This is a genomic window from Candidatus Edwardsbacteria bacterium (genome assembly GCA_031082425.1).
In the GTDB taxonomy this organism is placed as follows: Bacteria; Edwardsbacteria; AC1; order AC1; family EtOH8; genus UBA2226.
Genome location: JAVHLB010000007.1, coordinates 113,774 through 171,444, shown reverse-complemented (window position 1 = coordinate 171,444; position 57,671 = coordinate 113,774). Strand labels below are relative to the sequence as shown.

The 57,671-nt window shown below is 56.2% G+C and carries 53 protein-coding genes (2 of these 53 running past the window's edge); 35 read left to right on the top strand and 18 right to left on the bottom strand.

Annotated features, from left to right (window positions below):
- From metG to speD, 6 genes are all read left to right on the top strand, one after another.
- A protein-coding gene (metG, locus tag RDU76_08770) for a methionine--tRNA ligase (GenBank protein MDQ7799017.1) crosses the window boundary here: on the top strand, positions 1-1,726 show its 3' portion. Its footprint begins 233 nt before the window's first position; only the last 1,726 of its 1,959 coding nucleotides appear in the window; its start codon lies beyond the left edge, outside the window; it ends in the stop codon at positions 1,724-1,726.
- A gap of 9 nt (positions 1,727-1,735) precedes the next feature.
- The gene (locus RDU76_08765; GenBank protein ID MDQ7799016.1) at positions 1,736-2,650 is read left to right on the top strand and encodes a HEPN domain-containing protein; all 915 of its coding nucleotides are present in this window, start codon (positions 1,736-1,738) and stop codon (positions 2,648-2,650) included.
- Between the two features lie 169 nt (positions 2,651-2,819).
- Positions 2,820-3,890 carry a SagB/ThcOx family dehydrogenase gene (locus tag RDU76_08760; GenBank protein ID MDQ7799015.1) on the top strand — a complete coding sequence of 357 codons (1,071 nt, stop codon included), beginning with the start codon at positions 2,820-2,822 and terminating at the stop codon, positions 3,888-3,890.
- 25 nt (positions 3,891-3,915) lie between these two features.
- Positions 3,916-4,560, top strand: coding sequence for a hypothetical protein (locus RDU76_08755; GenBank protein ID MDQ7799014.1), 645 nt, complete (start codon positions 3,916-3,918; stop codon positions 4,558-4,560).
- A 146-nt stretch (positions 4,561-4,706) separates the two neighbouring features.
- Positions 4,707-6,026, top strand: a complete 1,320-nt coding sequence (locus RDU76_08750) for a tetratricopeptide repeat protein (protein ID MDQ7799013.1) — start codon at positions 4,707-4,709, stop codon at positions 6,024-6,026.
- A gap of 226 nt (positions 6,027-6,252) precedes the next feature.
- Positions 6,253-7,107, top strand: coding sequence for an adenosylmethionine decarboxylase (gene speD, locus RDU76_08745; protein MDQ7799012.1), 855 nt, complete (start codon positions 6,253-6,255; stop codon positions 7,105-7,107).
- A 166-nt stretch (positions 7,108-7,273) separates the two neighbouring features.
- On the opposite strand, the gene RDU76_08740 is transcribed toward speD, so the two are convergent.
- The 6 genes from RDU76_08740 to RDU76_08715 all read right to left on the bottom strand — a co-directional run bounded on the left by RDU76_08740 (position 7,274) and on the right by RDU76_08715 (position 13,134).
- Positions 7,274-9,211 (bottom strand): FeoB small GTPase domain-containing protein, encoded by a 1,938-nt coding sequence (locus tag RDU76_08740; GenBank protein MDQ7799011.1) that lies wholly within the window; start codon positions 9,209-9,211, stop codon positions 7,274-7,276.
- Positions 9,212-9,215: 4 nt separating this feature from the next.
- Entirely contained in the window at positions 9,216-9,902 is a 687-nt protein-coding gene (locus RDU76_08735) for a hypothetical protein (GenBank protein ID MDQ7799010.1), read from the bottom strand.
- Positions 9,899-10,969 (bottom strand): LIM domain-containing protein, encoded by a 1,071-nt coding sequence (locus RDU76_08730; GenBank protein MDQ7799009.1) that lies wholly within the window; start codon positions 10,967-10,969, stop codon positions 9,899-9,901. Before RDU76_08730 ends, RDU76_08735 begins: the two co-directional genes overlap by 4 nt.
- Positions 10,970-11,049: 80 nt before the next feature.
- Positions 11,050-11,886 carry a metal ABC transporter permease gene (locus tag RDU76_08725; GenBank protein ID MDQ7799008.1) on the bottom strand — a complete coding sequence of 279 codons (837 nt, stop codon included), beginning with the start codon at positions 11,884-11,886 and terminating at the stop codon, positions 11,050-11,052.
- Positions 11,883-12,719, bottom strand: coding sequence for a metal ABC transporter ATP-binding protein (locus RDU76_08720; GenBank protein MDQ7799007.1), 837 nt, complete (start codon positions 12,717-12,719; stop codon positions 11,883-11,885). Before RDU76_08720 ends, RDU76_08725 begins: the two co-directional genes overlap by 4 nt.
- A complete protein-coding gene (locus RDU76_08715; protein MDQ7799006.1) occupies positions 12,709-13,134 on the bottom strand; it encodes a transcriptional repressor in 426 nt (141 codons plus the stop codon). The genes RDU76_08720 and RDU76_08715 overlap by 11 nt, the downstream gene beginning before the upstream one ends.
- A gap of 358 nt (positions 13,135-13,492) precedes the next feature.
- On the opposite strand from RDU76_08715, the gene RDU76_08710 reads away from it, so the two are divergent.
- From RDU76_08710 to RDU76_08665, 10 genes are all read left to right on the top strand, one after another.
- Positions 13,493-14,797: a bifunctional UDP-3-O-[3-hydroxymyristoyl] N-acetylglucosamine deacetylase/3-hydroxyacyl-ACP dehydratase gene (locus RDU76_08710; GenBank protein ID MDQ7799005.1), complete on the top strand. Its 1,305-nt coding sequence runs from the start codon at positions 13,493-13,495 to the stop codon at positions 14,795-14,797.
- Positions 14,798-14,948: 151 nt separating this feature from the next.
- A complete protein-coding gene (locus tag RDU76_08705; protein ID MDQ7799004.1) occupies positions 14,949-15,158 on the top strand; it encodes a PF20097 family protein in 210 nt (69 codons plus the stop codon).
- A gap of 93 nt (positions 15,159-15,251) precedes the next feature.
- Positions 15,252-16,028, top strand: coding sequence for an acyl-ACP--UDP-N-acetylglucosamine O-acyltransferase (gene lpxA, locus RDU76_08700; protein MDQ7799003.1), 777 nt, complete (start codon positions 15,252-15,254; stop codon positions 16,026-16,028).
- A gap of 138 nt (positions 16,029-16,166) precedes the next feature.
- A complete protein-coding gene (locus tag RDU76_08695; protein ID MDQ7799002.1) occupies positions 16,167-16,940 on the top strand; it encodes an AMP nucleosidase in 774 nt (257 codons plus the stop codon).
- A gap of 54 nt (positions 16,941-16,994) precedes the next feature.
- Entirely contained in the window at positions 16,995-18,269 is a 1,275-nt protein-coding gene (locus RDU76_08690; GenBank protein ID MDQ7799001.1) for a nodulation protein NfeD, read from the top strand.
- 43 nt (positions 18,270-18,312) lie between these two features.
- Positions 18,313-18,684 (top strand): four helix bundle protein, encoded by a 372-nt coding sequence (locus RDU76_08685; protein ID MDQ7799000.1) that lies wholly within the window; start codon positions 18,313-18,315, stop codon positions 18,682-18,684.
- 58 nt (positions 18,685-18,742) lie between these two features.
- Entirely contained in the window at positions 18,743-19,504 is a 762-nt protein-coding gene (locus tag RDU76_08680) for a slipin family protein (protein ID MDQ7798999.1), read from the top strand.
- A gap of 132 nt (positions 19,505-19,636) precedes the next feature.
- Positions 19,637-19,939, top strand: coding sequence for an MGMT family protein (locus RDU76_08675; GenBank protein MDQ7798998.1), 303 nt, complete (start codon positions 19,637-19,639; stop codon positions 19,937-19,939).
- Positions 19,936-20,436: a hypothetical protein gene (locus RDU76_08670; GenBank protein MDQ7798997.1), complete on the top strand. Its 501-nt coding sequence runs from the start codon at positions 19,936-19,938 to the stop codon at positions 20,434-20,436. Before RDU76_08675 ends, RDU76_08670 begins: the two co-directional genes overlap by 4 nt.
- A complete protein-coding gene (locus RDU76_08665) occupies positions 20,433-21,140 on the top strand; it encodes a DNA alkylation repair protein (GenBank protein MDQ7798996.1) in 708 nt (235 codons plus the stop codon). Before RDU76_08670 ends, RDU76_08665 begins: the two co-directional genes overlap by 4 nt.
- A gap of 37 nt (positions 21,141-21,177) precedes the next feature.
- Here RDU76_08665 and RDU76_08660 read toward each other — a convergent pair whose 3' ends face one another.
- Positions 21,178-21,816: a response regulator gene (locus RDU76_08660; GenBank protein MDQ7798995.1), complete on the bottom strand. Its 639-nt coding sequence runs from the start codon at positions 21,814-21,816 to the stop codon at positions 21,178-21,180.
- Positions 21,817-21,941: 125 nt separating this feature from the next.
- Between RDU76_08660 and radC the strand changes: the two genes are divergently transcribed.
- The 10 genes from radC to RDU76_08610 all read left to right on the top strand — a co-directional run bounded on the left by radC (position 21,942) and on the right by RDU76_08610 (position 34,267).
- Positions 21,942-22,622, top strand: coding sequence for a DNA repair protein RadC (gene radC, locus RDU76_08655; protein MDQ7798994.1), 681 nt, complete (start codon positions 21,942-21,944; stop codon positions 22,620-22,622).
- A gap of 125 nt (positions 22,623-22,747) precedes the next feature.
- The gene (locus tag RDU76_08650; protein ID MDQ7798993.1) at positions 22,748-23,953 is read left to right on the top strand and encodes an AarF/ABC1/UbiB kinase family protein; all 1,206 of its coding nucleotides are present in this window, start codon (positions 22,748-22,750) and stop codon (positions 23,951-23,953) included.
- Positions 23,954-24,027: 74 nt separating this feature from the next.
- On the top strand, positions 24,028-25,509 hold the full coding sequence (gene crtI, locus RDU76_08645) for a phytoene desaturase family protein (GenBank protein ID MDQ7798992.1): 1,482 nt from the start codon (positions 24,028-24,030) through the stop codon (positions 25,507-25,509).
- 4 nt (positions 25,510-25,513) lie between these two features.
- A complete protein-coding gene (locus tag RDU76_08640; GenBank protein ID MDQ7798991.1) occupies positions 25,514-25,969 on the top strand; it encodes a pyrimidine dimer DNA glycosylase/endonuclease V in 456 nt (151 codons plus the stop codon).
- A gap of 174 nt (positions 25,970-26,143) precedes the next feature.
- Entirely contained in the window at positions 26,144-26,626 is a 483-nt protein-coding gene (rimP, locus tag RDU76_08635; protein MDQ7798990.1) for a ribosome maturation factor RimP, read from the top strand.
- A gap of 73 nt (positions 26,627-26,699) precedes the next feature.
- Entirely contained in the window at positions 26,700-28,172 is a 1,473-nt protein-coding gene (gene nusA, locus RDU76_08630) for a transcription termination factor NusA (GenBank protein MDQ7798989.1), read from the top strand.
- Between the two features lie 8 nt (positions 28,173-28,180).
- Complete coding sequence (gene infB / locus RDU76_08625; protein ID MDQ7798988.1) at positions 28,181-30,721, top strand: translation initiation factor IF-2; 2,541 nt, start codon at positions 28,181-28,183, stop codon at positions 30,719-30,721.
- Between the two features lie 169 nt (positions 30,722-30,890).
- Positions 30,891-32,087: a crosslink repair DNA glycosylase YcaQ family protein gene (locus tag RDU76_08620; protein ID MDQ7798987.1), complete on the top strand. Its 1,197-nt coding sequence runs from the start codon at positions 30,891-30,893 to the stop codon at positions 32,085-32,087.
- Entirely contained in the window at positions 32,084-32,713 is a 630-nt protein-coding gene (locus tag RDU76_08615) for a hypothetical protein (protein ID MDQ7798986.1), read from the top strand. The genes RDU76_08620 and RDU76_08615 overlap by 4 nt, the downstream gene beginning before the upstream one ends.
- Before the next feature lie 27 nt (positions 32,714-32,740).
- Positions 32,741-34,267, top strand: coding sequence for a M3 family metallopeptidase (locus RDU76_08610; protein ID MDQ7798985.1), 1,527 nt, complete (start codon positions 32,741-32,743; stop codon positions 34,265-34,267).
- Between the two features lie 101 nt (positions 34,268-34,368).
- Here the strand turns inward: RDU76_08610 and recO are convergent, their stop codons facing one another.
- The 11 genes from recO to RDU76_08555 all read right to left on the bottom strand — a co-directional run bounded on the left by recO (position 34,369) and on the right by RDU76_08555 (position 48,456).
- Positions 34,369-35,097, bottom strand: coding sequence for a DNA repair protein RecO (recO, locus tag RDU76_08605; protein MDQ7798984.1), 729 nt, complete (start codon positions 35,095-35,097; stop codon positions 34,369-34,371).
- Positions 35,098-35,428: 331 nt separating this feature from the next.
- Positions 35,429-35,794: a VOC family protein gene (locus RDU76_08600; protein ID MDQ7798983.1), complete on the bottom strand. Its 366-nt coding sequence runs from the start codon at positions 35,792-35,794 to the stop codon at positions 35,429-35,431.
- A gap of 70 nt (positions 35,795-35,864) precedes the next feature.
- Entirely contained in the window at positions 35,865-37,304 is a 1,440-nt protein-coding gene (locus RDU76_08595; GenBank protein ID MDQ7798982.1) for a protein kinase, read from the bottom strand.
- 62 nt (positions 37,305-37,366) lie between these two features.
- Positions 37,367-38,812 carry a glycoside hydrolase family 130 protein gene (locus RDU76_08590; protein MDQ7798981.1) on the bottom strand — a complete coding sequence of 482 codons (1,446 nt, stop codon included), beginning with the start codon at positions 38,810-38,812 and terminating at the stop codon, positions 37,367-37,369.
- A 35-nt stretch (positions 38,813-38,847) separates the two neighbouring features.
- Positions 38,848-41,136, bottom strand: coding sequence for a glycosyltransferase family 4 protein (locus RDU76_08585; protein ID MDQ7798980.1), 2,289 nt, complete (start codon positions 41,134-41,136; stop codon positions 38,848-38,850).
- 141 nt (positions 41,137-41,277) lie between these two features.
- Positions 41,278-41,904 (bottom strand): alpha/beta hydrolase, encoded by a 627-nt coding sequence (locus RDU76_08580; GenBank protein ID MDQ7798979.1) that lies wholly within the window; start codon positions 41,902-41,904, stop codon positions 41,278-41,280.
- Between the two features lie 15 nt (positions 41,905-41,919).
- Positions 41,920-42,567, bottom strand: a complete 648-nt coding sequence (locus RDU76_08575) for a DUF4037 domain-containing protein (GenBank protein MDQ7798978.1) — start codon at positions 42,565-42,567, stop codon at positions 41,920-41,922.
- Positions 42,568-43,167: 600 nt separating this feature from the next.
- Complete coding sequence (locus RDU76_08570; GenBank protein ID MDQ7798977.1) at positions 43,168-44,517, bottom strand: hemolysin family protein; 1,350 nt, start codon at positions 44,515-44,517, stop codon at positions 43,168-43,170.
- A 228-nt stretch (positions 44,518-44,745) separates the two neighbouring features.
- Entirely contained in the window at positions 44,746-45,174 is a 429-nt protein-coding gene (gene ybeY / locus RDU76_08565; GenBank protein ID MDQ7798976.1) for an rRNA maturation RNase YbeY, read from the bottom strand.
- Between the two features lie 26 nt (positions 45,175-45,200).
- The gene (locus tag RDU76_08560) at positions 45,201-47,429 is read right to left on the bottom strand and encodes an HDIG domain-containing protein (GenBank protein ID MDQ7798975.1); all 2,229 of its coding nucleotides are present in this window, start codon (positions 47,427-47,429) and stop codon (positions 45,201-45,203) included.
- 25 nt (positions 47,430-47,454) lie between these two features.
- Positions 47,455-48,456 carry a PhoH family protein gene (locus RDU76_08555; GenBank protein ID MDQ7798974.1) on the bottom strand — a complete coding sequence of 334 codons (1,002 nt, stop codon included), beginning with the start codon at positions 48,454-48,456 and terminating at the stop codon, positions 47,455-47,457.
- Positions 48,457-49,067: 611 nt separating this feature from the next.
- Between RDU76_08555 and RDU76_08550 the strand changes: the two genes are divergently transcribed.
- The 9 genes from RDU76_08550 to RDU76_08510 form a co-directional block, all read left to right on the top strand.
- Positions 49,068-49,871 (top strand): hypothetical protein, encoded by an 804-nt coding sequence (locus RDU76_08550; protein ID MDQ7798973.1) that lies wholly within the window; start codon positions 49,068-49,070, stop codon positions 49,869-49,871.
- A gap of 35 nt (positions 49,872-49,906) precedes the next feature.
- Positions 49,907-50,527, top strand: a complete 621-nt coding sequence (locus tag RDU76_08545) for a T9SS type A sorting domain-containing protein (protein ID MDQ7798972.1) — start codon at positions 49,907-49,909, stop codon at positions 50,525-50,527.
- A 165-nt stretch (positions 50,528-50,692) separates the two neighbouring features.
- Positions 50,693-51,685 (top strand): D-glycero-beta-D-manno-heptose-7-phosphate kinase, encoded by a 993-nt coding sequence (rfaE1, locus tag RDU76_08540; protein ID MDQ7798971.1) that lies wholly within the window; start codon positions 50,693-50,695, stop codon positions 51,683-51,685.
- On the top strand, positions 51,685-52,953 hold the full coding sequence (locus RDU76_08535) for a 3-deoxy-D-manno-octulosonic acid transferase (protein MDQ7798970.1): 1,269 nt from the start codon (positions 51,685-51,687) through the stop codon (positions 52,951-52,953). The genes rfaE1 and RDU76_08535 overlap by 1 nt, the downstream gene beginning before the upstream one ends.
- Before the next feature lie 61 nt (positions 52,954-53,014).
- The gene (locus RDU76_08530; GenBank protein MDQ7798969.1) at positions 53,015-53,842 is read left to right on the top strand and encodes a HAMP domain-containing protein; all 828 of its coding nucleotides are present in this window, start codon (positions 53,015-53,017) and stop codon (positions 53,840-53,842) included.
- Between the two features lie 2 nt (positions 53,843-53,844).
- On the top strand, positions 53,845-54,075 hold the full coding sequence (locus RDU76_08525; protein MDQ7798968.1) for a hypothetical protein: 231 nt from the start codon (positions 53,845-53,847) through the stop codon (positions 54,073-54,075).
- Between the two features lie 108 nt (positions 54,076-54,183).
- Entirely contained in the window at positions 54,184-55,254 is a 1,071-nt protein-coding gene (gene lpxK, locus RDU76_08520) for a tetraacyldisaccharide 4'-kinase (GenBank protein MDQ7798967.1), read from the top strand.
- Positions 55,251-56,216: a quinolinate synthase NadA gene (gene nadA / locus RDU76_08515; GenBank protein ID MDQ7798966.1), complete on the top strand. Its 966-nt coding sequence runs from the start codon at positions 55,251-55,253 to the stop codon at positions 56,214-56,216. The genes lpxK and nadA overlap by 4 nt, the downstream gene beginning before the upstream one ends.
- A 140-nt stretch (positions 56,217-56,356) precedes the next feature.
- Positions 56,357-57,671 carry the 5' portion of a tetratricopeptide repeat protein gene (locus RDU76_08510; protein MDQ7798965.1) on the top strand. 38 nt of this gene lie beyond the right edge of the window, so 1,315 of the gene's 1,353 nt are visible here — the first part of the coding sequence; the start codon lies at positions 56,357-56,359; its stop codon lies off the right edge, out of view.

Here is a 57,671-nt window from a genome sequence, read left to right as displayed (position 1 = left end):
CGAACTTAAAAACTATCTCAACCTGTCCAACGACGATTTCATCCGCACCAGCTCCGAGGAGCGGCACAAGAAAGGGGTGGAGAAATTATGGCAGGCCTGTCTGGCCAGCGGGGACATATATAAAAAGCGCTACCAGGGTCTGTACTGCGTGGGCTGCGAACAGTTCTACACCCCGGACGAACTGACCGACGGCAAATGTCCCGAGCACGACACCGTTCCGGAGCGCATCGAAGAGGAAAATTATTTCTTCCGGCTTTCCAGGTACCAGCAGCAGCTGGAGAGGATAATAGAATCAGACCAATATCTGATCATACCCAGGACCCGCAAGAACGAGGTGCTGTCTTTCATCCGAGGCGGGCTGGAGGATTTTTCGGTCTCCCGTTCCAAGGAACGGGCCAAGGGCTGGGGGATTCCGGTTCCCGGCGACCCCGCCCAGGTGGTCTATGTCTGGTTCGACGCCCTGGCCAACTACATCAATGCGTTGGATTATGCCGATGACGGGAAGCTGTTCAAAATGTTCTGGACCGACTGTCCCGAGCGGATCCACGTGATCGGCAAGGGGATCATCCGGTTTCACGCGGTTTACTGGCCGGCCATGTTGCTGTCGGCCCGGGTGCCTCTGCCTCACAAGCTGCTGGTCCACGGCTACATCACGGCCGACGGCCAGAAGATGTCCAAGTCATTGGGCAACGTGGTAGACCCCGAGGTCATCGCCGCCCGCTACGGCACCGACCAGACCCGGTATTTTTTGCTGTCCGAGATCTCCACCACCGGCGACGGGGATTTCAGCTATGCCCGGATGGAGCAGCGGATCAATTCCGATCTGGCCAACGATTACGGAAATTTGGCCAGCCGGGTGTTCAAGATGGTGGAATCCTACTGCCAGGGGGCGATGCCCCAGTCCGGAACGATGGAAGGCCCGGACGAGGAGCTTAAAGCCCAGGCCCTGGCGCAGGGCGAAAGGATAAGATCGCAGGTCGAGCAGTTCGACCTGAACCAGGCCATTGTTTCGGTGCTGGACCTGGTCAAGCTGACCAACCGCTACGTGGAATCCAACGCCCCCTGGAAATTGTTCAAGCAGGGCAACCAGGAGCGCATCAATACTGTGCTGTACAATGCGGCCGAAGCCCTGCGCATCGCCAGCATTCTGTTGTCCCCGGTGATGCCGGACAAGTGCCGGGAGCTGCTGGCCAAGCTGGGCGTAGAGGAAAAGGACATCACCCTGACTAAAGCCTCGGAATGGGGGCTTTTAAAGCCGGGCCAGAAGATCACGGCCGGGGAGCCGCTGTTTCCCAGAATAGAAAAAAATAACGACAAGAAAGATAAAAAAATGGAAGAGGAAAAAAAGCAGGAAACCGTTGAAAGCGGACAGGGGACAGCGCCCAGCACCCAGCCGGGCGAAGAGCTAATAGATATAGATTATTTCAAGAAGGTCAAACTCAGAACCGCCGAGATCATCTCGGCCGAGAAGGTGCCCAACGCCGACAAGCTGTTGCGGCTGCAGGTCAGGCTGGGCGGGGAGACCCGGCAGGTGCTGGCCGGCATCGCCCAGTGGTACACTCCGGAATCATTGGTGGGCCAGCAGGTGGTGATAGTGGCCAACCTCAAGCCGGCCAAGATCCGGGGGCTGGAATCTCACGGCATGCTGCTGGCGGCCCAGGACCAGGACGGAGTGGTGATTTTAACTCCGCAACGGAAGACCGAACCCGGCAGCGAGGTCAGGTAGATAATTTATATGAAAGAATCTGAACAAATTGAACCGGTAACAGTTTTATTGTTACATGGATACGAATGGAAACTTAAAGATAATTGTATTAAATTATCTGACAATATCGTTATTGGTGCAACAAAAGGGAGTATTTTTGAAAATCTTTATTTAGAATCTTTAAAAAATGGCTTGGTTCCGTCCGACGATCCTATAGAACCAACGGAGTATAATGTTTATATCCAAATAAAGGAATACGTGGATTTTCAGTTTATGGGTGGCCCACATGTTACTCCTTCACGTATTTTAAATATTTTGCACATTTGCACATCAAGGGTGTTGTCATGGGCATTAATACTTGATTGTGATGCTACGCTGAAGAAAGTTCATTACATAAAAGATGAATATGACACACTTATGTTGCCACTTCAGCGATTGGGGGGTGAAAATAATGAAATAAATGAAAATTCCATTGAACAATTAAAAAAATGTTGGGAAACCAGCGAGAAGATTATTCAACAATATGGCGAGTTTAACAAGATTACAAACGCTTTAAATTATTTTTGCTATAGTTGGCGTTCTTTCTATTATGAACATTTAACTGTTAATTTATGTATCGTATTAGAGAGTTTATTTCATCCATCAATGTCCAATGAATTATCTCATCGTATTGCTTCTAACGCTTGCCGTTTTATGGGTAACACTGTTGAAGAAAGAAAAACAATATATCATATGATAAAAAAATGTTACGGTTACCGCTCAAAAATTGTTCATGGTGTGCCATTTAATGAAATTGAAAATGTAACTTTTAAAAATATTGTAATAGATACTTTTCATTTTATATCTAAGTCCTTGCTTAAAATATTAGAAAACCCTGATATAGCTGAAACTTTTTTGGATAATGCTAAAAGGCAAGAATTGTTTGACAAATATATATTTGAGTAATATGTATTATTAAAAAGGGCGGATCGGACGGTTCGCCCTTTTATCTGGACCTACAGGGGACTGCCCGCGAAATACGCAAAAAGGGACCAGGAATTATATAAACAATAGTTTAGTGTTGGTTCATGTTTTTAGCGGGGAAGAAAAAATAAATGTCAGAAAAGGAGCAAAGATGTCAGACATCATCAAAAAAATAATCGCCCTCAAAGATGCCGAACGAAAGATACTGGTGGGCGACATCATGGAAAGCGAAAAGGGGCTTAAAGAGGCCTTCTGCAAAATGCTGCAAAAAGCCGGAGAACCCTTGCTGGAAGAGTTCTACCAAAGCCTGCCCCAGGGCTGGGACGGTTTTATCAAGGAGCAGGCCAAGGGCGAAATCACTATCAGCCCCCAGAAAGAGGAAAAGGCCCTGGAAGAGATCTCCAAAATGATGGCGGGCATCGGGGCCACGATGGAGAAGCTGGAGAAGAACACCGTCAAGGCCAGGAAGCAGACCCTGAAGTTCCGCGAGACCATGAAGGCCGGGTTCATCAAGCTGGAGAAGGTGATCTCGGACCAGACCAAGGGGCTGGAGCGCGGGTCGCTGCAGAAGGAATGCCCCAAGGATGCCGAGGTCATAGAACTGCCCAAGCCGGACAAATCCGTTTTAAAGAAATCAGACATCTTCGACTGCATAGGCGACCGCAAGAGCCGCCGCAAGTACACCGACGATCCGCTGACCCTGGAGGAGCTGTCCTATCTTTTATGGGCCACCCAGGGGATAAAAAAGCTGATGGCCAACGGCAAGGTCGGCCTTCGCACAGTTCCCTCCGGCGGATGCATGCACCCGTTTGAGACATACCTGGCCGTCAACAATGTCAAAGGTTTGAAAAAGGGAATGTACCGCTACCAGCCGGTGGATCACAAGCTGGTGAAACTTTTCACCGTACCGTCGATGCCCAGGAAACTGACCAAGGCGTCCCTGGGACAGACATACGTGGGCAACTGCGCGGTGACCTTCATCTGGAGCGCGGTGCCGTACAAGACGGAATGGCGCTATTCGTTGGAGGCCAAGAAGATCATCCTGCAGGACTCGGGGCACCTCTGCCAGAATCTTTATCTGGCCTGCGAGTCCATCAATTGCGGAACCTGCGCCATCGGGGCGTATAACCAGAAACTGTTCGACAAGCTGTGCCAGCTGGATGGCAGGGATGAGTTCGTGGTCTATGTGGCGCCGGTGGGGAAGATAGAAGTTAAAAGTTGAAAGTATAAAGTTTGAAAAGAATATAATGAAAAAGATATTTTTGTTGGTCCTTTTATTGGCCGCATTACCAACGGCGATCATGGCCCAGTGGAGCACTAATGTAAATTTCGGCTGGCTGGGCAATGCCAGCCCGGACTGGATAGAGAGCGATCATATTGGCGGCGACAAACCCTTCTCGCTATGGGAGAGCGGCTGGCAGGCCGGTGGCGGACTGGAATACCGTTCCAAGGACTGGCTGGCATATGGTGTTTCTGGCTCGTATCAAAGTTTTAGCGCCCAGCCGTCAGGCCATAGCGACGGCCCGGCGGTCAACGAGTCGCACACCTGGACCGGCGAAAGCTCCTGGCAGGCCCCGGTCGGCGGGTATGTCCGGCTGATAAAGCCAAGGGCCATCATGGGCACCAACCTAAGATTGGGGCTGGGGGTGATGGCTTCGCATGTCGGGCAGTTGACGGTGATAAGCCTATGGGATTTTCCCGGCATTCCGGACACCTCAATAGTTGCCGGCACCGGGGAGACGGCTTACCGGCCGTTCGGCCAGGCCAGCCTGGGGATAAAGGTTCCGGTGACCCGCCGCTTTGGGATAACCCTGGATTACGGGTTTTTGATGACCTTCGACCGGATGGTGATGGAGACTCCGCTGGAATTAGGTCTGGCGGTAGGATGGTAGGAATCAATTCATGATCAGTGATTTATTTTATTGTTATGGGGGGATGCAACAAATGTCCCGCATCTGGAGGTTTTTATTAGGATCATTTCGTATGATCATTAACCGCTTGTTTTTTACCTTCCTTCCGTGATATCTTTAAAAGCATCATGATTCCAAGAACCATACGGCATAAATATCCCCTCCGCCAATGGTGGACCTGGGGCGGCGATCCGGTCCGCTACTATCCCTTTTCGGTGCTGTCGGCCCAGGCCGGCATCCTCCAGCTTAACGGCCAGTGGGAACGGGCCGAGGCCATCATGGTCCGGAACGTCGAGGTTTCGGAAACCTGGGCCGACCCGGCCTTGGCCGCCCAGGTCCGCCACCAGCTGTCGTCTCTCCTGGTCCACCAGGGACGCTATGATCAGGCCCGGGCCCTGGCCGATGGGGCCTATCAGGCCTTCCGGAAGCTGGGCCTGGCGTCCGGCCTGGTGGATGCTCTGGAGGTGCTGGGGCAGGTCTGCGAATTCACCGGAGACTACGCCCGGGCCCTGGAGCATTACCGCGAACAGCTAGAGCTGGCCGAAAAGGATGGCAGTCAGCTGCTGCTGGCCCAGGCCTGGAGCAACCTGGGCAACCTGCATAAGGCGGCCGGGCGGTTCGAGCAGGCCGGGGATAGCTACCTTAAGCTCAAGGAGATAGCCCAGCGGACCGGGCTGAAGAAATTCCTAAGAACGGCCTACAACAACCTGGGAAACATCCTGCGCAGCCAGGGCAGGATCGACCAGGCCCTGGAATATTTCCGTCGGGCCCTGGGCCTTTCGGCCGAAATGGGCGACCGCTGGTCTGGCATGGCGGCCCTGAACAACATCGGCACCATCTATTCGGCCAGGCTGGAATACGGGCCGGCCCTAGAATGCTACGCCTCGCTGCTGGAGGCCGCCCAAAAGCTGGGCGACCGGCGGAGCATAGGGATCGCCTTGGGCAACCTGGGCAATACCCATCTGGAATTGGGCGACCATCCCAAGGCCCGGGAATTCTACTCCCAGCGCCTGGAGTTAGCCCGTTCCCTGGGCGACCGGAAGGGGCAGATGTACACCCTGGGCAACCTGGGTCAGTCGCATCTGCAGACAGGGGATCATCAATCAGCCCTGAGATGTTTCCGGCAGCAGCTGGGGATCGCCCAAGAGATGGGCGACCTGGGCAACGAGGCCGAGGCCCGCTCCAAGCTGGGCCAGGCCCTGCTGTCCTTGGGCCGGAAAGAGGAATCACTGCAGGAGAACCTGAAGGCAGTGGAGCTGGGGGAACAGAGCGGCGACCAGTGGTACTTCTGCGAATACCTGATCCACCTGGCCGAGGCCTGGCTGGCATCCGGAAAACATCGGCAGGCAGGCCCGGTACTGGCCAAGGCCCAAGAGCTTTGCCGGAAGATGGATCGCAGGAATCTGCTGGATTATTGCCGGGAGCTGGAGGAAAAGCTCAGGGCCTGACGGCCTGAATCCGGTCATCATCCTTCCCAAATGCTTCAGCCTGACCTGGGATGAGATCGGTCTGGCGCTCAGTGACATCTGGCGAGGGGATGGATGTTTTGCCATAAATCCGGCTATCCCTTGTCGTAATATCCCAAGTATTTCAAAATTATCTATTGATATTAAGCTCGATTAGTTCTATAATGTATCCGTTTATGAATTCATTTTTTAATCAGGGGTTAAAGAGATGGTGAAATACAAGGAAAGAAATATCTTCCGGGCCAAGGATACCAAGGTCGAGGTCAAGCCCATCAAAAAACTTAAACTTTACGGGTTCAACAATCTGACCAAGACCCTCAGTTTTAACATGTACGATATCTGCCATGCCAAGGGGCTCAAGTACAGCGAGGACTACATCAAGTACATCGACGAGGAATACAACGCCGCCCGGCTGACCAAGATCCTCAAGGAGGTGGCCTCCATCATCGGGGCCAAGGTGCTGAACATCGCCCAGCAGGATTACGATCCGCAGGGCGCCAGCGTCACCATGCTGATCTCGGAACAACACCTGCAGCTGGACCACCCCGATTTTCCCGATGCCCCGGCCGAGAATATCCAGTCGGAAACGGTGGTGGGCCATCTGGACAAGAGCCACATCACCGTTCATACCTATCCCGAGAGCCACCCCCAAAACGGCATCAGCACCTTCCGGGCCGACATCGACGTCTCCACCTGCGGGGTGATCTCGCCGCTGAAGGCCCTGAACTATCTGCTGGACGCCTTCTATTCCGATATCGCGGTGATCGACTACCGGGTGCGGGGATTCACCAGGGACCTCAGTGGACGGAAATATTTCATAGACCACAAGATAAATTCCATCCAGAATTACCTCTACAAGGATGTCAACAAGGACTACCAGCTGATAGACACCAATGTCTACCACGAGAACATCTTTCACACCAAGATGCTGCTGCGGGATTTCAACATAGATGATTACATCTTCGGCCGGAGCACCAGCAAGCTGAGGGCCCGTGATAAGGTGAACATCAAGAAGAAACTGCTGAAGGAGATGGCGGAGATATTCTTCGCCGAAAACATCTAGTTCATGCACACAAAAAGCCGTGGCTCAAGTGCCACGGCTTTTTTATTTTGGACGGACCCAACCATTTTGATTCGGGGCGGGTTAAAACCAAACTTGATTTTACATGCGATAGGGCCGGAGGCCACCTCACCCCTGCAACAAGATCACCAAACAAAACCGGTTGATTTTACACCCAGACCAGATTCATCAAAAAACCCACCGCCACCGCCCAGCCCAGGGTCAATGCCAGCACCCGGGCGATCCCCCGCCAGCCGATCTCCCTGAAAGCCACGAAGAATGTGGCCATGCACGGCAGATACAGCACCAGGAACACCGAGGCGATCACCGCCTGCTTGGGCGACAGGCTCAGTGGCGCCAACAGGGCGATGGAGATGTCCTTGCGCAAAAATCCGAACAGGATGACGCTGACCGCCTCCCGGGGCAGGCCCAGAACATTCACCACCAGGGGACTGGCCAGGCGGCCCAGCAATCTTATCGCCCCCAGCATCTCCAGGATATTCACCGCCAGCACTCCCAGCACTATCAGCGGGGTGGCCTCCAGCAAAAAGCTCTTGACCCTCAGCCAGGTCTTCCGGACAAGGGTTCCGGCGTGGGGCAGCTGGTAGGAGGGAATCTCCATGATGATCTCGGGGGACTGGCCCTTCAAGATGCGGTTCAAGAACAGGCTGTTGACCACCGCCACCGCGATCAAAACGCCAAAGGCCAGGAGCACGTAGCCGATCCCGAAGCCCGACAGCAGGGAGACCATCATGGCCGACTGCGGCAGGCAGGGGGCGGCCATCAATAACAGGGTCAGGGCCAGGATCTTCTCCCGCCGCGACTCCAGCACTCTTAAAGCCAGCACCCCCGGAACCTTGCAGCCGCAGCTCAGCACCAGCGGCAGGGCGGCGTAGCCATGCAGGCCCAGGCGGTGCATGGTCCGGTCCAGCAGCACCGCCAGGCGCGGCAGGTAACCGATGTCCTCCAGCACTCCCAGCACCAGGTAGAAGGAGACGATGTAGGGCAGGACTATGGCCAGGGGTATGTAGACCCCGGTGGTCAGCGCCCCGAATGACTCCATGAACTCGGGGGTCTGTCCGGCCAGCAGATGGCGGATCACCGGCCAGGGAATAAAGGCCACCAGCTTTTGCACCAGCGGGCCGTAGAGGTTTATAAAGAAGGGATCCAGCAGGTATTTTATCAGCCCCTCGCCCAGCAATCTGATGACCGTAAAGGAAAGCCCCATCAGCCCTAGGGCGATCAGCACCCCGGAAAGCGGCCGGACGCTGGCGTCCTCCAGTTTCTCCAGCAGGCTGGGATGCTTGTGGGTTATCTGCTGCACCTCCTGGCTGATGTGCCCGATGATATGCCAGCGCTCCTGGTGGTCGATGGGTTTGAATTCCGAAGGTTTTATCTCCCCCCGTCCTGCTACGGCCACCGCCGACATCACCTGTTTCAAGCCTTCGCCGGTCACCGCCACCACCGGGATGACCCTGACCCCCAGACGTTGGGCCAGCTCCTGGAAGTTGATGTTGATGCCCTTGTGGCGGGCGATATCCCATTTGTTGAGCACCACGATCAATGGTATCTTCTTCTCCAGCAGCTGGAGGGTCAGATACAGGTTGCGCTCCAGATTGGTGGCGTCCACCACATTGATTATCAGGTCGGCCTGGTCCCGGGTGCAGAAATCGCTGGCCACCTCCTCGGCGCTGCAGGTGGCCTCCAGGGTGTAGGCCCCCGGCACGTCGATCAGCTCCATTCTTTTGCCCTCGGCCCAGACGGCCCCCTTGGAGAATTCCACCGTGGTCCCGGCATAATTGGAGGAGACGGCCCCCAGGCCGGTCAGCCGGGAGAAGACCACGCTCTTTCCCACATTGGGGTTGCCGAACAGCAGGACCTTGAAATCGTCGACCTTCACGTTCACGTGCCGGGCCATGCCCTTTCCCAGGGCCACCTGTCCGTTGGCGGAGGATATGACCACCGGGCCGAAGTCCGAGACCTTGGTCACCCTCAGTCCGGGGCGAATCCCCAGCCTCTCCAACCTGGCTTGGAGGCCGTGTCCGCCCGAGACGGATTCGATCCGGGCGGCCTCGCCGTTCTTCAATTCGGATAAGGTAAGCAGCATAATATCATCTTTGTTTGGGATTGGGGATTTTTTCTATCTCCTCCAGGTAGGCGTAGCCTTTTTCAACCCGGGCGATGGTGATCCGCCCGTCGCCGGTGATGCTAAGATCGGCCATCTGATAAGGACCGAAGACCGCCTCGTTCAATCGGATATAATAAAGGCCGCGGTTCTTATAAACGAAGCCGAACACCGAGCCGTCCGGCGAATATTTTATCACCGGCATATGGTCGCCGTCAAATCCGCCGTAGATATTCTGGTTTATCTGGACGAACCAGCGGGGCAGGGTGTCGGCCGGCGGTATATTTGCCCGGCCGGCAGCACCATTGGCCGCCCGGAAGAGATATCGATTCTCCTTTTGATAGACCAGTCCCACCCTGGAGCCCCCGGGGCTGAAGCTGTATTTGGGCTTGCTGGAAAAGCTGTCCAGCAGGGTTCCCTGAAAATCCTCAAAGACCCTTTCGTTGACCTGGGCGAACCACTGGTCCTTGATCTTATACAGGGCCATGAACCTGCTGCCATCGGGGGAGATGTTAAAGTATTCCAGCGAATCGTACTTGGATAATTTGTATTTCACGTAGTCATGGGGCAAGCGCCGGATCTGGCGCGGCTCGGGCTTGCAGCCCGAAACCAGGGGCAATGAAACCAGACCGAATATCAAGACCGGCAGGGGTATTTTGAATTTGCCTGTCATTTGGTCTTTTTCTTGATCGTTTTGGGTTTGGTCGCTCGGTTCTGTTTCTCCATGTAGGCCAGAACATCAGGCAAACCGTTCTTCTCGGCGATCTGTAAAAATTTCAGATATCCCTGGGCGTATATCTTTTCCTGGTTCTGCAGCTTTTCGGCATTCAAACTATCGTTGCCCCAATAGGCGTTCATCAGGGAGGAGACATACTCGGCAAAGCCCTCCTCCTGTTCTTTGCCCTTGGCGTAGGGGAATCTGGCGTCGTGGATGTCGTGGGCCAGTTCATGGGCGGCGATATTATAGAAGTATTTGGGGGTCAGATAGGAGAGAATATAGACCACGAAAGTGTCGCTGTCCGGCACCTTGGTCTTGGCCGTCTGATAGGTCTTCCATTTGTGGCTGTACAGGCCCTGTTCGGAAAAGACCTTGACCCCGGTGATCCGGCCCAGTTCCTGGGCATCCACCAACTGGAAGGTTATCCGGTGGTCGGTGCTGAGCCCCAGGTGTTTTTCGATGTCGGCCCGTACTTTTTCGAAAAGCTTTTGGCCCTGGTCCCGGGAAATCACCGCCTCTTTTTTGCAGGCTTGACATATATGGCGGCCGTCGGTCAACTCTATGGATGCTCCCGGCAGACGGCAATCGAGGCAACTGGGCAGGTCGGCGCAATCCTTGCAGTATATATGACCGGACATCTCCTTCCAGCTGTTCAGCGGTTTTTGACACAGCTCGCATTTTGGCAAAGAGGTCTGATAGCATTCCGGGGAACAATAAACCTTCGATGTATCATCGGCCGAACGAAGCTGTTTTTTGGCCGGCTTCCCACAGGCGGCGCATTTGGGCAGGGATCTCTCAAAGCATTTATCCGAGCAGAATATTTTCCCGTTGACCTTCAAGAACTCGCCCTGCTTGGTCCCTTCGCCCACCGACTTCCCGCAGACCGAGCATTTGGGCAGGGCCGCCTCAAAGCATTTCTGGGAGCAGTAGGGCTGGCCGTTGTATTCCAGAAAATCCTTGGTGATCGATTTGCCGCAGGCGGCGCAGGTCCTGCTTTGAGCCAGCAAAGCAGCGGAAGACATAAGGATCAAAAGGACCAAGGTTAATGAGAATAAAGCAAATCTCCGCATCGGGCGTCTCCCTTTGATTATCAAATTTATGTTTAGCGGATCAGTTTTTTAAAACCCAGGGTGATCACGAAGATCCCCATGGATACCAGCACGATGGTGGCCCCGGTGGCGGTGGACAGGTAATAGGAGGCGATCAGCCCCGCTACGCCGGAGGCCAGGCTGATGGCGATGGACCACCAGACATACTGCCGGGTGTTGCCCGAGATGTTGCGGGCGGCGGCGGCCGGCAGTATCAGCATGGAGTTTATCACCAGCAGGCCCACCCACTTGATGGATACGGTGACCACCACCGCCACCACCAGGGAGAACATGGCCTCTATCAGCCATACCTTTATTCCCCGGCTTTTAGCCAGCGAGGGGTTCAGGCTGATCAGCATCAGCTGGTTGAAATACAGTATCCAGAGGACCGTCACCGCCAGTATCAATACCAGCAGGTTCCGTATCTCGGCCGGAGTGATGCTGAGGATGTCGCCCACCAGGTAACCGGAGTACCTGGCGAACCCGCCGCCCCGCGACAGGATCATTATTCCCAGGGCCACGGCAAAGGCCATGAACAGGCCGATGACGGTATCGGCCGAGGTCAGGCTGAAGCGCCTCAGCCAGGAGATGGCCAGGGCCAGCAGTCCGGAGAAGATCACCATGGCCCAGGTGGGGTCGGCCAGTCCCATGATGGCGCCCAGGGCGATGCCGGTCAGGGCGGCATGGCCGATGGCGTCGGAGAAAAAGGCCATCTGCTGGTTGATGACCTGCGAGCCCAGCAGGCCGAACAGGTACGATACCAGGATCACCGCCAGCAGGGCCTGCTTCATGAAGGCGAAGCTGAGCCAGTCGAAGGGCAGCAGTCCGGTCAGCCAGTACCACAGGTTCATGGGCTTTTCTCCAGCTTGCAGCTGATGCATCCCCGGCCGTTCTTATGCTCCGGGGGTATCTCGGAAAAGCTCAGGGCCAGCTCCGGCGGCAGGGCAAAGGCCTGCCGGACCGCTTGGTTGGAAAGCACTTCCCGGGGCGTGCCATCGGCGATGACGGTGCGGTTCAAAAAGACTATCCGGTCGGCGAACTGCGCCACCGTGGCCAGGTCGTGGGATACCAGGATGATCGACAGGTGATAGTTCCGCCGCAGCTGGGAGACCATCTGGTAGAACAGCTCGATGCCGGCCAGGTCCACCCCCGACACCGGTTCGTCCAGCAGCAGCAGGTTGGGCACCGGGGTGATGGCCATGGCCAGCAGCACCCGCTGCAGCTCCCCTCCAGAGAGCTGCCCCAGCTTGCGGTCCAGCAGGTGCCCGGCCTGCACCGTGTCCAGAACCTCCCTGGCCCGGGAACGGCCGTTGCCTCCGATGCCCAGCCACACCGGCCGGCGGCCGGCGGCCCCGGCAAAAAGGTCCCCGACGCTGACCGGGGCGGTGGCGTCGAATTCCAGCTTCTGGGGGACGTAGCCCAGAAGGGGCCGGTCGGGGCGCTGTCCGGCGGAATCGATGAAATGCACATGGCCGGTGTGCGGCACCTCGCCCAGGATGGCCTTGAGCAGGGTGGTCTTGCCGGCCCCGTTGGGCCCGATCACGGCGGTGAACTGTCCGCAGTGGACGTGCAGGTTGACATCCTCCAGTATCCGGTTCTGGCCGAAGGCCACGCCCAGCTTCACCAGCTTGGTGCAGCAATGACCGCAGGATCTGTCCGATCTGATAATGCTCTCAATGGCCATGAGCGGCTCCGTTCCGACCCTTGTCGAGGCATTTGGCGCAGCGCCCGGTAAGCTGCATCTGCCAGTCGACCACGGTGAACTTGTCCTTCAACTGTTTTTCCACGGCGTTCAGGATGCTGTCATCCTTTACCGTTCCGATCTCCTGGACCTGCCCGCAGCCGCTGCAGACCAAATGTATCCCCGGGGTGCCGGCCATTTCGTAATGGGCGTGGTTCTCCTGCAGGTAATTGCGCTTGACCAGCCCGGAGGCGGTCAGGGCCTGCAGGGAGCGGTAGACGGTGGAGAGGTGGATGTTGCGGCCCTGCGACCGCAGGGTCTGCCAGATCTCCTCGGCCCGCAGGTGCTTCCCCTTGGCCCGTTCCAGAATATCCAGGATGCTGCGCTGGGCCTTGCTGGTTTTGGTTTGGTTTTTCATTTATTTTTATAATGCGAATAATTCGCATTCATTATAATATTTCCGGCCCGGTTTGTCAAGCCTGACGTTAACACAAAGCGACAGTCACCCCTTTTCCACTCCTCATAATATTAGAGAAGATGAGGGCCGGGCAAGTGCGGTAATGGAATATCTCTGTGGTTTTTGTGCTCTTTGTGGTCAATGAAGCCTGGATCGCTTCGCAGTCATCGGCAAAAGCTTTCTCGCGATGACAAGATCATTTAAATCAGCGTTGATCAGCATCCCATGGGTTCCCTAAAACCATTTGACAATATTTTTCTTTTAAGGTATCATTACCCGATAACACCATAGCATTTTTATCGTTATAAGGAAATATACCATGGCCAAACTGCAGAAGACCATAGTGGGCGAGGTCAGCTTTTCCGGGGTGGGGGTCCATACCGGGAACGTCACCAAGATCACCTTCAAGCCGGCCCCGGCGGACAGCGGGATTAAGTTCATCCGCAGCGACCTGCCCCAGGCTCCGGAGATCCCGGCCCTGATCGACTACGTGGTGGAGACCGCCCGGGGCACCACCCTGGGGAAGGACGTGGACGGCCAGCTGGTCAAGGTCCACACCGTGGAGCATGTCCTGGCGGCGGTGGCCTCGCTGGAGATAGACAACCTCCGGGTGGAGATGGACAACAACGAGCCGCCCATCGGGGACGGCTCTTCCCGTCCCTTCCTGGATATCCTGAAGCAGGCCGGGACGGTGGAACAGGACGCCCCCCGAAAATATTTCGAACTGCCCCGGATGGTATCCATCGCCGACGACGAGGTCCAGCTGGTGGCCAACCCGGCCAAGGACTTCCGGATAAGCTTCACCATAGACTTCGACCACCATCTGCTGCGCAGCCAGTACGCCTCCTTCGCCATCGACGGGGAAGTGTTCGACAAGGAGCTGGCCGACGCCCGGACCTTCTGCCTGGCCCGGGACGTGGAGATGCTCCGGTCCCAGGGGCTGATCAAGGGCGGCAGCCTGGATTCGGCGGTGGTGATAGGCGAGCAGGGCATAGAGAACAAGGAGCCGCTGCGCTACCCCGACGAGTTCGTGCGGCACAAGATACTGGACCTGCTGGGCGACCTGACCCTGCTGGGCATGCCCATCAAGGGGCACGTGATCTCCATCAAATCGGGACACCGCTCCAACGTCAAACTGGTCCGGGAGATCAAGAAGGTCTACGACGAGACGGAGAAACAGAAGAAAGGCCCGGTGTTCGACATCAACGCCATCGCCGGAATGCTGCCCCACCGCTACCCCTTCCTGATGGTGGATCGGATCATAGACCTGGAGGAGGGCAAACGGGTGGTGGGGATCAAGAACGTCACCATCAACGAGCCGTTCTTCCCCGGCCATTTTCCCGACCGGCCGGTTTTCCCGGGGGTGCTGATCATCGAGGCCCTGGCCCAGACCGGGGCGTTCATGATCCTGCATTCGGTGGAGAACTACCACCAGAAACTGCTGTACTTCGCCGCCATAGATAAGGTGCGCTTCCGCAAGCCGGTGGTGCCGGGCGACCAGCTGAGGTTCGAGCTTAAGATGGTCTCGTTCAAGCGGGGGATCTGCAAGATGGAGGGCCAGGCCCTGGTGGACGGCCAGGTGGTGTGCGAGGCCGAAATGACCGCGGCGATCGTGGATAGGTAACGACGGTTTAAAAAGTTTGAGGCGTTTAAAACGTTCAAACAAATAAAATCTTTTAAAACCATATTTGCCAACATGCCAAACAAGACAATTCCCACAGCGAACACTTAATATTGTGCTTCTTTTAAATGATTATTTGGGGGACTAGATCGAAATGAAATGCCCTTATTGCAAGGCAGAAATGGTCAGGGGTTACATATATGGAGACAGATATAAGTTGAAATGGCTGCCGGAAGAAAAAAGTTTGTTGCTTGGGCTTTGGGCCATAGGCAGCATTAAATTGGGCGAATTTGCAGGGTTCGGAAGACCCAAAGTTGGGGCAAATATGTGTCAGCCCTGCCGTAAATTTATTATCGATATGTAAGCTGTGCCATAAACAAACCTGACATATAATTATTTTATCTTTCACCGTCTTTTCACTCTTTACAATAATTACAACTTTTATATCATTTAGAACATGTCCATTAAAATCCATCCCACTGCAATCATAGACCCGTCGGCCAAGATAGGCAGCGAAGTGGAGGTCGGCCCCCACAGCATCATCGGGCCGGAATGCGTCATCGGCGACAACTGTATCATCGGCTCCTCGGTGGCCATCCACCGCTGGACCGAGCTGGGCCAGGGCTGCCGGGTGTGGCACGGGGCCTCTTTGGGCGGCGACCCCCAGGACCTCAAGTTCAAGGGCGGCCGGACCACGGTAAAGATAGGCCAGAATACCGTGATCCGTGAATATGTCACCATCAATCTCTCCACCGACGAGGGGGATGTCACCCTGGTGGGGGACAACTGTTTCCTGATGGCCTACTGCCACATCGCCCACGAATGCACGGTGGGAAACAATGTCATCCTGGCCAACTCCGCCACCCTGGCCGGCCATGTGACGGTGGAGGATTTCGCCATCATCGGCGGACTGACCCCCGTGCACCAGTTCTCCCGGGTGGGCTGCTACTGCATGATCGGGGGTTCCTCCGCCGTCCAGAAGGACGTGCTGCCCTACACCAAGGCCTTCGGCAATCCCCTGGGCATGTACGGGCTTAACTCGGTCGGCCTGGCCCGCCGCGGCTTCAGCCAGGAGCAACGGGACCAGATAGAGAAAGCCTACCGCCTTATCTTCCGCTCCAAGTTGAACACCACCCAGGCCCTGAGCCGCATCAAAGAAAGCCTGCCGATGTCCCCGGAGATCAGGCACATCGTGGAGTTCATCGAAAGCTCGGCCCGGGGAATAACCAAATAGAGCCTTCCGGACCGTCAAAGCCCCGTATCAGTTATGATATGGGGCTTTCTGTTGGCCAGGACTGATTTTATTTGTAACTTTACACTTGATATTGGATATGATTTACAGTAATATATTTACAACGAAAGGCGTGAATTTATGAAAACAAAACTGGACATTGCCAAGAACTGGCTGCCCCGCTACACCGGCATGGAGCTGAACGAATTCGGCGACTATATACTGCTCACCAATTTCGACGACTACATCCAGAGCTTCGCCGAGCGGTTCAACTGCGAGATCAAGGGACTGGGGCGCCCCATGCAGGCCGCCACCAACACGGCCGGCTTGTCGATAGTGAATTTCGGCATGGGCAGCCCCAACATCGCCACAGTGATGGACCTGCTGGTGGCCCGCCATCCCAAGGGGGTGCTGTTCCTGGGAAAATGCGGCGGGCTTAAAAAGACCACCGAGCTGGGGCATTTCATCCTGCCCATCGGGGCCATCCGGGGCGAGGGGACCAGCAACGATTACCTGCCGCATGAGGTGCCGGCCCTGCCGTCTTTCAAACTGCACAAATTCGTCTCCGACAAGCTCAAACAGCGGAAGCTGGACTACCGCACCGGGGTGATCTACACCACCAACCGCCGGGTGTGGGAATGGGACGCCGAATTCAAGAGGTATTTGCGGAAGCTGACCGCCATCGGCATCGACATGGAGACCGCCACCCTGTTCATCGTGGGCCACGCCAACCAGATCGCCCGGGGCGCCCTGCTGATGGTGTCGGACATTCCCATGGTGCCCCACGGGATCAAGACCGAGAAGAGCGATCGGGAGGTGACCAAAAGATTCAGCAAGCTGCACCTGGAGATCGGGATCGAAAGCATGACCGACATCGGGCAGAAGGGCGAAAAGATCAAGCATTTTCAGTACTAGCGTTCCCGGTATACAGTATACTGTATGCGGCATACTGTAGTTAAAGGAGATGATATGAAGAAGTTTGCCTGCGTTCTAATTTTGTTGTCCATTGTTACGGGCATTGCCCAGGCCTCCCAGGTGATGATCATCCGGGTGGAGGACGCCATCAGCCCGGCCTCGGCCCGTTTCATGGTGCAAACCATAGAAAAGGCCCAAACCGAAAAGGCGGAATGCCTGATCATAGAGATGGACACCCCCGGAGGGCTGGACCAGTCCATGCGCCAGGTGATCAAGGCCATCATGGCCTCCGAGGTTCCGGTGGTGGTGTTCGTGGCTCCCCAGGGATCACGGGCGGCCTCGGCCGGGGCCTTCATCACGATGGCCTCACAGGTGGCGGCCATGTCGCCGGGCAGCAGCATTGGGGCGGCCCACCCGGTGTCCGTCGGCACCGGGCAGATGGACAGCACCATGTCCGGCAAGGTGACCAACGACGCCGCGGCCTACATCCGCTCCATCGCCCAGAAGCGGGGCCGCAACATCGCCTGGGCCGACTCGGCGGTCCGTCACAGCGTTTCGCTGTCCGAGACGGAGGCCCTCAAGCGAAAGGTCATAGACCTGATCGCCGACGATACCGAAGCGCTGCTGGATTCATTGGAAGGCAGGCAGGTGGTGATGGGCCAGGATACGGTGGTTCTTCACACCAAAGGAGCGGAAAAGGTCCCGGTGGAGATGAACTGGCGGGACAGGATCCTGTCCATCATCTCCAATCCAAATATCGCCTACATTCTGTTCATGGCCGGCCTGCTGGGGCTGTATTTTGAGTTCTCCAACCCCGGGGCCATCTTTCCCGGGGTGGTGGGGGCCATCTCCCTGATACTGGCCTTCTTCTCGTTCCAGACCCTGCCGGTCAATTACGCCGGGATGCTGCTGATAATTCTGGCCATTGTGCTGTTCATCCTGGATGTCAAGATAGCCTCGCACGGAATACTTAGCATAGGAGGTATAGTTGCCATGTTTTTGGGATCGGTGATGCTTTTCCAGACCCCGGACCCGGCCATGAGGGTCTCCCTGCAGGTGATCGTTCCGGTGGTGCTGGTGACGGCGGCCTTCTTCATCATCGGGGTCTGGCTCTCGATTAGAACACTAAGGACCAGGCCGTTCTCCGGTGACAAGGGCCTGCTGGGCCGGGAGGGCGATGCCCGGACGGTTGTCAACAAGGACGGCGGCAGCGTATTTGTGGAAGGAACACACTGGAATGCCTGGTCGGATGCTGAGATCGCGCAGGGGGCAAAGATAAAAGTGGTGGAAGTGAAGGGGATGAAATTGAAGGTCATAAAGAGCGAGTAGCGGAAAGCGTATAGCGAATAGGGGATAGGGAACGGAGAAATGCATGTATAATACTAAAAGCTTTACCGACCTTATCGTTTGGCAAAAGTCATACAAATTATGTGTTGAGGTTTATAAAATATCCAAAGAGTTTCCCAGTCAGGAAAATTTCGGTCTGACCTCCCAGATCAGGAGGTGTTCGGTTTCGATTCCCTCAAATATTGCCGAGGGGTATGCGCGTAAAAACCGCAAGGAATATATCCAATTTCTTTATACGGCAAACGGATCGCTGGCAGAACTACAGACACAATTGATGCTTTCGAAGGATATAGGCTATTTAAAGGAAAAGGGTTTTACAAGTTTATATTCTCTATCGCAGGAAGTCGGAAGAATGCTTTGGAAAATGATCGTTGGTCTGAGACAAAAAGAACCTTAACGCTAAGCGCTTTACGCTAAACGCTTAAAATAATCAACATTTATAAAGGAGAAAAGCCATGACCGGTACCATAGTTCTGATCATCTTTATCCTGTTCATCCTGCTCAACACCTTCAAGATCCTGCGGGAATACGAGCGGGGCGTGGTCTTCCGGCTGGGCCGCTACGTGGGCACCCGGGGTCCGGGACTGATCATCCTGATCCCGCTGTTCGAAAAGATGGTCAAGGTCACCCTGCGCACCATCGCCCTGGACGTGCCGGCCCAGGAGGTGATCACCAAGGACAACGTCTCGGTTAAGGTCAACGCCGTGATGTACTTCCAGGTGTTCATGCCGGACAAGGCCATCATTGCAGTGGAGGACTACATGTACGCCACCAGCCAGATGGGCCAGACCACCCTGCGCTCCATCCTGGGCGAACACGAGCTGGACGACCTGCTCTCCAACCGGGAGAAGATCAACCAGACCCTGCAGAAGGTGATCGACGAGCGGACCGACCCCTGGGGCATCAAAGTGTCAGCGGTGGAGGTCAAGGATGTGGACCTGCCGGAGGGCATGAGGCGGGCCATGGCCAAGCAGGCCGAAGCCGAGCGCGAGCGCCGGGCCAAGGTGATCCACGCCGACGGCGAGTTCCAGGCCTCCAGCAAGCTGAGGGACGCCGCCACGGTGATGGCCACCGAGCCGGTTACCGTGCAGCTGCGCTACCTGCAGACCCTGACCGAGATCGCGGTGGAGAAGAATTCCACCATCATCTTCCCCCTGCCGATAGAGTTCATGAAGTATTTCACCCAGATAATTGACAGGAACGCGAAAAAAGATTAAGAAAAATAAATAAGCGGCGATTGGAATTGATCCGGTCGCCGCTTTTAGGTTATACCAGATAACAACATTTGTTAAGAGAATAAAATTTTGTAGGGGCAGGTTTTAAACCTGCCCCTACAAAAGGATAATCACATGACATTCTCCTCCCAAATAATCTCCGTCATCAAACGCATCCCGTGCGGCAAGGTGGCCACCTACGGGCAGATCGCAGCCCTGGCCGGCAACCCCCGGGGGGCAAGGGCGGTGATCTGGCTGCTCCATTCCAGCTCGGGCAAGGAAAAGCTTCCCTGGCACCGGGTGATAAACGGCCAGGGGATGATCTCATTAAAGCCCGGCCAGGGCTGCGAGGAACAGCGGGCCAGGCTGGAGAGCGAAGGGGTGGAGTTCGATCTTTACGGCCGGGTGGACCTGGAAAGGCACCGGTGGCAGGCGTGAGGATCATAAAACACAAGATACGGCCGCCTTTCTTTTACCTGCATTTCCTGCTGGGGCTGGTCTTCATATCTTCCCTGATGCTGGCCGGAAGCCGCCTGCCCAACAGCCGGGTCAGGGTCATCGACCGGGACAACATCTACGGCGGAAGGACCATCAGCATCTCCTATCGGGGCGACCCGGCGCACGGGGACAAATGTCTCTACATAAACGATCTCTTCGATTTGAAGAGGAAAATCAAGGAGACCCGGATATTCCTTGCCGAACCCTACAGCCGCAGGACCGGCTGCTACAAGATAATAAACTATTACCACCTGCCGTACTCCGGCGGCAGCACCAGCCGGGTGGAGCACTTTTACCGGCCGGAGTTCGCCGCCCGGAAAGGCTATTCCCGCAGGGTGAATTACCTTGACCCGGCCACCAATCTTATGTCCACCGATCTGTACAATGGCGATGGCAAAATGATCAGCCGGGTGATCGGCGCCGGGGATGGGAAATGAAAAGACTGGTAACGGGGATGCGAAAGGAACTGAAAGCCGGCAGCGATGAAAGATACCGCCGGGCGATCCAGGCCTTTTTCAAGGAGGGGATCAAACTTTACGGGGTCAGGACCCCGGCGGTCCGAAAGATCTCCCAAAAATATTACGCCGCCATCAAGGACCGGCCCAGGGACGATATTTTCAAACTATGCGGCCACCTGCTGGGATCCGGCCTCAGCGAGGAGCGGACCATTGCCTTCGACTGGGCTTACCGATCAAGGAAGAGATACCAGCCCGGCGATTTCTCCCGGTACGAAAAATGGCTAAAAAAATACGCCCCGGATTGGGGCGGGGTGGACGATCTCTGTACCCATGCCTTGGGATATTTTCTATATCATCATCCGGAGTATGCCCCCCGGGTCCTAAAGTGGGCCGGATCGCCCAAGTGGTGGATGCGCCGGGCCTCGGGCGTGGCTCTGATCTACGGTTTGCGCCGGGGAGTTTTCCTTAAAGAGGCCTTCAAGACGGCTGACATCCTTTTGCCGGATAAAGCGGATCTGGTGCAGAAGGGCTACGGCTGGATGCTGAAGGTGGCCGGGGATTATCACCAACGCGAGGTCTTTGGCTACGTGATCGAGAATAAAAAGGAAATGCCGCGGACGGCATTGAGGTACGCCATAGAAAAATTTCCCGAGGGCTTAAGACAGAAAGCCCTGGCAAGGTAACTTTACCCAGAGCGGACAGCGGCGCACCGGGAGGGGATCAATAGCGGGTGGCCTCAAAGGAGCCCTGCTCCCACGACAGCACCACGAATATGTTGAACATATTGATCTGCCCCTCCAGGCTGCAGTGCTCGATGGCCCCCTGGTTCAGGTGCAGGCAGCCGTGCTGTCCTTCGATATTGATTATTTCTATGCGGCCGGTCCAGCCTCCGACGGAGAACAATTCCAGCAGTTTGAATATGTTGACCACCGACAGTTTGCCGGACCACTCCTTGGCTTTGCGGGCCAGCATGGACCGGGCCTTGGAGGCGTATTTCAGCCGCAGGTCGATGCCCTTGTAAAGCTCCTCCCGCTTGAGGGGCTTGGTCAGATAACGGGCGGCGCCCACCGCATAACCATGGATGATGCTGGCCCGGTCTATCTTGGCCGAGAGCATCAGCACCGGGAGGTGCTTCAGGTCGGGGCTTTTCTTGATGGCCCGGCACAGTTCGTAGCCGTCCATCATGGGCATCATGATGTCGGTCAGGATCAGGTCCACCGGTTTCTCCCGGGCCACCTGCAGGCCGTCCTGGCCGTCGCGGGCCTGGATCACCTGATAGCCGGCCTTCCGCAGTTGAAATTCCAGCAGCCGGGCCATGTTGGCCTCATCCTCCACCACCAGAATGGTGTAGTTTTCCATAGACCTCCTCGGAAAAGATGGTTCGGAAACATTGTATAACAAACCCGGCAAATATGCAAGCCGATTTGCATCATCGGAGGGTTTTCCCATCAGCGATCTGGTCATGAAAATTTAGCAGGTGTCAAATGGATAACAGGGAACTAACTGCCGGCCACCGTCAGAGGCTGAAGGAAAAATTCCGCAAAACAGGCGGAGAGGGATTGCACGATTATGAACTGCTGGAGTTGCTGCTGACCTATGCCCTGCCCCGGCGCGATCTGAAACCCCTGGCCAAGGAGTTGATCAAGCATTTCGGCAGCCTGGCCAAGGTGCTGGACGCTTCGCTTGTGGAGCTGGGAAATTTCAAGGGGATCAAGCAAGGCCCGGGCATACTTATCAAGCTAAGCAAGGCGCTGACCGAGTATTATATGACCAACGAGATGTCATCAAGGGACGTGCTCTCATCTCCCCAGGCGGTGCTTAATTTTGCCAGGGCCAAGCTGGCCGGTCTGCCCCACGAGGCCTTTTTATGCCTCTATCTCAACGCCAAGAACGAGTTCATCAAGGACAGCATTATCAGCCAGGGAACGGTGGACAAGGCCGCGGTCTATCCCCGGCGGGTCATCAAGGAAGCTTTGGACTGCCATGCCGCCGGACTGATCCTGATGCACAACCACCCCAGCGGGCATTGCCAGCCGTCGCCGGAGGACAAGGCCCTGACCGATTCCATCGTCAGCGTGGCCAAGGCCATGGATATCCGGCTGCTGGATCATATCATAGTGGGAAGGCTGGGGCATTACAGCTTTGCCGAGAATAATTTGATATAGGGGCCGATCCCTCTCCAACCTCTCACCCTTTGGGGGAGAGGCATTCCCCTGGGTCATTGCGGGGAGCCTCCTGGAGAATTTCTAATGAAGCAATCCATACTGCTAGGACAGGAATGTTCTAATTCATGAACTGGTTTGGGTTCATAAAATTGATGCGGGACATCTACGGCCCCGGCCTGCCCGACCTGGAAAAGATCCAGAAAAAGGGGCTGCTGGCGGTGAAAATAGGCCAGACCTTCGCCCTGCGGATAGATTTCCTGGACGAAGCAAAATGCCGCCACCTGGCGGCACTTTACCGCCAGAACATCCGGATTCCAGCCGAGGATTTTCACCGCCTGCTATTGAATCATACCGACATCAAATGGCGCGGTAGTTTCCGTTTGATAGACGAGCACCCCATCGCCTCTGCCTCGGTGGGCCAGGTCCACCGGGCCGAGCTCAGGGATGGACGGGTCGTGGCGGTAAAGCTGATCAAAGGGGATTTCAAGCAGAGTTTCGTCCGCGATGTGGAAAGCGTAAGGTCTTTGATGCGAGCGGCCGTGTTCTTCTATCCCAAACTGGCCAGAGTGGCCGACCCGGTGGGCATCCTGTCCCACATCGAAGAATACACCTTAAGCGAACTGAACCTGGAGAACGAGGTGCGCCACGGGCAGGTGCTGCGGGATATCTATAAGGCTAACAGGGAGCGCTTTGACCTCTCCAGACTGGCCTTTCCCGAAATCATGCACGAGTTGTCCAGCACCAACGTTCTGGTTTCGGAATACATCGAGGGCAAGACTTTCGATGAATTGCTGGACGAAGGGAAGCTGGAGTATTCTCAACTGTTGAATTTATTCCATATCCATGGCTTCTATATGTTCGGGGTTGGCACCTTTCACGGGGACATTCACCCCGGAAATATCATACTGAAGGATGGAAAACTTTATTTTATTGATACCGGGGCCATCAGCCGGGCCGGGGAAAAGATCCGCCGGGGGCTTTTCGGCTTTTTCGAAGCGTTGAGTTATTACGATTATGGCCGGTGCGCTGAATGGCTGAATAAAATGGCCGACAGGGAGATCACTGGCAAGCCATACCATGCCTACCGGGAAAGGTTTTTGACGCTTTATTCCGATTTTACCGACAGCACGGTGGGCCAGGTCAGCCTGACCCGCAAAATGATGGAGACCATCAAGCTGGGGGTCAATTCCGGGATGGTGTTCGAGCCGGGGATGTATCCCATAATCAAGAGCCTGATGTATCTGGATGGAATGGTGCTTAAATGCAAGCCCGATGCGATTCTGATGAGAGATATGAGGGAATTCATCGAGGAATTCAGAAAGATGGTCTGAACGACAGGATTGCCTGACTTAAAAAGCATGTATCATAAGAATGCCGGATAATAAATTGCAATGAACGGAGTCAAATGCCGAAGAAAAAGATCATCATCATCGGGGCCGGGCCGGGCGGACTGACCGCCGGGATGCTGCTGGCCCACCGGGGACACCAGGTGGAGATGTACGAAAAGAAGGAGGAGGTGGGCGGGCGCAACGCCCCCATCAAGCTGGGCGAATTCACTTTTGACACCGGGCCGACCTTTCTGATGCTGCTGGAGGTGCTGGAGGAGATCTTCAAGGAGACCGGTCGAAAGATGGAGGATTGTCTGGAACTGAAGAAATTGGAGCCGTTGTACCGCCTGCGCTTCGACGGCAAGGATGATTTTTTCCCATCCGGGGACGAGGATAAGATGGCCGGGGAGATCGAAAAAAGGTTCCCCGGCGACGGCCAAAATTATCTGAGATTCAAAAAGGAGGAGGGCAAAAAATTCGACCGGGTCTATCCCTGCCTAAAGGTGCCTTACGGCAGTTTCCTCTCCTATCTCAAGCCCCGCTTCATCAAGGCCATCCCCCGGCTGGACCCCTTTGCTTCGGTCTATGACCGGCTGGCCAGCTATTTCAAACACGAGCACCTGCGGATAGCCATGACCTTCCAGGCCAAGTACCTGGGCATGTCGCCCTGGCAGTGCCCGGCCACCTTCACCATACTTTCCATCATCGAGCACCGCTTCGGCATCTACCATCCCATCGGAGGGCTGAACAGGATATCCCAGGCCATGGCCAAGGCCGTTATCGAAGACGGGGGAAAGATCCACCTGAGCACTCCGGTCAGGCGGGTCATTATAGAGAACCGGGTGGCCGTGGGAATACTTCTGGAGAACGGACAGGAGGTGCGGGGCGATGCGGTGATCATCAACCCGGATTTCGCCTGGGCCATGAGCCATCTTATAGCACCTCAGGACCGCAGAAAGTACACCGACCAAAAGCTCAGAAAAATGGAATATTCCTGTTCCACCTTCATGCTCTACCTGGGACTGGACAAGCTGTATGACATTCCGCACCATAACGTGATCTTCGCCGAGGATTACCGGGACAACGTGGAGGACATCGTCCACCGCCAGGCTCTGTCCAGCGATCCCTCGGTCTATATCCAGAATGCCAGCATCACCGATCCCACCCTGGCTCCCAAGGGCAAATCCGCCCTTTACGTGCTGGTGCCGGTGACCAACCAGACCTCTGGCATTGACTGGCAGAAGGAACGCAGGGCCTTCAGGGACCGGGTGATCGGTATCATCATGAAAAAGACCGAGCTTAAGGATCTGGATCAGCATATCGAGGTCGAGAAGATCATCACCCCGGCCGATTGGCAGCAGGAGTACGGGATATACAACGGGGCCACCTTCAACCTGAGCCATAAGATCAGCCAGATGCTGTCCTTCCGCCCCCATAATAAATTCGAGGAATTTGATAACTGCTACCTGGTGGGCGGAGGAACCCATCCCGGCTCTGGTCTGCCCACCATCTACCAGTCGGGACGGATCGCGGCCGAGCTGATAAACACGTCGAAATAGCCCCATGCGCCTCTGGTCATTACATCCCAAATACCTGGACCGCCAAGGTCTTTTAGCCGTATGGCGCGAGGGGCTGCTGGCCCAGAAGGTCCTCCAGGGAGGGACCAGGGGCTACAATAACCATCCCCAGCTGCAGAGGTTCCGGGAACAAAAAGACCCGTTGGCGGCCATCGGTGCTTATCTGTTCGAGGTTCATGAAGAATCGGCGGCCAGGGGATACCGCTTCGACGGCAGAAAAATATCCTCGAAAAGGAAAGCGCCAAAAATAAAGGTCGCTTCGGGCCAGGTTGAATACGAACTCCGCCACCTGTTGAAGAAACTAAAGAAGCGGGATGTCCGGCGGTATATTTCATTACGCAGCGATAAAAATATCCAGACCCATATCCTTTTCAAAGTTATCAAAGGCCCGGTGGAGGGCTGGGAGAGGGCAAAAAAATCCTTGCATTATATCTCCTTTTAGGCTATAATATCTCCAGACTTGATTTTTAGGAGAGCGGGTACAAAGCCCGCTCTCTTTTGCTATCCGAAAAACCAACCGGAATATCAACCGCAGAGACACCGGGGTCTAATATTTCTAATCAGTTTTTCTTGGTCTCTCAGTGTCTTTGTGGGAAAGGTTAAAGGCAGGTTATCAGTGAATGATAAAATATCAGCCGAAGAGATCATCGCCAAAATAAAGGAGCTGGCCCGGCCCCTGGCCGACGAGATGGGGCTGGAGCTGGTGGACGTGGAATACAAGGCCGGCGGGGATTTTCTAAGAGTGTTCATAGACCGCCCCGGCCAGGGGGTCTCCATGGAGGATTGCAGCGGACTGTCGCGCCGGATCTCGGCCGAGCTGGATGCCAGCGATCCCATCATGCATCCCTATAATCTGGAGGTATCCTCCCCCGGTCTGGACCGGCCGCTGAAGAGGGCGGAGGATTTCATTCGCCATGCCGGCCGGCCGGCCAAGGTCGTCATCAGCCAGCCCCTGAACGGCCAGAACACCTTCATCGGGCACATCGGCGATGTCCAGAACGGAATGGTCAAGATCGTCCTGAAGGATCAGGAATCGGTCTGGCTGCCGCTGGCCCAGATAAGAAAAGCCCGGCTGGAAGTGGAATTGAAAAAGACCTGACCCAAACCCTTGCCGATGCGGGAAAGGGGTAAGAGAAATAACACCAGGATCACACACATACAAGGAGTAAAGCGTGTCCAACCTAGACGTAATTGAAGCCCTGAGCGAGATCGCCAGGCGCAAGAACCTGAGCAAGGAATTTGTCATCGAAACCCTCAAGATGGGCCTGCTGCAGGCCTGCAAAAAGCGCTTCGGCACAGCGGAGAACATCTTCGTGGAGCTGGAGGACGACACCGGAGAGATCGGCATCTTTGCCAAGAAGGTGGTGGCCGAGGAGGTCCTCAATCCGGCCCTGGAGATCTCCGCCGCCGATGCCGCGGAATATATCGACGACCCCCAGCCGGGCGATGAGGTGGAGGTGATCCTGCCGTTCGAAGATTTCGGGCGGATGGCCATCCAGGCCACCAAGCAGATACTGTTCCAGAAGGTGCGGGAGGCCGAGAGGGAACAGGTGTTCAAGGATTTCTCCGGCAAGGTGGGGGACATCGTCACCGGAACGGTACAGCAGATAAGCCGGGACGATATCCTGGTCAGCCTGGACCGCACCGAGGCCGTCCTGCCGTATTCCGAGCAGATCCGTTCCGAGAGATACCAGCAGGGGCGCACCGTCAGGGCGGTGGTGCTGGATGTGGCCAAGACCATCAAAGGGCCGCAGGTGATATTGTCGCGCAGCCATCCCGATTTTGTCAAGCGCCTGTTCATGCAGGAGGTGCCGGAGACCAAAGAGGGCCTGGTGGAGATAAAGGCCGTTGCCCGCGAGGCGGGCGATCGGGCCAAGGTTGCGGTGCACTCCAATGAAGCCAAGGTGGACGCGGTGGGGGCTTTCGTGGGGCTCAAGGGCGCCAGGGTCCAGACGGTGGTCCGGGAGCTGTCGGGCGAGAAGATAGATATCGTGTCCTGGTCTTCGGACCCGGCGCTGTTCGTGGCCCGGGCTCTTTCTCCGGCCAAGGGGCTGGAGGCCTTCCCCGAGCCCGAGGAGAGGCGGGTGATAGTGATCTGCCCCGACGACCAGTATTCGCTGGCCATCGGCAAGAGGGGGCAGAATGTCCGCCTGGCGGCCAAGCTTACCGGCTGGCGGATAGACGTGATGACCGACAGCCAGTACCAGGAGAGGTTCGAGGCCCTGGCCCAGGTGCAGATACCGATGGAGGAACTGATCATCTCCGACAAGATCAAGGCCAAGCTCAAGAATGCCGGGCTGGATACGGTGGAAAAGGTGATAGGATCGGGCGAGGAGGGCCTGACCAGCATCGATGGCATAGGCGCCAAGACGGCCGAGAAGGTGCTGTCCGCCGCCAAGGAGGCCAAGGATGCCCAGTTGATGCATTTTGACGAGAAGAACTCCCCGGCCAAGCCGGCCGATAGGCCGGCTCCCGACCAGCCTGCCGGCGGGGAAGAATCGACCCCGGCAGAGCCCGGCGCCGAGGGAACCCCGGCCAAAGCCGAGGAGAATCCGACCGAAGGATCCAGCAGCGACGGAGCAAAAGGATCTGACAATGACGATGAGCAGCACCAGGCCGGAGAACCATCGGAACGGCAGGAATAGGAGATATTATGGCAGAGACTAAGAAAACCACCAAGCCCGCCAAGAAGACAGCCAAGGCAGCCGGGGTGACAGAAGCGGTCAAGAAGACAGAAGTGGTCAAAAAGACAGAGGCGGCCAAGAAGGCGGAAGTGGCCCAGAAGAAGCCCGTTGCCAAAAAGAAAGCCGAGGCCGCCAAACCGGCCAAGGAGGTGAAGGTTTTTGAGGCGGCCAAGGATCTGAAGATATCGGCTGATGCCCTGCTGTCCATGCTCAATGAGCTTAATTTCAACATCAAGAGCCGGATGAGCCTGGTCACCAATGATATGCTGGAGTCCGTCAAGCTGAAGTTCGAGGAGGAGAAGCAAGCGGTCAAGCAGGAACAGCAGCAGAAGAAGAAGATCCAGGAAAAGAAAGAAGCCACGGTCAAAGCCGAGGCCAAGGTAGCGGTGGAGGAAGCGCCCCCGGTTATCGTATCAAGGGTGGCGGCGGTTTCGGGCGCCAAGCCGGTGATAAGAAGGCCGGTGCCGCCCAGGCCGGTGGTGCACAAGCCGGTGATCACCAAGATCGTTCCCACCCCCATAGACTATCCCAAGGAGATGACCACCCCCTATCCCAAGCCGCCGGAGGAAGATGACGCCCTGGGGAAGGGAAAGCGCAAAAGAAAACGCAAGCGGAAAAAACAGAAGGATAAAAAGGCGCCGGTTGACCATGTGGCCATTGCCGCAACGGTCAGGCAGACCATGGCCGCCATCGAAAGGGGCAAAGCCCGCAGGTCCTATAAAGACAAGGACCGGGGGGATGCGTCGGCAGAGGCGGTTGACGAAAAGGTGGTTAAAATGCCGGAGTATTCTTCCGTGGCCGACCTGGCCCAGGCCATAGGGGCCAAGCCGGGAGAGGTGATCGCCAAGGCTTTGGGCCTGGGTCTGATGGTCACCATCAACCAGCGTCTGGACCTGGATACCCTGGCCACCATCGCCGATGAATTCGGCTATGCGCTGGAGGAGCAGGATGAATTCAACGAACCGGAGGTGAAGGAGGAGGAAAGGCTTTCCCCGGAAAACCTGAAGCCGCGGCCTCCGGTGGTGACGGTGATGGGCCACGTGGATCACGGCAAGACCACACTGCTGGACACCATCCGCAAGACCGATGTGGCCGGAGGGGAGCACGGCAGCATCACCCAGCATATCGGGGCTTATGAGGTCAAAATAAGCAACGGCTCGATAACTTTTCTGGACACCCCGGGCCACGAGGCCTTTACCGCCATGCGGGCCAGGGGAGCCCAGGTAACCGATATCGTAATTTTGGTGGTGGCCGCCACCGAGGGGCTGATGCCCCAGACCAGGGAGGCCATAGACCATGCCCAGGCCGCCAAGGTGCCGATCATAGTGGCCATCAACAAAATAGACCTGCCCGGGGCAGACTCCAACCGGGTCAAGCAGGATCTCTCCAAGGTCGGTTTATTGGTGGAGGACTGGGGGGGCAAGACCATCGCCGTGGAGGTTTCCGCCAAGACCGGGCTCAACGTGGATAAACTTCTGGAGATGGTGCTGCTGCAGGCCGACCTGCTGGAACTGCAGGCCAACCCCGACTGTCCGGCCAAGGGCACGGTGATAGAGTCCCGGCTGGACAAGGGCAAGGGGATCCTGGCCACGGTCCTGGTTCAGCAGGGCACCCTGGAGAAGGGCCAGTCCTTTGTAGCCGGCTTGTACAGCGGCCGGGTAAGGGCCATGTATGACGAGCACGGCAAACAGATCCTTAAGGCCGGACCGTCCAGTGCGGTGCTGGTGCAGGGTTTCGAGGGGGCTCCCATGGCCGGCGACTCATTCCAGGTCTACCAGGTTGAATCGGAGGCCAGGGAGATGGCCAACCGCCGCCAGCAGCTCAAAAGGGAACATGAGTTCCGTCCCGCCAAGAAGATCACCCTGGAGGGCATCTACGACCAGATCCAGGAGGGCGAGATCCAGGAGCTGAAGCTGGTGATCAAGGGCGACATGGCCGGCTCCATCGAGGCCATCGGCGATTCGGTGTTCAAAATGTCCAACGACAAGGTCAAGCTGGTGGTCATCCACAAGGGGGTGGGCGCCATCAACGAGTCCGACGTCCGGCTGGCCCAGGCCTCCAACGCCATCATTATCGGCTTCCACGTTCGGCCCGAGGAGCGGGCCCGGGAGCTGGCCGAGAACGAGGGGGTGGAGATCCGCATGTACAACATCATCTACGACGCCCTGGAGGACCTGCAGAAGGCCCAGAAGGGGATGCTGGCCCCGGTGTTCAAGGAGGTGGTGCAGGGCCGGGTGGAGGTGCGCGAGACCTACAAGATATCCGGGGTGGGCACCATCGCCGGTTGCCAGGTACTGTCCGGGACCATCGCCCGCTCCCACAAGGTCCGCCTGGTCAGGGACAACGTGGAGGTGTACAACGGGAAGTTCGCCTCGCTCAAGCGCTTCAAGGACGATGTCCGCGAGGTGCAGACCGGCTTCGAGTGCGGCCTGGGGCTGGACCAGTTCAACGACATCAAGGTGGGCGACATCGTGGAGACCTATATCATAGAGGAGATCAAGCAGGAATAGACCACGCCTTCGATCCCTCTCCCGATCGGGAGAGGGATACAGCCAGGCAGGGAGAGGTCAAGTTTAAGTATAAGGTGCGCCGCAGACGATATAAAAGGCCGATCCCCATCGGGGTCGGCCTTTTGTGATAATGTTTCACAAGCGACCACCCCTGAACATTAAAAGTTAGATGAAAAAGATATCATTAAAACAGGCTAAGAACCTTGTCCTGCAAAAGCAGCTGCTGGACGATCCCGCATCCTTGGAGGGCAAGGAAGGCACATATCAAGCCATCGACCGTCTGGGCTATGTTCAGATAGACACCATCAATATCATCGAGCGGGCGCATCATGTGGCTCTCAATGCCAGGGTCAGCGGGTACCGCCAGCAGTACCTGCATCAATTGCAAAAGGACGACCGTAGGATATTCGAATACTGGGCCCATGCCGCCAGCTACCTGCCGATGAAGGATTACCGCTATTATATCTCCCACATGCAGGGCAGGCGCAGCAAATACATCTCGTCCTGGATAAAAGGGAAGAAGAATATCATCGACCGGGTGAAGAAGCGGGTGACCGAAGAAGGCCCGCTTTCCGGAAGCGATTTCGAGGGCCGCAACAAGCGGAAAGGCGTATGGTGGGACTGGAAGCCGGAGAAGATGGCCCTGGAGGTGCTCTTTTTACGGGGGGAACTGATGGTCAGCGAAAGAAAGAATTTCAAACGGATTTACGATCTCACCGAACGGGTGCTGCCACAGGGGATGGACATCTCTATGCCCGGCGAGCGGGAGGAGAAGCAATTCTTCATCAAGCGGGCCTTGGGCTCCATGGGCCCGGCCAGCGAGGGCGACATAGACAAATACATGCATGTCACCGGCCGGCTATGCAAATGGCTTAAGGAGTTGGAGGAAGCCGGGGATATCCAGGGAATAACCATCGAGGGCCTGCCTAAAAAGTATTTCATTTTAACGGAAGACCTGGCCGGGATCGAAGGCATATCAGAAAGCGCCAAGCACCAGGTCCATCTGCTATCGCCCTTCGACAATCTGGTCATCCTGCGGAACCGCATCAGAGAGATGTTCGATTTCGAATATACATTGGAATGCTATGTCCCGGCCGCCAAGCGTAAATACGGATATTTCAGCCTGCCGATATTGTGGAAAGGCGAGCTGGTGGGCCGGCTGGACCCCAAGGCTGACAGGCAGAACAAACAGCTGATCATCAATTCGTTGTTCATAGAAAAAAGAATCATCGGTTCGGACGAATTCTTTTCCGCCCTGGCCAGGAGACTGAAAGAATTTGCCGCCTTCAACAAATGCGATGAGGTTACGCTGATCAAAACCTATCCGGAAAAATACGGAAAGACCGTCCAAAGGCATTTGAAATGAAAAGCCCGGCCGTTATTGCGGCGGCCTTGCTGGTGCTGTCTGCTTCTTTTGCATTTTCCCAGCAGGATCATTTCTATGCTCCCAAGAATGTAAAAAAGCCCGCCCCGGCCCTGATCATCACCTCCTGCACCGGGGCCACCCAAAAGGACCTGGATTCAAACCAAGCCATCGCCGACAGACTGGGCTGGATCATCTGCACCTCGGCCCAGACCAGGAACCATCGCGATGCCAGGCAGAACGATGCGGATATCATGGCCACTTATAAAAAGCTGGTTGCCGATTATCCGGTGGACACATCGAAAATCTTCATCTACGGCTTTTCCGGCCAGGCGGTGCAGGCCATGATGGAGGTCTTCCTGCATCCCGACAAATTCAAAGGGGCGGTCTGCATCTGCGCCCACAACGGGGCCATGGGGCTGGCCAAGTGGGAATCTCTTTCCGGGCATTATTTTTATCTGATATCGCGGGAGAAGGACTGGAATTTGCGGGCCAATAAAAGCATGCATCGGATGTTTTTATCCCGCGGCATTGCGGACACCCTGATAGTGACCAAGGGCCGGCACGGACCCCGGGACCGCCGGGAGCTTTACAATGGTTGCATGCGGCTGGATAAAATGATAAGATAGGAACGATAGATAATACAGGAGACACAGATGTCCAAAATAAAAAAGATAAACACCATCGGCCGCAAGCTGGAAAAGCTGTCGGCCCAGTACTCCAGCCTGGAATGGGTCCAGTATACCACGGGATACGATTTTGGCTCGCAGAAGGCCTACCAGAAGCTGGTCAAGGTATTCAAGGACCGGAAAAACTACCAGGCCATTCTGGATCACCAAGCAATGGACCTGGAGCCGCTGGATAAGCGGCGGGTGGAGATCCTGTACAAGGCCTTCAAGCCCTATCACCTGTCCGACCAGATGAACCAGCTGGAGCTGGAGATCCAGAAACTGTCCACCCAGCTGTCCCAGGTGCTCAATAACCACCGTTCCACCCTGGACGGCCGGGAGGTCCGCTCCACCGAGATCGCCCAGATCCTGCGCAGCGAGCCGGACCGGGAGAAAAGAAAAAAGGCCTACCTGGCCAGGGTTCAGGTCAACCAGCCGCTGTTCCAGGCCGGCTTTGCCGAACTTATCGGTTTGAGAAAAGAATATGCCCGGCTCTACGGGGCCAAGAACTTCGTGGCCTACCAGCTGGAACAGCAGGAACTGGACGTAAAGATGTTCGACAGCTGGCCGGAACAGACAGCCAAATTACTGCCGGCCATGAAAAGGATCAAGGCCGAATTCGGCCAGAAATTCATCGGCGACAGCGCCGTCCAGCCCTGGGACGAAGCCTACATCAGCGCCCAGCTGGCCCCGGAGCTCAACCACCGGGTGGATATGTCGGCCGGTTACGATGTGGTCCGGGATTTCTTTTTGAACTTCGGGTGGGACATCGCCAAATACAACATCACCTACGACATCTTTCCCCGCCGCAACAAGTCGGAGTGGGGCTATAATTTCCCCATCCAGACGGCCAGGGACTCCCGGATACTGGCCAACGTGGAGAACCGCTATCACGAATACGGCGTGCTGCTGCACGAGACCGGCCATGCCCTGCATTCCTTCCTGCTGAAGCCCCGGGAGGTGCTGCTGAACCTGGGGGTCAGCGGCATCATCTCCGAGGGATTCGCCAACCTGTTCCAGGATTTTTTATATGACCGATCGTTCTACGGACAGTTCTTCGGCGAGGACCAGGCCGGGGCGGCGGAGAACTTTGGCAATCTCAAGCGCTGGGAGCGGGCCACCCGGCTGGAGGCCGTTCCGGCCATCCTGTTCGACCAGGCCCTGTACCGGGAGAACATCAAGACCATCGACGACGTTCACCAGCTGTACTGGAAGACCTACCGGCAGATACTGGGCGAGGAGCCTTTCGCCGGGGAGCCGCCCTGGGGATTCCGGATCCATCACACCACCCATCCCATCTATCTGCACAATTATTTCATGGGCGACCTGAGCTGCGACATGCTGAGGGAGGTGTTCAAGAAGCGCCACAAAACGGAGGACATCATGGGCCAGGGTAAGAAGTTCGGGAAGTTTCTGATGGAAGAGGTGATCAAACCATCCGGGGCCCATACCTATCCCGAATTGTACAAGAGGGTGAGCGGGGAGGAATTTTCGCTGAAATACCTGGCGGAATGAATAATCCCTCTCCAAATTTATTTGGAGAGGGTAGGGTGAGGTCGTACCGGGGTCATTTTAACGCAGGGGATGGTTTGAAACCATCCCCTGCGTTATTTGGGTCAGTCCAGATATTTCACGCAGATCAATTTGGTCCGGCCGGATATATGGTGGTTGACGAAGGCGGTCAGGGTCTCGATCAGCCCTTTGCCGTCGCGGGGGGCGATCTGGCAAAGTTCTCCGGTAGAGTGCCAGCCATACAGAGCCGCGGATTGGGCCGGTTTCAGGATAATGCATTCCCCCTCCGGGGCATGGCAGCGGGGACAGAGGAATCCGCCCTCGGTCACCGAAAAGACCGGCCCTCCGCTTTTAAGCTCCCGGCGGCATTTGACGCAGGAATCCAGCCGGGGCGAATGCCCCAGGTTGTTGAGGGCCGCCAGGAAAAAGCCCAGCAGTTGGCTGGGGCTTTCCCCGGAGGATGGCAGTGCCCGCAAGAACCCCGAGAGATTCCTGTAGAAGGCCATATTGGGCGACTCCAAGGCGGTGAGCTTGTAGCCCATCTCCAGGGCCACCGCCGCCGGGTTCATCCGGCCGTCCTCGGCCAGGGCCGAGGGGTCCCAGACCACGTCGGTTTCGGAGACGGTGTGCAGTTCGGAGTGGCGGCTGCGGTAGAAGACGATCTGGGAGACCCCGCCGGGCTGGAAGGAAGCCCCGAACCTGCTCCGGGGCTTGCGGGCGCCCTTGGCCATGAATTTCATCCGGCCGAACTGCCGGGTGAAGGCGCTGACGATGCGGCTGGTCTCGGAAAAGTTCTGGGTCTTTAGTATTATGGCTTCGGTGCGTTCGATCATGGGTTATATAAGAATTAATTCAAGTAATGGCTAGAACCGACCTAACCCCTACCCCTTCCCGATGCGGGAAGGGAAGCCGCCAGGCAGGGAGAGGTTGGGTCGCATCAGTGCTGCTGCCTGGCAAAAGCTGCCGTTAAAAATGTTTTGCTTGCGTAAGCCCTGTTTCGTGGTCAAGACATTTAGGCAGCTGGGTAGTCTGAACTTCCGGGCAGCGGTGTAGCGACAGTTCTCTTTGTAGCTTTCTCTTCAAAGAGAAAGCGGAGGAAAAAGCCAAGGTAAAAAATATGACAGACCGCAGAAAGGTCCGGTAATCCTATTTTAGAACCAGTTATTATTTTATGTTCTCCACCAACTGGATCTTCACGCCATCCGGATCGAGGATGTACAGAAATTTGACGTGCGGGTTGGGTTGGAAAGGCCCGGAGTGGATGGGAATGTTCTTGCTCTTTAATATCTCGCTGAATTTGTCCAAGGTATCCACCTCGAAGCCCAGGGAGATATCTTTGCCGGCGACAATGTCGCCGGCCTTTTTATTGCAGATGAGCTCCACCTGGGTCTCCCCGGAGCCTAAAAAGATCAGCTCCATATCGGGGCTGGGGGACATCTTGCGTTTTATTTCCAGGCCCAGCAGGTCCCAGTAAAAGGACAGGGACCGTTCCATGTCCTTTACGTTTATAGTTACCCAGCAGAAGTTCATCGGTGTTTCCTTAAAGAGTAGTGTTAACAGTTCCGGAAGTATGGGTAATAAATAAATTTAGTAGAAAACATTAATCTTGAAAATGCTTAAGAATAATTTCAATAAATGTTCTAGTATAGTATGGTATTTGTGCAATTTTATTAGAAATAAGAACAATTATTGATTTTGACGTTAAAGATTCATATATTTTTTCGATTTGCATTCCTTGATCTCTTGAATATACTGACCAAAAGTAACTTCTGTCTTCGGAAAGACCAAACTGAAATTTCATTATGATATAAGACATGTTGTTATGTTCGGTTGTTTTTTGATTTGGATCAAATCTCAATGTTACAGATTTTTTCCAGCTTTTATTTTTAGAAATATTTATATCTGGAATCCTTATTGTCCAATCAGTTCGGTCTACTATGGTTCTAAACCTACCTATTTCTTTATATTCATTATTAAGTTCGTCAACTACAGGTTGTAATTCGTCGTTTAAGGTTGTTGTAGCTTGGTTTAGTTCTGTTAGTTTTATATTGATTTCAGATTCAACCCGTTTAGAATCCAAAACAACACGGCTATTTAAAATTGAGCCGGACATAGTTTTAATGTAAGACTTAAGATCGGCACTTGTTTTAAGTTTTTGTTCTGTCCCCGTTTCGATTACAGACAATATTTTCTTAGTTTCTGAAATTAATGCGTCAATATTAGGTCGATCTGAAGGGGATTGGTTGGTGCAGGATGTGACAATGCCTTGTATATAATTTGCAAATTCTTTGCTTATATACTGACTTAAGTGAGTGTCTTCACCACCCAATGTATCAAAATTCCTGGGTGCATGCTTTCCTGCACACATTGCCCAAAGGCATCTTCCAAGGCTCCAAATATCACCTTTAAAGTGATTTAAACTTGGCTCGGTCTCACTCCATTCTGGTGGTGTGTATCCGGCTGATCCAATTATTTCTCCACAAATTGTGAGGCGTTCCTTGTAATCTGTATTTAGCCAAAGAGAAAGACCAAAATCAGTAATAATAGGATCATTATTTTCGTCAACAAGGATATTCTGCGGTTTAATGTCTCTTATGGCCAGCCCAAGCGTATGAATGTCTTTAACAATAAAAAGTATTTTTAAAAAATCACGCAGTACTGTCTTTAACTCGATTTTGCTCTCCCCAATTATGTCCAAATACTTTTCCTTAATTGTACCATTCGCAAAAAACGGCATTACAAAAAAAGGCACACCTTCGTATTCTCCATAATCTATCAATTGAATACAACCAGGTATGTTTTCTAATTTCTTAACGATTTCTATTTCTTGGTAAAACCGTTCCTTCCTTTTTTGCGCCGTATCACTTGCCTTATATAATTTAAGAGCAAATCTTTTATCACTACCATCATTCCATACTTCAAACAATCTACTATTGCCGCCTTGTGCGAATGGAACATCAACTTTTGTTTTCCAAACAGTATTCTTGTGGCTCGGAAAAGATATCGACATTTTTATTCCTTCAGCTTGCCCGTCAATCAAGGTCTCACAGTGTGACAGGGATAATTCCTAAAATCTATTATCTAAACACACTTATCTATCATTCACTCCATCGCAGCCAGCAGGTCGTCTATCGGCACGGTGGCAAAATTGCTGGCATAGTCGCTCATGGCGTAAGGTATCACCAGCTCCCGGCCGTGCAGCAAAGCGCCGCAGGTGTACACCACATTGGGCACGTAGCCCTCGCGCTCGTCCTGGTTGGGAGACAACAGCGGCCGGCGCAGGCGGCCGATCACCCGCGAGGGGTCCTTCAGGTCCAGCAGAAAGGCCCCCAGGCAGTACTTCCGCATGGGACCGACCCCGTGACTCAGCACCAGCCAGCCGGCCTCGGTCTCTATGGGCGACCCGCAGGTGCCGATCTTGACCATCTCCCAGGGCTGGGCCGGCTGCAGCAGCATCCGGGGCGTCTGCCAGAAATGGATATTGTCGGAGTACATCAACAAAATATTCTGGTCGTCCTGGCGCGACAGCATGGCGTAATGCCCGTCGATCTTGCGGGGGAACAGGGCCATGCCCTTGTTCTGGACGGCCGGGCCGTTGAGGGTCAGGAACTTGAAATGGATAAAGTCGGCGGTCTCCAGCAGCTGGGGCAGGGTGATCCTGCCGTCGTAGGCGGTGTAGGTGGCGTAGTAGGTAAGGCTGCCGTCGTCGTCCCGGAACATGACGAACCGGGCGTCCTCGATGCCGTTGCTCTGGCTGGGCACCGAGGGGAACAGGATCCGCTGGGCCAGATGGCTGGAGGGATCGAACCGCACCTGGTAGTTGGATTCGGCCAGCAGCAGGATGCCCTGGGCGGCCCGGTCGGCCAGGGCATCGACCGGGGTCATCTTCCGGCGCTCCGCTTTCAGCATCCGGCGCAGGTCGTCCAGGACGAATTCCCCGGGCAGCTGGTCCACCACCCGCCGGCAGAAGTTGCTGTGCAGGCCGGCCTCCTGGAGCTTGCGGGCGAAGAGATCCTTCTGGTATACCGCGTTGGGCAGGGGCTCCGGCTCCGTCACAAAGGGAACCGGCGGCGTGAGCTTGATGCGGTGTTTGGCGCTGACGGTGCCGGTGCGGAAGGTGATGGATGAGATGTGCCCCTCGCCGGTGGCCCGCAGGCTCAACACAAAACGGAGCGAGCCCGCCGGAAGCTTGGTCTGGTCGGGATGAGGCACGATGGACGGATTGAACAGGGCGGCCGACTCCGGGGAATATTCATGCGAGAAGTAGGCCCCGATCAGCAGCTGTCTTTCCGGGGTGGTCTCCTGCCGGTCTTTTAGGTAGCGCTGGACCTGCCGGAAACGATTGCAGAAGGTCTGCTCAACGTTGGTATGCCGGTCTTTGAACTCGCTCAGCACCGATGCCAGAAGCCGGGCCGCCGCTTCGTCGGTCAGGGCCATCACCTGGGACACTATCCTCCGGGCGATATCCTTCCGGACGGGATAGAAGGGCCGCAGCAACACCCGGGAGCGGTCCGGGGAGATCACCGGTCCGATGCGTTTGGCCTGCAGGACCGGAGGCGCTATGGCGGGGGAGATCAATTTATTCATCGCTGTTCATCCGGCGACCCGTTGAAACTGGTGAGGGTGCTCTGGAGGGTCTGCATCTCAGCCAGGGCCAGCAGGAAGGCCAGGGTGGATTCGGCCCCCTGGTTCTGGCTGACCCGGTCGACGTGCAGGCCGTCGCGGCAGCCCCCGGTGGTGGAATCGTACAGGGCCAGTCCCAGATCGTTCCGTCCCAGAAACCATTCGAAGGCCCGGCGGGCCTCGGCCGCCCAGTACATGTCGCCGGTGGCCGAATAGGCCTCGATGCAGGCCGATACCGTGGCCTGGGCTTCTATCGGCTGCTGGTCGAACAGGGCCCGGGCCTGCCCCTTGGGGAAGAATCCGTTGGAGCCGACCGGCCGGAAGGAGCCGGTATCGGAGGTCTGGACCCTGACCAGCCAGCGCAGCGTTTTAAGGCCGGTCTCCAGCATCTCGGCGTTGTTCATGCTGCGGCCGCTTAGGATCAAAGCGTGAGGCAGCTTGGCGTTGGTGTAGGAGACCACGTCCTCGAACCATTGCCAGTCCTGGCTTGAGGCGTCGGCGTAGCGCTGCATCAGCTTGGCGGTCAGAGATTCCCGGATCTGGCCGGCCCGCCGGTCGCCGCTCAAGCGCCGCAGGTATTGGTCGATGCCGATCAGGGCGAAGGCCCAGGCCCGGGGCGAGGTCAGCCCGGGGGCGACCGGCAGGGCCTGTTCGAACAGCTCCGCCGCCAGCATGTGGAAACTGCCATGGCCGGCATGTCCCATGCAGAGCCCCAGGGCCCACAGGGCGTGGCCGTGGCAGTCCTCCGAGCCGACATCCTCCAGCCAGCGGCGGTCGAAGCTCATGAAATTGCGGAAGCGGCGGGTCTTGCGGACGAAGGCATGGTTCAAAAAGGCGGCATAGGTGGCCGCCAGCTCGTTGCTGCGGGGGGTGCTGTGCCCCGCCTGCTGGAGCATCAACATCAGCAGCAGGGCCCGGGCGTTGTCGTCGGTGCAGTAGCCCTCGGCAAAATTGGGGACCGTGAAGCTGGCGTGCTGGAATATCCCGGTCGAGTCGCTCAGGCGGTACAGGTGGTCCAGCTTGAGAGCCGGCAGCTGGTCGGGCTGCTCGTCAAGGGTCCTGATGGGCGAGGATTTTCGCCCCACGAAGCTGTGCTCCTGGCCGGCCCGGCGGAAGGAGTCCACAAAAAGATGGGCCACCCGGTTCCACACCATGCCCCGCCCCAGCTGGTAGGCGTTCTTGCGCATCGAATGGCGCAGCGGCGCGTCGTGCAACAGGCCGATGACGGCCCCGGCGATGGCCTGCGGGTCCCGGAACGGCACCAGTTTGCCGCGCTCCTCGGTCAGCAGTTCCTGGGCGTGCCAGTAGGGGGTGGACACCACCGCGTTGCCGGCCCCGAAGGCGTAGGCCAGGGTGCCCGAGGTTATCTGCGATTCGGTCAGGTAGGGGGTGAGGTAGATGTCGGTGGCCCCGATGAACCGGGTCAGCTCCTCCAGCTCGACGAAGCGGTTGAAGAACACCACGTGCTTTTGGACCCCCAGCTCTTTGGCCATCCGCTCCAGGCTCAACCGGTAGGACTCGCCCTCTGCGCGCAGCAGGTTGGGGTGGGTCTGGCCTACCACGATGTAGACCGTGTTGGGGAATTCGGCGATGATGGCCGGCAGGGCCTTCAGGGCGTACTCGATGCCCTTGTTGGGCGAAAGCAGCCCGAAGGTGAGCAGCACCTGCTTGCCGGCCACCCCGAACTCATCCTTGAAATAATTGGGGTCGGCGAATGGCATCTCGGGGATGCCGTGGGGGATGAGGTCTATCTTGTCGGCCGGCGCCTGGTAGACATCCCGCAGGAATTCCCGGCCCTTTTCCGACATCACCACCAGCCGGGTGGAAAGCCGGATCAACTCGCGCATCACCCGCCGCTGTTCGGGGTTGGGCTCGCGCAGGATGGTGTGAAGCGTGGTGACGACGGGCATCCGCAGCTTGTGCAGCAGGGCCAGCAGGTGGCTGCCGGCCGCCCCGCCGTAGATGCCGAACTCGTGCTGCACGCAGAGGACGTCCACGTTGGTGATGTTGAGAAAGTCGGCCGCCCTCAGGTAGGACGGCAGGTCCTGCTCCGCGATCTCGAACCGCACCTCCGGCGGATAATCGTAGCCGCCCTCGACGTCATTGACCGGGACCACCAGGCACTGGGTGGCGGGGAACTCCGCCGCCACCGAGGTGCGCAGGTCGGTGGTGAAGGTTGCGATGCCGCACTTCCTGGGAAGGTAGTCGCCCAGGAAGGCGATCTTGTGGATATCGGATGATTTGGACATAAAACCTGTCTTTCCGGGTGGGCCAGGTTCACCCCCGTGGCCTTTGGCTGATCGGCTCAGCAGTCGGGTTTGCTATCTCATGGAACGAGGTTGACTGCGGGGTTTTTACACCCATTCGGCTTGTCGGGCAAGTAGGGCATCTCAGTGTGACATATAATTTACGTCATTCCGTATCGTTTTTATGATCTCCGGGAATTCTGACAGTTTAAAATGCCCGTTCTTGCTGGCGTAAATTATGATATTTGCCTTTTTCAATCTTGCGGCGTATTTGGCGGCATGGGATACCGGAACGACATCATCGTCCCGGGAAAAAAGCAGATAAAGGTTTCTGGTATTCTTCTCGATCAAAGAAAGGTCGCTTTTAAGTTTGAATCCACCTGCCAAATCTTCCCCCGGCAGGGTGTCGTCGAACGGCGGGCAGATCAAATAGACCGATAATATTCTTTTTGGGAATCTGCTCTCCGAAAGATATTTGGCCAGGAATATGCCACCCAGGGAAGTGCCTATCAGGATTAGATCATTCCTCAAATATGGAAAGTATCTTTCAAAATGGATCTTCCAGTCATCGTATCTGGCATTCTCTTTTAGCGGCATGACGGGCCGGATGATCTCAAAGTCCCGGCCCAATCTTATATCCAGATATTCTTCGCTCCAGCGTATCCGCTTCTCGATGGAGACCGGCCGGGTCTTAAGGAACTTTAAATAATCTTTATGCTTTTTAAAAGTGGTCCCGCCGTGAATGAGTAATATTTGGATTTTCTTTTTCATAAAACGGTATAAAATTTATCGGTACAGGATATTCATCCGCTTCAATAGTTCATTATTTTCCAAAAGATCGACGGTATTTGTGAACTGGTTCACCGAGCCGATATCGGCCGGGATCCTTTTAACGGCAGGGTCTTTGATCCTCTTCTTAAGTTCACTGGCAAAAATGCCCGCGCGGATCACCAAATATGGCCGGTTATAAAACTGCGAAACGTCCGCGGCCATAGGCCTGGTCAATTTGAGGCTGTTGTGCATTTGGGCAACGATCTTATATGCCAGCGAAAGATGTTTTTCGCGTTCCTTCCAGTTTTCCGAGGCCAGGACCTTGTGCAGAACCGGAGAAAGTTTTTTGGCACACTTCAAACGGGAAAAGGCCGTGCCATACCATTTGCTGTATGGGGCGTATTCCCTTTCCATCAAAAAACAGAGTTTTATGATGGATTGCACCAGCCGCGCAGCCACAATCCTAGATCCCATCTCGTCATTTACATCGCCGCAGCGCCCGACAAAGGGCTCTTCCTGGCTTATCTTGGTCCATTCCGACGACAGCATGTAGAGCCAGATATCCCTGGGGAAATAATGCAGCTTGTTTTGGATTTGTTTCAAGCCCAGTTGGTCGTGAAATATTTTGCCGCTCCGGATGGTTCGGAGCTTTTGTTCGGACAATGTCAGCCACCCGGAAGCAGTAAGAGCATTTTTAGGCTCGATTAAAAGATAGTTTTTGAAAAATGATCCGATGGTGTGGATTTCCACGCGATGGCTTATGGGCTGTCCCGCTTTTGCTGCGGCCAGGAGCCTAACACCGGCTTGGTCGGGATCGCCGAAATGTGTTGAGTATTCCCGAAAGGACGGGGGCAGATTCCTGCCGAGAAAGTCAAAAATCTGTTTTTTCAGCCCGATGTCTTTTGGGGAAATAAAAAGCAAAACCCTCGGACCCCAATGGTGATCGGTCGAAAGTTCCGTATCGAAGCCCAGCACTTCAGAACCATGATCGATAAGCCCGGCGGAATATTCGAGCCCGGGGAATCCCGATTTTATTAAAGGTTTTACGGCCTTTTTAAAGAACAGCTCTGATAATTTTAGGCCGGGAATGAATTTTGACATAGTGAAGATATAAATTAGATATTTTTTATTCTGCGTCACCCATTCGGTTTGCCGTGCATGATCCCAGCCTCAGGGTGATATTTTCCCCCTCCTTGCGGGAGGGGGATCAAGGCGTCGTGCTGAGAAGGCTGACATGATGCACTTATGAAGCGGTCAGGTTTTTTATTCTTTGGGCGCCGGCGGTGTCTTGGCTGTCGTTTTGCCCAGCCGCTTGGCCCGCACCGAGATGATCCTTCTCCGGCTGACGTTCTCCACCACGAACTCCCAGGCCGGGTCGGCCAGCGGCCAGCGCAGCTTGTCGCCCACTGTGGGCACCTTGCCGGCGATGTCGTAAATGAACCCCCCGAAGGTCTCGTAGCCTTCGGTGGGAAAGCCGGTCCCCAGGGCCTCGTTCAGTTCCTCGATGTCCATCCGGGCGTCTATCCGGCAGCTGCGGTCGTCGATCCTCTTGTAGTGCGGGGCCTCGGTGTCAAACTCGTCCCGGATATCGCCCACGATCTCCTCCAGCACGTCGTCCAGGGTCACCATCCCGGCGGTGCCGCCGTACTCGTCCACCACGATGGCGCCGTGGGTCTTCCAGGCCTTGAAGTCCTCCAGCAGGCTGTCCAGTTTCTTGGAGTCGGGCACGAAATGGGCCGGCCGGATGATGTCGGTGATGGGGGCGGAGCGCTCCTTGTTCTTCAGCGCCCGGTTGACATCCTCATCGTGCACGAAACCCACGATGTTGTCCACCGTATCGTGGAACACCGGGATCCGGGAGTGGCCCGACTGGTCCATCAGGCGCAAAACCTTTCCCAGGGTCAGGTTGTCCTCGGCGCTGACCATGTCTATCCGGGGCACCATGATCTCCTTGGCGGTGGTCTCGCCCAGCTCGAAGATGCCGTGGATCATCTCGGTCTCGGAGCGGTCCAGCAGCCCCTGCTCGTGCCCGGCCCGCAGCAGGGAGCGGATCTCGTCCTCGGTCACCAGCTGATTGTTATGGACCTTCTTGATGCCGAACAGCGACAGCACCAGGTCGCTGGATTTGGCCAGCAGCCAGATCAGCGGCTTGGCGCCCTTGGCCATCAGGTTCAGGGGATCGGCCACCATCAGGGCGATGGCCTCGGCATGCTTGAGGGCGATGTTCTTGGGGGCCAGCTCGCCGAAGATCAAGGTCACCAGGGATACGATAACCGTCACCAGGGCCACCGCGATGGGCTGGCTGTTGGAGCTGATGAACCAGACGGGAAAACGGGAGATCCAGTCGGCCAGTATCTTGTAGCTGCTGACCGCGGCGATGGCGGCGGCCAGAAAGCCCACGAAGGTGACGCCGATCTGAATGGTGGCGAACAGGCGGGAGGGATCCTCCAGAATGTTCAGGATGATGCCGGCCTTGCGGCTGCCGTTCTGGGCCAGTTCTTTAAGGCGGGATTTGCGGACCGAGATCAGGGCGATCTCGGCGGCGGAGAAGAAGCCGTTGAGCAGGATAAGCAGGGCGATGAAAAGGACCTCAAACCATAGGTTGCTATCCAAAAAAGGACTCCTTGTGTTGGGTTATTGTTTAGCCACAAAGGCTCAAAGGCGCCAAGAATTTCTATTTTATTCTAAATGGTCATTGCGAGAAAACATCACAGCCTGACAAATGAAGCAATCCACAATGATTGTCATTCCCGAGAAGTCGGGAACCCACAAAAAAATCCAGGATTCCTGCAACCCGCCTCAGCGATGATAGGTCTCACAGGAATGACAAATAACCAACAACTAATAACTGATGTACAGCTCTTCCTTCTTCCGCATCTTTTTTGCCTGGCCGGGCTTGATATGATCATAACCGATCAAATGCAGCAGCCCGTGGACCACCAGCCGTTTAAGCTCCTCCTCGAAGCTGACCCGGTATTCCCGGGCCTGCCTCCTGGTGCGGGGCAGGGAGATATAGATGTCCCCCAGGTTGGCATCGGCCACCGGCGGGACGTGGCCTTCCAGCATGGCGAAGGAGATGACGTCGGTCACCTTGTCGATGCTGCGATATCTTTTATTGAGCCGCCGCAGACAGGCGCTGTCAGCCAGGATCAATGTCAGGTCGTAATCGGCATAGCCCTCGGCCGCCAGGATGCGGCAGATGCAGCGTTTCAATCCGGCCTCCCTGACCGGGGATGAGCTGTCCAGGCATTCGATGAAAACGGTCATCATGGCAACCGGCAATTAAATTTATCTGGTTAACCCTGGGGGTGATTGTTTTTTGATTCTGGGCCGTTCTTGGCCTCGGGGTATTCTATCCGGGGATGCAACAGGGCCAGCAGCACCGGCAGGAAGGCCTCCCCGGCCAGGTGCAGGTCATGAAGGGTCAGATTGGACTCATCCAGCTCCAGCTCGTTGGCCTTGTCGGCGATGGTGGCCTTGACCATCCGGCGGACCCGCTTGGGATTGCGGTCCTTCAAAGACCTGACCGAGGCCTCCACCACGTCGGCCAGCATCACCAGGCCGATCTCCTTGGACTGGGGCTTGGGTCCCGGATATCGGAAATCCCCCTCCAGCAATTTGCCCTCGGAGGAAAGATTGGCCTTGTGGTAGAAATACTTGGCCAGGGTGGTGCCGTGGTGCTGGGCGATGGCATCCTGGATGATCTGCGGCAGCCGGTGCTTGCGGGCCAGCTCCATCCCCTCCTTGACATGGGAGGCCACCACCAGAAAGCTCATCTTGGGGGCCAGGCTGTCGTGGCGGTTGGCCGCCCCGCCCTGGTTCTCGATGAAATAGTCCGGCTTGGCCAGTTTTCCGATATCGTGGTAATAGCCCATGATCCGGGCCTGAAGGCTGTTGGCCCCGATGGCCTTGGCCCCCACCTCGGCCAGGTTGCCCACCAGCAGGCTGTGCTGGAAGGTCCCGGTGGCCTCGATGGACAGGCGCTTTAAAAGGGGCTGGTCGGGGTCGGCCATCTCCAGCAGGCTGTAATCGGTGGTGGTGTTGAAGACCGCCTCCAGCACCGGCAGCAGCAGCAGGGTCAGCACGATCGACAGAAAGGCGCTGGCCGGGGCCATCAGCAGGGAGCGCTGGATCTGCTGGAAGGGCGACAGCTTCAGGTATTCCATGGCGGCGATGGCCAGGCCGCTGGCCAGGGTGATGGCAAAGAAACTGGTGATGATGAACTGGAAGCGGCTGCGCAGGCCCTTGACCAGGAAGGAGGCCACCGAGCCGGAGGCCAGGGCCACCACCGTGATGGGCAGGCTCAGTTCGGTGACCACCCCGAACAGCAGGCTGGCGGTGACGGCCATCACCGCCCCCAGCGGAATGTCGAACAGCAGGCTGGTAAGCATCGGTCCCAGGGCCGCCGGGAGCAGGTAGGGCGGGAAATCGGGGCGGGACAGCACCAGCCAGCCGGACAATACGCTCAGCAGAATGATGCTGGCCAGGATCATCAGCGAGTGAAAGTTGCGAAAAACTTCCGGGCGGAAGTTTATCAGATAGAAGGTCAGGATGCCCAGGAAGAAGCCCAGGGCCAGCAGCCGGGAAAGCAGGGTCAGCACATAGTTCCAGCCGCTGCGCCGGGAGACGGTGGTGATCTCATCCAGCCTGAGCTGCAGCGAATGGAGTTTCTGGGCCGTTGTCTGGTCCACCCTCTGGTAGGCGGAAACTATCTTTTCCCCCTTGCTCACCTGGCCGGTGTATGGGGAGACCGATTCCCGGGCCCGGGCCCGGGCCGATCCCACCTCGCTGGTGTCCACCGTCAAATTGGGCACCAGCAGTTTTGCCGCCACCTCGGCCAGGGCCTTGGCCATGGGCTCGGAACTGGGGAAGGCCGCCTGGCTCTTGGCCTTGATCAGCAGGGGCAGGGATTCCATGGTGAACAGCCGGGAGGTCGGGACCCTCTGCAGGTCGTGTCCCTGCCGCAGCACCACTTCGGGTCCCAGCATTTTGGCCTGGCCGTCGCTTAAGGGCAGCACCCCCGGCTCCAGCAGGGAATGGGCCATGTCCTTGAGCCCCTGCTGAAAGGAGTACAGGCCGGGCACGGTCAGCAGCAGATCGGCGGTGCCGCGGCTCAGGTTCAGCTTCCAGGACTGAATGGAGGCCAATTTAGTGGATAGATATTCGTCCTCCTGGCGGAGATTGGAAAGGTTGATCAGGAAAAGCTCCACATCGCTGTATAGTTTCCGGTCGAACTCGGGGTTGCGGTAGACGATGGCCAGCACCTGGGAGGCAGCGCTGTCCTGCTGGGCCTGGAGCAGGGCGGGATCCTTTACCAGCTGGAAATCGAACGGGGCCTGGATGTCCCGCGGGGAGGTGGCCCCGACCTTGAGCTTGATCTCGTCGTTGCGGGCCGGGGAGAACAGGTTGGCGATCACCAGCAGCAGGATGCCGGCCAGGGCCACCCGTTTTATCCAGAAGAGCTGGAATTTTCTGGATTGGGGGTTCAGGGGCCACAGGTTCCTGGCCAGAGTTGTTATTTTCATTAATGATGTCTTGAGCATAATCCGGTCAGTCGGCCGGGCCTCCTTGGGCCCCGGGATCGGTCGGCCCGTTGCCGGAATGGTTCTGGTAGGCCTGGATGATATGATGCACCAGCCGGTGCCGCACCACGTCCCGCTCTCCCAGGGTGGCGAAGCTGATGCCCTCCACCCCCTGCAGGATGTTGCGGGCCTCGATCAGCCCGGAGCTGTCGCTGCGGGCCAGGTCTATCTGGGTGATGTCCCCGGTGATGACGGCCCGGGAGTTGAAGCCCAGCCGGGTCAGGAACATCTTCATCTGGGTCTTGGTGGCGTTCTGGGCCTCGTCCAGGATCACGAAGGAGTTGTTCAGGGTCCGGCCCCGCATGTAGGCCAGGGGCACGATCTCGATGATATCGTTGGCCAGAAAGCGGTTGACCTTCTCCGGGGACATCATGTCGTACAGGGCGTCGTACAGCGGCCGCATGTAGGGGTCGATCTTCTCCTTGAGGTCGCCCGGCAGGAAGCCCAGCGATTCGCCGGCCTCCACCGCCGGTCGGCACAGGACCACCCGCTCCACCTGCCGCTCGTTGAGGGCCGCCACCGCGGCGGCCACCGCCAGATAGGTCTTGCCGGTGCCGGCCGGGCCGATGGCGATCACCAGGTCGCTGCCCTGCATGGCCTCCAGATAGCTTTCCTGTCCCGGCGATTTGGCCTTGATCAGTTTTTTCAGGGCCGAGAGCCCGGCCGGCCTCTCCCGGGAGGGACCGGCGGCCGGCTGCTGCCGGAGGTCGTCTATGGCATAGCCGATGTCCCGCTCGGTGAGCACCGCGCCCGATTCCACCTTCTCCCGCAAACGCAGGATCAAGCTGGTCAGCATCTCCAGCTCCCGGGGCTGGCCGGTGATGATGACCTCGTCGCCCCGGGCGGTAAGCCTGGATCTGAAGGAATGCTGGATCAGCTTCAGGTTGGCGTCGCCGGCCCCCAGCAGGTTGGCGGCGTCTATCCCCGCCAGGGAGATGCGCTCGGTTATTTCCGATGTTTCTCTGGTCATGCTCGTATGTTCTGCATTTATGAATGGTTGCCTTCGATAGCACATTGCCCCGCTTTGGACCGGACATCCCGGACAGCAACCGGCAGGTATCTCCGCTGCTCAAAACATCGCTATCCCGCCGGCCTTTCCGGCTAATTAATATAACATACCGCAACCGTTTGCGCAAGGGAAAAGCAAGGTAAAAAATATGTAATATGTCCTTGACAAAAATGTATCGTATAAACTATAGTATACATCAATAAATAGTGAGATAATTGACCATGAAAAAACATATATTATGTTTAATATTGCTGTCACTGTTTTGGTCGGGAACCTACGCCCAGCCTGGTCGCCGTTTGTTCGAATTTGAACAGCGGGAGGGTGATTCCCGGCCCAAGCCCGACCTAACCCCGACCTCTCCCTACCCCTCCCCTCGAGAGCCTGCCCTGAGAATGACCCCACGTTTTGAAACGAAGGGGGAGGGGAAAAGGGTGGGGTCCAAAGCACCGGGCTGGCAGCCCAACGGGATAGCGGTGTGCGATACCGCGCCTTCGGCCCTGCCCAAGATCGTAAGCGATGGAAATAGCGGAGCCATTATCTGCTGGACGGAATGTTATCGGGATCAGGTGAACTTGGACGACGATATCTACGCCCAGCGGGTGGACTCGGGCGGTAATTTTGTGTGGCCAAGCCAGGGCGTTCCGGTGTGTAGCTTATCGAGCAGTTATGCCAGTTATCCCGAAATAGTGGCCGATGGTTATGGCGGGGCGATAGTAGCCTGGGAAGACACCCGCGGAGGTTTGGGTTATACCAGGGTATTTGCTCAACGAATAGACAGTCTGGGTAACAGGGTATGGCCCGAGAACGGGGTGTTGGTATGCAACCAGATGAGCGGGTATGTTGACCTATGCAGTGACGGGCTTGGCGGTGCTATTATAGCGTATGTTGATGGCAGGGACCAGGCCACTACCAGCGATAATATATACGCCCAAAGAATAGACAGCGCAGGCAACCCCGCATGGGCAATAGACGGCGTGCCTGTATGCACAGCGGACAGCATACAGTTTTGGCCCTGGATTTGTAGCAATAACCTGGGTGGTGCGATAATTACGTGGTGGGATGATTATAGAAATGGCAGTAATGAAATGAACGCATACGGTCAATATATAAATGCACAAGGAGGTATTAAATGGCAGATAAATGGCGAATTATTTTGTTCAAAGTCAGGAAATCAAAAATCATACAAACCCATTACAGATAATAATGGGAAAGCATTAATTAATTGGTTCGATTACACTGTTATGAAAACATATATGCAAAGTATTGATAGTAACAGAACAATGCAATGGTCTGATACTGGCGTTGTTATTGGTAACTATGGTAAGATAAATATTGATAATAGGGGGGGGGCATTGGTAGTACTGGTGATTCTGTAAATCGTATTGATTCCTTAGGTAATATATGCTGGGGTTTGGGTGTTCCATTACATGAAACGCTTCCCAGTGGCGGTGAAAATGATGCCGACAAAGATGGATATGGTGGTGTTGTGGCAATCTGGAACTACAGCACCCATCTATATGCCCAGCGGGTAGATTCAAGCGGAGTTGTTTTATGGGAAACTACCGGCGTGCCTGTTTGTACTACAATGAATACTAATGATTACCAGCAAGTGATTGGTGACTTAGCCGGTGGAGCTATTGCAACATGGTACGGTGACCCTAATATGATCGTTTTTAATAACGTTTACGCCCAAAGAGTGAATGCAAATGGTATCCCGGGCGGGGTGACGGGAGAACCTGTGGAAGAGAATAGGCCCGTTAAACTGTTCATGAATATTTTCCCCAATCCTTCCAAGGGAAGAACCGAAGTTGAGTTTTCATTGGCCAAGCCGGCTTTTGTTGAGTTGGCCGTATACAATATGCTGGGGCAGAGGGTAAGAACATTGGTGAATTCATATAAAAATGCCGGGCGGCATAAAATATCCTGGAACGGCAGGGACAATGTGGGCAATGAAGTTAGTTCCGGCGTATATTTTTATCGGCTGAAAGCGGGTGAACATAATGCGGCCAAGAAAATGATGGTGATAAAGTAAGGGTACCAATTTTATTTTAAAGAGGCGGTGGGAAAGCCGCCTCTTTGATTTTAAGTTATTGATCATTTACCAATGGTCTGCAAAAATTATCATTGACATTATCCGCCAAGTGTTTTAAGATAGTGACACTTACGATAAACACTGGATAATTGATATAGACCAACCATGCAGCTCAAACTGGATAAAAAGCGATCCGACGCCCTGATCAACAGCTTCAGGCATAAAACCATCCTGGTGCTGGGCGACCTGATGCTGGACGAATACCTGTTCGGACAGGTCAGCCGGATATCGCCGGAGGCCCCGGTGCCGGTGGTGGAGGTCAGCGAGGAGAAATACCTGCTGGGCGGCGCGGCCAACGTGGCCTGGAACATCGCCAGCCTGGGGGCCAAGGTGGTTCCGGTGGGGGTGATCGGCCGGGACCGTCCCCGCCAGACCATCTTGAAAGAGTTTCAGAAAAGGAAAATATCAAAAAGCGGATTGGTGGAGGATCCCTCCCGCCACACCACCATCAAGACTAGGATAGTGGCCCATCACCAGCAGGTGGTGCGGGTGGACCGGGAGCATCGCCAGGACCTGTCGCCGGCCTCGGAGGCCAGGGTCATCGCCCGGCTGAAAAAACTTGTCCCCGCGGCCGATGCGGTGCTGATCGAGGATTACAACAAGGGGCTGATCACCGACAGGGTGCTCAAAGCCGCTCTGGAGCTGTGCCGCAGGCATAAAAAGATCGTCACGGTGGATCCCAAATTCAATCATTTCCTGGATTTCAAGGGGGTGACCCTGTTCAAGCCCAATGTGCTGGAGACCGAACGGGCCCTGGGGATGAAGATAGCCGGGCCCCAGGACATGCTGAAGGCCGGCAAAAAACTGATGGCCGGGCTCAAGACCAGGGCGGTGCTGATCACCGCCGGCGACCGGGGGATGTATCTGGTGACCGCCGGGAACAAGTCAGAACACATACCCACCATGGCCAAGGAGGTCTACGATGTCTCCGGGGCCGGGGACACGGTGATCGCGGTGCTGACCCTGGCCCTGGCGGCCGGAGCCAGTTTTCTGGAGGCGGCGGTCCTGGCCAACCATGCGGCCGGGGTGGAGGTCTCCAAATTCGGAGTGGCCGCGGTCTCGGTGAATGAACTTAAGGAGGCGTTGAAAAACTGGTAATGGATCTTTTGCTGGGGATCATTTTATATAATATCGTTTTGACCATGGCCTTCCTTTTGGGTTGGCCATATTTGCTGTTGGCCGGCGCCTTTTCGGGCAATAAGAAGTGGCGCCAGAGATGCGGGCTGGTCCCCAAGGCTCAGGGGAATCCCATCTGGCTCCATGCTTCCTCCATGGGCGAGGCGGCCCTGATCCCGCCCCTGATCGAAGCCTTGGGTGGAGAGGCTCCGGAATATAGAACGGTCATCTCCACCATGACCCAGACCGGGCAGGCCCGGGCGGCCAGGATCAATCCGGGATCGGCCACTTTCTTCCTGCCGTTGGATTTTCTGTTTTCGATCGCCCTGTCGCTGGGCAGGATAAAACCCTCGGCCCTGGTGCTGATGGAGACCGAACTGTGGCCCAACCTGATGTGGCTTTGCAATGCCCGGAGGATACCGGTGTTCATCGTCAACGCCCGGCTGTCGGACCGGTCGCTGCCCTGGTACCGTTTCTTCGGATTCCTGTTCCGGCCCCTGCTGAACCGGGTGGAATGCATTGCCTGCCAGAGCCCGGAGGATGCGGAAAGATACCGGTCATTGGGGGTTGCTCCGGCCAAGATAATCAATGCCGGGAACATCAAGTACGACACCATCCGGCGGCCGGTCAGCCGGGAACAAAAAATGAAACTCAGGGCGGACCTGGGATTTTCACCGCAGGATCTGATACTGGTGGCGGGCAGCACCCGGGAGGGCGAGGAGGAGATCATCCTGAATGCCTGGGCCGGGCTGTCCGGCGGGATGAAGCTGATAATGGCCCCCCGGCACCCGGAAAGGTTTTCGGCGGTGGAACAGATACTGTCCCATAAGAACGTACCGTTTTCCCAACGCAGCAAGATCAGCGGATCGGAAAGGTCAAGGGCGGTCCTGCTGCTGGACAGCATGGGCGAATTGATAGACGCCTACGCCGCCGGCGATATCGCCTTCGTCGGGGGCAGCCTGGTGCCGGTGGGCGGGCACAACCCGCTGGAGCCGGCGGCCCTGGGCCTGCCGGTGATATTCGGACCCCACATGTCCAACGCCCGGGAGAGCGCCCAAAGCCTGCTGGCGGCCCAAGGGGCCCTGCAGGTATCCGATGCCGGGGAGCTGAAAGGGATCCTGGAAAAATTATCCTCCGACCGTGGATCGATCGGCCATATTGGCGGCCGGGCCATGAAGATGGTGGAGGAGAAACGGGGGGCCTCGGAAAAGGCGGCAAAAATTATCATCCGAACGATAAAAAAAGCTTGAAATGTATTGAACAAGGTTATATAATGACACCTGAGCAATTTCACATTTAACCGAGGATAAAATGATAAAGTTCTTCCACAGCCTTAAGACCAAGCTTACCTTAAGCTTCATAATTATGATCCTGCTGATATCCGGACTGGCTTTCTTCTATACCTTCAATCATACCAAGAAGGCCCTAAAGGAACAGATGCGGACCGAGCTGATGGCGGTGGCCTCGGCCGTTGCGGTGAACATCGACGGCGATCTCCATGCCGGGATCAAGCCGGGCGACGAGGGAACCCCGGCCTTTGGGGCCATCGGCCAGGCCCTGCTCAGGGTCCAGAAGGCCAACGATCACATCACCTATATCTACACCATGCGGAAGACCGAAGAGGGCGCGGTGTTCGTGGTGGATCCCGATCCCGAGGAGCCCTGCGCCATCGGCGAGGCATACGACGAGGTCAATGACGAAATGCTGGCCGGGTTCCAAAGACCCAGCGCCGACAATGAATTCGTGACCGACCAGTGGGGGACATTCCTCTCGGGCTACGCCCCCATCCGGGATTCGCTGGGCAATTCGGTGGGGTTGGTGGGGGTGGACATGACCAGCAAGGACGTGCTCGCCAAGCAGAGGTTCATCGGGAACACCATCTACCTGATCATCGGCATCGCGGTGCTGTTCGCCGGGTTCATCATCCTGCTGTTCTCGGGGACCATCATCAAGGACGTCAACCGCCTCAACCGGATCGCCAACCGGATCAGCATGGGCGACATGGAGGTGAAGATGGATGTCAGACGGAACGACGAGATCGGCGACCTGGCGGATTCCTTCGGCCGGATGGTGGCCAGCCTGAAGATCGTGATGATGGAAAAAGGGGAATCGGAAAATAAAACGGAGCAGGGGAAATGAACATGACCGATCTCGCCCAGAGAGTTTTGAGCATCTCCACCGCCTATCTGGGGCCGGCCGCCAAGATGTTCCTGGTCAGGCAGACCAAATATCATCTGCAGGGGCTGGACTACGAGCAGCTGCAGAAAGAGCATTTGGCCGAATTGTCGAAGTGGCTTTATATCTCCGGCTCCCTGGTGATTGAGAAGGACAAGGCTCAGGAGCTGTCGCAGCTGGTGGCCAAGCTGACCTAAAGCTCTCGGTTTTGCATAAATAAGGATGTAAAATGCCGCCCTCTGCGGGGCGGCTTTTTACATAAAATTGTTGTAATTTCATCCCGGATGGGTTATCCTAATGGCATTATGAAGCCAGCATCAGCCGACATAGCATCCGTTATTTTTCTCTGGCCCTTTTCGATCCTGTATCTTCTGGTCTATCAATTGCGGAGGGCGGGCTACCGGACAGGGCTTTTAAAGACCCAAAAAAGCCGGCTTCCGGTGGTCTGCGTGGGAAACCTAGGCGCCGGGGGCACCGGCAAGAGCCCCTTCTGCATCATGCTGGCCGGGGAACTATCGACGGCGGGATTTAAACCGGCCATATTATCCAGGGGTTACAAAAGGACGGGTGGCAAAGGCTCGGAAATAACCGTTATCAGCGACTGGCAGAAGATCCTGGCCGTCCCCGCCGAGTCGGGCGACGAGCCTTTTTTGATGGCTCAAAAACTGCTGGGCAGGGCCATCGTCATAGTGGGCAAAGACCGGATCCGGGCCGCGGAGATGGCGGCAGCAGCCGGGGCCGATGTGATCATCATGGATGACGGCTTCCAGCACTGGCGGATGGCCCGGGACCTGGATATCGTGCTGCTGGACGGCAAACGGCCGCTGGGCAACGGCTGGCTGCTGCCGGCCGGCCGGCTGCGGGAGCCGGCCCCGGCCCTTAAACGGGCCGATATCATTATCGCCACCAGATGCGGCGGCCACGACGGCTGTCAACCCATCGAAAGGCTGGTGAAAAAATATCATCTAGGCCAGCCGGTATTTTACTGCGATCACCGGGCCGTCAGATTAAAACCGTTGAGTGATCAACCAGTGAGTGGGGCTATCAAACCGGCAAATGGCAATAAACTGCTTTTGTTCTCCGGCATCGCCCGGCCGGATTCATTCCAGAACAGCATCAAGGCGCTGGGATACGAGATCTCGGGTCACATCATCTTCGGAGACCATCATTCCTATGATCGGTCCGACCGGGAAAGGATATCGCGGGCGGCCGTCGATTGCGGGGCCGTGGTCACTACCGAGAAGGATGCGGTAAAACTGCCGGCGGGCTGGAACCCGGGGAAGCCGCTATCGGTACTGGAGATCGAGATCTCTTTTAGTCCGGAGTCAGGGAAGGGAAAATTACTTGAAATCATCAAAGAGGCTCTAAGGCGATGATCCTGGAAGATTATCAAAGATTACCAGACGAAGAACTGTATAAAATAATATCCCGGCTCAAAGAAGAGCGGGATGCGGCCTTTCTGGTGCACAACTACCAAGTGCTGCCGGTCCAGAGGCTGGCCGACTTCATTGGCGATTCCCTGGCCCTGGCCCAGGCGGCGGTCAGGGTCAAGGCCAAAACCATCGTCTTCTGCGGGGTGCACTTCATGGCCGAGAGCGCCAAGCTGCTCAACCCCGAAAAAACCGTTCTGCTGCCGGACCGGGGCGCCGGCTGCCCCATGGCCGATATGGTCACGCCGGAGGCCCTGCGCCAGGCCAGGGAAAAACACAACAACCCGATAGTGGTCACCTACGTCAACAGCACGGCGGCGGTCAAGGCCGAGAGCGACATCTGCTGCACCTCGTCCAATGCGGTGGATATAATCAACTCGCTGCCGGCGGACCGGGAGATCCTGTTCGTGCCGGACAGGAACCTGGGGGCATATGCCGCCAAGATGACGGGAAGGAAATTGATCCTGTGGCCGGGGTACTGCTATGTGCATAACCGCTTTACGGTCCGGGATATCATCAATGCCAGGGAAGAACATCCCGGGGCCACCTTTATCGTCCATCCGGAGAGTCCGCCGGAGGTGATCGAGCGGGCCGATATGGCGGCCTCCACCTATGGGATGGTGCAGGCGGTGAAGGAGCATCCGGAGATAAGCGAATGGGTGATCGGAACCGAACAAGGGTTGATCGATCAATTAGCTGCCGCCAATCCCCAAAAGGGCATATATCCCCTGGCGGCCAATGCGGTGTGCCGGAACATGAAGATGATCACCCTGGCCAAGGCGGCCTGGGGCCTGGAGAATCAGAAATATGAGATAACGGTCCCGGCCGAAGTGGCCGAAAAGGCCAGGCTGGCGCTGGAGCGGATGCTGGAGGTAGCAAAGCAGACCTTTCCCCTACCCCTCCCCTAATGCATTAGGAGAGAGCCTGCACTGAGAAGACAAACTGTTTTTCAATCGAAGTGGAAGGGTGAGGTCCTCTTCCAAAAATCCCGCTTGACGAAACCAACGGTTTATGATATCTTTTACAGATTGAATATTAGGAGTTTACAATGAATAAATGCCCCTTTCTGTCGGTGCACACCACCATCAGGGAAATAAAATACGACTCCGAGGGAAAGATAACCGAGGAGAAGGAAACACCCCAGACGGAACTCAAGGACTGCCTGGAGGCGCAGTGCGAGATCTTCGACAGCGCGGCCGGCAAATGCTCCCTGCCTGCCATTGACAGCAAGATCCAGCCGGCGGGCAGCGAGGAGCAACTGGCGGTCCTCAAATCCATCCTGGCCGAGACCAAGGAGGCCCGGGAGAACACCGCCGCCTCCCAGCTGCATGTGCTTAAAAAAGCCGAGGCCACCAACGACCTGCTTCACGGTTTGAAGGAGAAAATGTCCACGGTCGGGGCGGTGGACCTGGGGCCGGTGCAGAGCAGCCTGGCCGATCTGAGATCCGCGTTGGATCAGAACCAGGCCAAGTTCACCGACATCCTGGAATTGATACTGGAGGATCAGCAGAATCGGGCCGCCCAGGGCGGGCTTAAGGATAATCTGGCTCCGATGCTGCAGAGCACCTCTGATATCAAGGAGGCCCTGGTGCTGAACCAGAACAAATTCGGCGACATCCTGGAACTGATCCTGGAGGACCAGCAGAACCGGGCCGCCCAGGGCAGCCGGGAAACAGAACTGCTGGCCGAGATATCCCAGAAGCAGGAGAGGATGGTGGAGGCCCTGGGCCGGGGGCTTAATGCCGACAGCCTGAACGAGGGTCTGGCCAAGATGATGGACCGGTCGGGCGAATACCTGAAATCCCTGAGCGAGGCCGATGCCGTCAGGCAGTCCCGCCTGGAGGAGATGGAGAAGCAGTTGATCAAACTGCAGCAGACCATGCAGGAGCTTTTGGAGGGCCAGCGCAACGAACAGCGGGACATCAGCAACGAACGGAGGCGACAGAAGGGCAACGAGCATAACGACCGGGGGGTGATGCTTTTTCACCGCCGGGAGCTGGCGGCCGCCGAGGCGGAATTTCACAGGGCCCTGGACATCCGGCCGGATTTTGCCGAGGCCTACAACAACCTGGGGCTGACCCTGAGCGACCTGGGCAAAAAGGAGGAGGCGGTGGAGGCCTTCAAGAGGGCCATCGACCTGTCCCCCGAGGCCCCGGAGGCCTACAACAACCTGGGCTGCCTGTACCGCATCAAGAAGGACTATCAGCAGGCGGTGGAGCTGTTCAACCAGGCCATCGCCAAGCGGGAGGACTACTCCCTGGCCTACTTCAACCTGGGGGTGGCCTACGAGGAGCTGGAGAAATTCGAACTGGCCATCAAGGCCTGGGAGAAGGTGCTCAACCTGCAGCCCACCCATGAGGAGG

What these genes read in the sequence shown, in the direction of transcription:
- RDU76_08765 (MDQ7799016.1), top strand. Translation starts at nt 1,736, where the DNA reads ATGAAAGAATCTGAACAAATTGAACCGGTAACAGTTTTATTGTTACAT.
- RDU76_08760 (MDQ7799015.1), top strand. Translation starts at nt 2,820, where the DNA reads ATGTCAGACATCATCAAAAAAATAATCGCCCTCAAAGATGCCGAACGA.
- RDU76_08755 (MDQ7799014.1), top strand. Translation starts at nt 3,916, where the DNA reads ATGAAAAAGATATTTTTGTTGGTCCTTTTATTGGCCGCATTACCAACG.
- RDU76_08750 (MDQ7799013.1), top strand. Translation starts at nt 4,707, where the DNA reads ATGATTCCAAGAACCATACGGCATAAATATCCCCTCCGCCAATGGTGG.
- speD (MDQ7799012.1), top strand. Translation starts at nt 6,253, where the DNA reads ATGGTGAAATACAAGGAAAGAAATATCTTCCGGGCCAAGGATACCAAG.
- RDU76_08740 (MDQ7799011.1), bottom strand. Translation starts at nt 9,211, where the DNA reads ATGCTGCTTACCTTATCCGAATTGAAGAACGGCGAGGCCGCCCGGATC.
- RDU76_08735 (MDQ7799010.1), bottom strand. Translation starts at nt 9,902, where the DNA reads ATGACAGGCAAATTCAAAATACCCCTGCCGGTCTTGATATTCGGTCTG.
- RDU76_08730 (MDQ7799009.1), bottom strand. Translation starts at nt 10,969, where the DNA reads ATGTCTTCCGCTGCTTTGCTGGCTCAAAGCAGGACCTGCGCCGCCTGC.
- RDU76_08725 (MDQ7799008.1), bottom strand. Translation starts at nt 11,886, where the DNA reads ATGAACCTGTGGTACTGGCTGACCGGACTGCTGCCCTTCGACTGGCTC.
- RDU76_08720 (MDQ7799007.1), bottom strand. Translation starts at nt 12,719, where the DNA reads ATGGCCATTGAGAGCATTATCAGATCGGACAGATCCTGCGGTCATTGC.
- RDU76_08715 (MDQ7799006.1), bottom strand. Translation starts at nt 13,134, where the DNA reads ATGAAAAACCAAACCAAAACCAGCAAGGCCCAGCGCAGCATCCTGGAT.
- RDU76_08710 (MDQ7799005.1), top strand. Translation starts at nt 13,493, where the DNA reads ATGGCCAAACTGCAGAAGACCATAGTGGGCGAGGTCAGCTTTTCCGGG.
- RDU76_08705 (MDQ7799004.1), top strand. Translation starts at nt 14,949, where the DNA reads ATGAAATGCCCTTATTGCAAGGCAGAAATGGTCAGGGGTTACATATAT.
- lpxA (MDQ7799003.1), top strand. Translation starts at nt 15,252, where the DNA reads ATGTCCATTAAAATCCATCCCACTGCAATCATAGACCCGTCGGCCAAG.
- RDU76_08695 (MDQ7799002.1), top strand. Translation starts at nt 16,167, where the DNA reads ATGAAAACAAAACTGGACATTGCCAAGAACTGGCTGCCCCGCTACACC.
- RDU76_08690 (MDQ7799001.1), top strand. Translation starts at nt 16,995, where the DNA reads ATGAAGAAGTTTGCCTGCGTTCTAATTTTGTTGTCCATTGTTACGGGC.
- RDU76_08685 (MDQ7799000.1), top strand. Translation starts at nt 18,313, where the DNA reads ATGTATAATACTAAAAGCTTTACCGACCTTATCGTTTGGCAAAAGTCA.
- RDU76_08680 (MDQ7798999.1), top strand. Translation starts at nt 18,743, where the DNA reads ATGACCGGTACCATAGTTCTGATCATCTTTATCCTGTTCATCCTGCTC.
- RDU76_08675 (MDQ7798998.1), top strand. Translation starts at nt 19,637, where the DNA reads ATGACATTCTCCTCCCAAATAATCTCCGTCATCAAACGCATCCCGTGC.
- RDU76_08665 (MDQ7798996.1), top strand. Translation starts at nt 20,433, where the DNA reads ATGAAAAGACTGGTAACGGGGATGCGAAAGGAACTGAAAGCCGGCAGC.
- RDU76_08660 (MDQ7798995.1), bottom strand. Translation starts at nt 21,816, where the DNA reads ATGGAAAACTACACCATTCTGGTGGTGGAGGATGAGGCCAACATGGCC.
- radC (MDQ7798994.1), top strand. Translation starts at nt 21,942, where the DNA reads ATGGATAACAGGGAACTAACTGCCGGCCACCGTCAGAGGCTGAAGGAA.
- RDU76_08650 (MDQ7798993.1), top strand. Translation starts at nt 22,748, where the DNA reads ATGAACTGGTTTGGGTTCATAAAATTGATGCGGGACATCTACGGCCCC.
- crtI (MDQ7798992.1), top strand. Translation starts at nt 24,028, where the DNA reads ATGCCGAAGAAAAAGATCATCATCATCGGGGCCGGGCCGGGCGGACTG.
- RDU76_08640 (MDQ7798991.1), top strand. Translation starts at nt 25,514, where the DNA reads ATGCGCCTCTGGTCATTACATCCCAAATACCTGGACCGCCAAGGTCTT.
- infB (MDQ7798988.1), top strand. Translation starts at nt 28,181, where the DNA reads ATGGCAGAGACTAAGAAAACCACCAAGCCCGCCAAGAAGACAGCCAAG.
- RDU76_08620 (MDQ7798987.1), top strand. Translation starts at nt 30,891, where the DNA reads ATGAAAAAGATATCATTAAAACAGGCTAAGAACCTTGTCCTGCAAAAG.
- RDU76_08615 (MDQ7798986.1), top strand. Translation starts at nt 32,084, where the DNA reads ATGAAAAGCCCGGCCGTTATTGCGGCGGCCTTGCTGGTGCTGTCTGCT.
- RDU76_08610 (MDQ7798985.1), top strand. Translation starts at nt 32,741, where the DNA reads ATGTCCAAAATAAAAAAGATAAACACCATCGGCCGCAAGCTGGAAAAG.
- recO (MDQ7798984.1), bottom strand. Translation starts at nt 35,097, where the DNA reads ATGATCGAACGCACCGAAGCCATAATACTAAAGACCCAGAACTTTTCC.
- RDU76_08600 (MDQ7798983.1), bottom strand. Translation starts at nt 35,794, where the DNA reads ATGAACTTCTGCTGGGTAACTATAAACGTAAAGGACATGGAACGGTCC.
- RDU76_08585 (MDQ7798980.1), bottom strand. Translation starts at nt 41,136, where the DNA reads ATGTCCAAATCATCCGATATCCACAAGATCGCCTTCCTGGGCGACTAC.
- RDU76_08580 (MDQ7798979.1), bottom strand. Translation starts at nt 41,904, where the DNA reads ATGAAAAAGAAAATCCAAATATTACTCATTCACGGCGGGACCACTTTT.
- ybeY (MDQ7798976.1), bottom strand. Translation starts at nt 45,174, where the DNA reads ATGATGACCGTTTTCATCGAATGCCTGGACAGCTCATCCCCGGTCAGG.
- RDU76_08560 (MDQ7798975.1), bottom strand. Translation starts at nt 47,429, where the DNA reads ATGAAAATAACAACTCTGGCCAGGAACCTGTGGCCCCTGAACCCCCAA.
- RDU76_08555 (MDQ7798974.1), bottom strand. Translation starts at nt 48,456, where the DNA reads ATGACCAGAGAAACATCGGAAATAACCGAGCGCATCTCCCTGGCGGGG.
- rfaE1 (MDQ7798971.1), top strand. Translation starts at nt 50,693, where the DNA reads ATGCAGCTCAAACTGGATAAAAAGCGATCCGACGCCCTGATCAACAGC.
- RDU76_08535 (MDQ7798970.1), top strand. Translation starts at nt 51,685, where the DNA reads ATGGATCTTTTGCTGGGGATCATTTTATATAATATCGTTTTGACCATG.
- RDU76_08530 (MDQ7798969.1), top strand. Translation starts at nt 53,015, where the DNA reads ATGATAAAGTTCTTCCACAGCCTTAAGACCAAGCTTACCTTAAGCTTC.
- RDU76_08525 (MDQ7798968.1), top strand. Translation starts at nt 53,845, where the DNA reads ATGACCGATCTCGCCCAGAGAGTTTTGAGCATCTCCACCGCCTATCTG.
- lpxK (MDQ7798967.1), top strand. Translation starts at nt 54,184, where the DNA reads ATGAAGCCAGCATCAGCCGACATAGCATCCGTTATTTTTCTCTGGCCC.
- nadA (MDQ7798966.1), top strand. Translation starts at nt 55,251, where the DNA reads ATGATCCTGGAAGATTATCAAAGATTACCAGACGAAGAACTGTATAAA.